The sequence below is a fragment of the Kitasatospora sp. NPDC101157 genome, from assembly GCF_044768255.1.
Taxonomy (GTDB): Bacteria; Actinomycetota; Actinomycetes; order Streptomycetales; family Streptomycetaceae; genus Kitasatospora.
The window spans coordinates 1-57,671 of the sequence record NZ_JBIWPL010000036.1 but is presented as its reverse complement, the minus strand read 5'-3'; the positions used below and the strand labels follow the sequence as shown (position 1 = coordinate 57,671).

General features: G+C 69.8%; 41 protein-coding genes and 2 pseudogenes. 23 read left to right on the top strand and 20 right to left on the bottom strand.

Annotated features, from left to right (window positions below):
- Positions 1-137: 137 nt before the first annotated feature.
- Entirely contained in the window at positions 138-1,076 is a 939-nt protein-coding gene (locus tag ACIRVF_RS39280; protein WP_402829205.1) for a helix-turn-helix domain-containing protein, read from the top strand.
- Here the strand turns inward: ACIRVF_RS39280 and ACIRVF_RS39275 are convergent.
- The 4 genes from ACIRVF_RS39275 to ACIRVF_RS39260 form a co-directional block, all read right to left on the bottom strand.
- Complete coding sequence (locus tag ACIRVF_RS39275) at positions 1,073-1,636, bottom strand: DUF6262 family protein (protein ID WP_402829203.1); 564 nt, start codon at positions 1,634-1,636, stop codon at positions 1,073-1,075. The two genes, ACIRVF_RS39280 and ACIRVF_RS39275, sit on opposite strands and share 4 nt — an antisense overlap.
- Positions 1,633-3,594 carry a tyrosine-type recombinase/integrase gene (locus tag ACIRVF_RS39270; protein WP_402829201.1) on the bottom strand — a complete coding sequence of 654 codons (1,962 nt, stop codon included), beginning with the start codon at positions 3,592-3,594 and terminating at the stop codon, positions 1,633-1,635. Before ACIRVF_RS39270 ends, ACIRVF_RS39275 begins: the two co-directional genes overlap by 4 nt.
- Positions 3,595-4,223: 629 nt before the next feature.
- Positions 4,224-5,405: an integrase gene (locus tag ACIRVF_RS39265; protein WP_402829199.1), complete on the bottom strand. Its 1,182-nt coding sequence runs from the start codon at positions 5,403-5,405 to the stop codon at positions 4,224-4,226.
- Between the two features lie 123 nt (positions 5,406-5,528).
- Complete coding sequence (locus ACIRVF_RS39260) at positions 5,529-5,942, bottom strand: hypothetical protein (protein WP_402829197.1); 414 nt, start codon at positions 5,940-5,942, stop codon at positions 5,529-5,531.
- A gap of 161 nt (positions 5,943-6,103) precedes the next feature.
- Between ACIRVF_RS39260 and ACIRVF_RS39255 the strand changes: the two genes are divergently transcribed.
- The 5 genes from ACIRVF_RS39255 (at position 6,104) to lexA (ending at position 12,471) form a co-directional block, all read left to right on the top strand.
- Complete coding sequence (locus ACIRVF_RS39255) at positions 6,104-6,769, top strand: hypothetical protein (protein ID WP_402829195.1); 666 nt, start codon at positions 6,104-6,106, stop codon at positions 6,767-6,769.
- Between the two features lies 1 nt (position 6,770).
- Complete coding sequence (locus ACIRVF_RS39250) at positions 6,771-8,312, top strand: DNA polymerase Y family protein (protein WP_402829193.1); 1,542 nt, start codon at positions 6,771-6,773, stop codon at positions 8,310-8,312.
- Positions 8,313-8,392: 80 nt separating this feature from the next.
- Positions 8,393-10,795: an error-prone DNA polymerase gene (locus ACIRVF_RS39245; protein WP_402829191.1), complete on the top strand. Its 2,403-nt coding sequence runs from the start codon at positions 8,393-8,395 to the stop codon at positions 10,793-10,795.
- 45 nt (positions 10,796-10,840) lie between these two features.
- Entirely contained in the window at positions 10,841-11,671 is an 831-nt protein-coding gene (locus ACIRVF_RS39240) for an OB-fold nucleic acid binding domain-containing protein (RefSeq protein ID WP_402829189.1), read from the top strand.
- Between the two features lie 113 nt (positions 11,672-11,784).
- The gene (lexA, locus tag ACIRVF_RS39235) at positions 11,785-12,471 is read left to right on the top strand and encodes a transcriptional repressor LexA (protein ID WP_402829234.1); all 687 of its coding nucleotides are present in this window, start codon (positions 11,785-11,787) and stop codon (positions 12,469-12,471) included.
- Between the two features lie 51 nt (positions 12,472-12,522).
- Here lexA and ACIRVF_RS39230 read toward each other — a convergent pair whose 3' ends face one another.
- Positions 12,523-12,855: a CPCC family cysteine-rich protein gene (locus ACIRVF_RS39230; protein WP_402829188.1), complete on the bottom strand. Its 333-nt coding sequence runs from the start codon at positions 12,853-12,855 to the stop codon at positions 12,523-12,525.
- A 148-nt stretch (positions 12,856-13,003) separates the two neighbouring features.
- Between ACIRVF_RS39230 and ACIRVF_RS39225 the strand changes: the two are divergent.
- The 6 genes and pseudogenes from ACIRVF_RS39225 to ACIRVF_RS39200 all read left to right on the top strand — a co-directional run bounded on the left by ACIRVF_RS39225 (position 13,004) and on the right by ACIRVF_RS39200 (position 24,896).
- Positions 13,004-14,123 (top strand): annotated as a pseudogene (locus tag ACIRVF_RS39225) (IS630 family transposase).
- A 596-nt stretch (positions 14,124-14,719) separates the two neighbouring features.
- Positions 14,720-16,141: a hypothetical protein gene (locus tag ACIRVF_RS39220; protein WP_402829186.1), complete on the top strand. Its 1,422-nt coding sequence runs from the start codon at positions 14,720-14,722 to the stop codon at positions 16,139-16,141.
- Positions 16,138-18,636 (top strand): galactose oxidase-like domain-containing protein, encoded by a 2,499-nt coding sequence (locus ACIRVF_RS39215; protein WP_402829184.1) that lies wholly within the window; start codon positions 16,138-16,140, stop codon positions 18,634-18,636. Before ACIRVF_RS39220 ends, ACIRVF_RS39215 begins: the two co-directional genes overlap by 4 nt.
- Positions 18,637-19,212: 576 nt before the next feature.
- A complete protein-coding gene (locus ACIRVF_RS39210) occupies positions 19,213-19,761 on the top strand; it encodes a hypothetical protein (protein ID WP_402829182.1) in 549 nt (182 codons plus the stop codon).
- A gap of 129 nt (positions 19,762-19,890) precedes the next feature.
- Entirely contained in the window at positions 19,891-20,757 is an 867-nt protein-coding gene (locus ACIRVF_RS39205) for a DUF1963 domain-containing protein (protein ID WP_402829180.1), read from the top strand.
- Between the two features lie 326 nt (positions 20,758-21,083).
- Positions 21,084-24,896, top strand: coding sequence for a DUF4365 domain-containing protein (locus tag ACIRVF_RS39200; protein ID WP_402829178.1), 3,813 nt, complete (start codon positions 21,084-21,086; stop codon positions 24,894-24,896).
- A gap of 270 nt (positions 24,897-25,166) precedes the next feature.
- Here the strand turns inward: ACIRVF_RS39200 and ACIRVF_RS39195 are convergent, their stop codons facing one another.
- From ACIRVF_RS39195 to ACIRVF_RS39185, 3 genes are all read right to left on the bottom strand, one after another.
- Positions 25,167-25,346, bottom strand: coding sequence for a hypothetical protein (locus ACIRVF_RS39195; protein WP_402829176.1), 180 nt, complete (start codon positions 25,344-25,346; stop codon positions 25,167-25,169).
- Between the two features lie 603 nt (positions 25,347-25,949).
- Positions 25,950-26,117: a hypothetical protein gene (locus ACIRVF_RS39190; RefSeq protein ID WP_402829174.1), complete on the bottom strand. Its 168-nt coding sequence runs from the start codon at positions 26,115-26,117 to the stop codon at positions 25,950-25,952.
- 413 nt (positions 26,118-26,530) lie between these two features.
- The gene (locus ACIRVF_RS39185) at positions 26,531-27,841 is read right to left on the bottom strand and encodes a M14 family zinc carboxypeptidase (RefSeq protein ID WP_402829172.1); all 1,311 of its coding nucleotides are present in this window, start codon (positions 27,839-27,841) and stop codon (positions 26,531-26,533) included.
- A gap of 316 nt (positions 27,842-28,157) precedes the next feature.
- Between ACIRVF_RS39185 and ACIRVF_RS39180 the strand changes: the two genes are divergently transcribed.
- Positions 28,158-29,309, top strand: a complete 1,152-nt coding sequence (locus tag ACIRVF_RS39180; RefSeq protein WP_402829170.1) for a HesA/MoeB/ThiF family protein — start codon at positions 28,158-28,160, stop codon at positions 29,307-29,309.
- The gene (locus ACIRVF_RS39175; RefSeq protein ID WP_402829168.1) at positions 29,306-30,538 is read left to right on the top strand and encodes a hypothetical protein; all 1,233 of its coding nucleotides are present in this window, start codon (positions 29,306-29,308) and stop codon (positions 30,536-30,538) included. The genes ACIRVF_RS39180 and ACIRVF_RS39175 overlap by 4 nt, the downstream gene beginning before the upstream one ends.
- A 47-nt stretch (positions 30,539-30,585) precedes the next feature.
- Here the strand turns inward: ACIRVF_RS39175 and ACIRVF_RS39170 are convergent, their stop codons facing one another.
- From ACIRVF_RS39170 to ACIRVF_RS39155, 4 genes are all read right to left on the bottom strand, one after another.
- A complete protein-coding gene (locus ACIRVF_RS39170) occupies positions 30,586-31,848 on the bottom strand; it encodes a TIGR02679 domain-containing protein (RefSeq protein ID WP_402829166.1) in 1,263 nt (420 codons plus the stop codon).
- Positions 31,841-37,207, bottom strand: coding sequence for an SbcC/MukB-like Walker B domain-containing protein (locus tag ACIRVF_RS39165; RefSeq protein ID WP_402829164.1), 5,367 nt, complete (start codon positions 37,205-37,207; stop codon positions 31,841-31,843). Before ACIRVF_RS39165 ends, ACIRVF_RS39170 begins: the two co-directional genes overlap by 8 nt.
- The gene (locus tag ACIRVF_RS39160; RefSeq protein ID WP_402829162.1) at positions 37,207-38,439 is read right to left on the bottom strand and encodes a DUF2398 family protein; all 1,233 of its coding nucleotides are present in this window, start codon (positions 38,437-38,439) and stop codon (positions 37,207-37,209) included. The genes ACIRVF_RS39165 and ACIRVF_RS39160 overlap by 1 nt, the downstream gene beginning before the upstream one ends.
- Positions 38,440-38,516: 77 nt before the next feature.
- Positions 38,517-40,028 carry a DUF2397 family protein gene (locus tag ACIRVF_RS39155; RefSeq protein ID WP_402829160.1) on the bottom strand — a complete coding sequence of 504 codons (1,512 nt, stop codon included), beginning with the start codon at positions 40,026-40,028 and terminating at the stop codon, positions 38,517-38,519.
- A 639-nt stretch (positions 40,029-40,667) separates the two neighbouring features.
- On the opposite strand from ACIRVF_RS39155, the gene ACIRVF_RS39150 reads away from it, so the two are divergent.
- A complete protein-coding gene (locus ACIRVF_RS39150; RefSeq protein ID WP_402829159.1) occupies positions 40,668-40,784 on the top strand; it encodes a hypothetical protein in 117 nt (38 codons plus the stop codon).
- Between the two features lie 267 nt (positions 40,785-41,051).
- Here ACIRVF_RS39150 and ACIRVF_RS39145 read toward each other — a convergent pair whose 3' ends face one another.
- Entirely contained in the window at positions 41,052-41,957 is a 906-nt protein-coding gene (locus ACIRVF_RS39145; protein ID WP_402829157.1) for a phosphotransferase family protein, read from the bottom strand.
- Positions 41,958-41,990: 33 nt separating this feature from the next.
- Positions 41,991-43,343: a hypothetical protein gene (locus ACIRVF_RS39140; protein ID WP_402829155.1), complete on the bottom strand. Its 1,353-nt coding sequence runs from the start codon at positions 43,341-43,343 to the stop codon at positions 41,991-41,993.
- Between the two features lie 608 nt (positions 43,344-43,951).
- Between ACIRVF_RS39140 and ACIRVF_RS39135 the strand changes: the two genes are divergently transcribed.
- Together ACIRVF_RS39135 and ACIRVF_RS39130 are read left to right on the top strand one after the other, a co-directional pair.
- Entirely contained in the window at positions 43,952-44,728 is a 777-nt protein-coding gene (locus ACIRVF_RS39135; protein WP_402829154.1) for an ATP-binding protein, read from the top strand.
- Between the two features lie 538 nt (positions 44,729-45,266).
- Positions 45,267-45,584 carry a hypothetical protein gene (locus ACIRVF_RS39130; protein ID WP_402829152.1) on the top strand — a complete coding sequence of 106 codons (318 nt, stop codon included), beginning with the start codon at positions 45,267-45,269 and terminating at the stop codon, positions 45,582-45,584.
- Positions 45,585-45,601: 17 nt separating this feature from the next.
- Here the strand turns inward: ACIRVF_RS39130 and ACIRVF_RS39125 are convergent.
- The 4 genes and pseudogenes from ACIRVF_RS39125 to ACIRVF_RS39110 form a co-directional block, all read right to left on the bottom strand.
- Positions 45,602-45,856, bottom strand: a pseudogene (locus tag ACIRVF_RS39125) (transposase); the annotation flags it as partial.
- Between the two features lie 162 nt (positions 45,857-46,018).
- Positions 46,019-49,126: a hypothetical protein gene (locus ACIRVF_RS39120; RefSeq protein WP_402829150.1), complete on the bottom strand. Its 3,108-nt coding sequence runs from the start codon at positions 49,124-49,126 to the stop codon at positions 46,019-46,021.
- 377 nt (positions 49,127-49,503) lie between these two features.
- A complete protein-coding gene (locus tag ACIRVF_RS39115) occupies positions 49,504-49,683 on the bottom strand; it encodes a hypothetical protein (protein WP_402829149.1) in 180 nt (59 codons plus the stop codon).
- A gap of 339 nt (positions 49,684-50,022) precedes the next feature.
- Positions 50,023-50,379, bottom strand: coding sequence for a helicase associated domain-containing protein (locus tag ACIRVF_RS39110; RefSeq protein WP_402829147.1), 357 nt, complete (start codon positions 50,377-50,379; stop codon positions 50,023-50,025).
- A gap of 6 nt (positions 50,380-50,385) precedes the next feature.
- On the opposite strand from ACIRVF_RS39110, the gene ACIRVF_RS39105 reads away from it, so the two are divergent.
- The 6 genes from ACIRVF_RS39105 to ACIRVF_RS39080 all read left to right on the top strand — a co-directional run bounded on the left by ACIRVF_RS39105 (position 50,386) and on the right by ACIRVF_RS39080 (position 56,429).
- Positions 50,386-50,976, top strand: a complete 591-nt coding sequence (locus ACIRVF_RS39105) for a sigma factor-like helix-turn-helix DNA-binding protein (protein ID WP_402829145.1) — start codon at positions 50,386-50,388, stop codon at positions 50,974-50,976.
- Positions 50,977-50,981: 5 nt separating this feature from the next.
- Complete coding sequence (locus ACIRVF_RS39100) at positions 50,982-51,191, top strand: hypothetical protein (RefSeq protein ID WP_402829143.1); 210 nt, start codon at positions 50,982-50,984, stop codon at positions 51,189-51,191.
- A 17-nt stretch (positions 51,192-51,208) separates the two neighbouring features.
- The gene (locus tag ACIRVF_RS39095; protein ID WP_402829141.1) at positions 51,209-51,685 is read left to right on the top strand and encodes a hypothetical protein; all 477 of its coding nucleotides are present in this window, start codon (positions 51,209-51,211) and stop codon (positions 51,683-51,685) included.
- A gap of 63 nt (positions 51,686-51,748) precedes the next feature.
- Positions 51,749-51,910, top strand: a complete 162-nt coding sequence (locus ACIRVF_RS39090; protein ID WP_402829139.1) for a hypothetical protein — start codon at positions 51,749-51,751, stop codon at positions 51,908-51,910.
- Positions 51,911-52,320: 410 nt separating this feature from the next.
- Positions 52,321-55,548, top strand: a complete 3,228-nt coding sequence (locus ACIRVF_RS39085; RefSeq protein ID WP_402829138.1) for a CHAT domain-containing protein — start codon at positions 52,321-52,323, stop codon at positions 55,546-55,548.
- Positions 55,545-56,429: a hypothetical protein gene (locus ACIRVF_RS39080; protein WP_402829137.1), complete on the top strand. Its 885-nt coding sequence runs from the start codon at positions 55,545-55,547 to the stop codon at positions 56,427-56,429. The genes ACIRVF_RS39085 and ACIRVF_RS39080 overlap by 4 nt, the downstream gene beginning before the upstream one ends.
- A gap of 107 nt (positions 56,430-56,536) precedes the next feature.
- On the opposite strand, the gene ACIRVF_RS39075 is transcribed toward ACIRVF_RS39080, so the two are convergent.
- Together ACIRVF_RS39075 and ACIRVF_RS39070 are read right to left on the bottom strand one after the other, a co-directional pair.
- A complete protein-coding gene (locus ACIRVF_RS39075; protein ID WP_402829135.1) occupies positions 56,537-56,911 on the bottom strand; it encodes a hypothetical protein in 375 nt (124 codons plus the stop codon).
- Between the two features lie 344 nt (positions 56,912-57,255).
- Positions 57,256-57,414 (bottom strand): hypothetical protein, encoded by a 159-nt coding sequence (locus ACIRVF_RS39070; protein ID WP_402829133.1) that lies wholly within the window; start codon positions 57,412-57,414, stop codon positions 57,256-57,258.
- Positions 57,415-57,671 lie beyond the last annotated feature (257 nt).

The following is a 57,671-nucleotide window of genomic DNA, read 5'->3' as shown; positions in this document are numbered from 1 at the left end:
AGCTCCCATGGCCGAGGCGGCAGGCTGCCTCATCCGAAACTGGGACTTTGAAGTCCGCATCGCCGAAGCGATCCCTGCACCTCAGGCGGCAGTTTCGCTGTAGCTTGGCGAAACTGCGAAACAGGGAGGGCGCAAGCGTGGGGTCGAACGAGGCGGACGGACTGCCCGATCCAGGGCGGGTCAGCACGGCGGAGGACCTGGCCGCCGGACTCAAGCAGTTGCTCAACCACCAGCGGCTTACTGGAAAGGCTGTCGCTGAGAAGACCGGGCTCGCCAATAGTACAATATCGACGGCGATTAACGGGAAAACGGTTCCCCGCAGGGACACCGTGGATGAAATTGTTCGGGCTGGCTGCGGCCAGGATCCAAAACCTTGGCTTGATGCTTGGGAGCGCGCCAAGAGGGACAAGCGCAAGAAGACTTCTGTCGAAGAACTTGCCGCGCTAGTCGACGGCATGGAATCGCGCATCGATTCCCTGGATGCGGCACTGCGTGATGCAGTTGCACGGATCGATGCACTGGAGTCCGAGAATGCGGATCTCCGGACCGGTAAATCCGTGGCCAAGCTAGGCGAGGAGCGGCAAGCCCGGGCCAGTGTGGCGACCGACCGGGTGATGGAACTCCTGCAGGCTTTGAGTCAGATCGACGTGGGCCCCAAGCAGAAGTGGTTGCAGGACACTCGTGCGGGTCTCGATCGCGGCCCCGAGCCCGAGTGGCATCACGCCGAGGTCGACAGCTGGAGGCGAATGAGGTCTAGCCTGATCGATGCGCTTCGCTTCGCGTCCGTGGACATCATTGACGATGATCTGAGACTCCGCCTGTCGGATGCAATTCAGATGATGGAATTCTATGGCGGGCCGGAGAAGCATGCCGGGCAGGCAGAATCCGTGACTCGTATTATCGCGGTTCAAGGTGCACTGGAAGCGACGGGGGCTTATCGCCGCGGCCAGGAACTGCCAAGCCTATCCCCCGATTTTCTCGACACGTTGGAATTTGCAAATATGTACGAGGAAGAGATTGACATCATCTCGGGCAGCCGGGGCAACAAGAGCAGCTGGGGCAATCAGGGCGGCTAGGGCATCTGAAGAATCTCGGCTTCGAGGCCGGCAATTCGCTTCTCGGCGAAACGGAGGTTGGATCGGGCGCCTTCGAGGCGTTCTTGCAGGGTGCGGTGCTCGCGGGTGAGCTGCTGGACGCGGTGCTTGAGGGTGGTGTTCTCGGTGGTCAGGGCCTGAAGTGACTCGCCGGGGACCATCTTGTCGAAGTCCCTGATCTGGCCCATGAGTTCGCCGATTCGCTGACGCTGGGCGAGGACTTCCTTCTGGGTGCGGATGAGCTCGGCCTCGGCGTTCAGCGCGCGCTCGCGCCAGGTCGCCTCGATCTGGTCGTGCTGCTGCTGGCCCCGGTGGTCGTGGCGGCTGTGGCTGTCGGTGATGGCGTTCTGGACGAGTGCGCGGGCGTCGGGGTTCTCGTAGAGGAACGTGACGGAGACGCCGGCGCGCTGGGCGATGCCGCGGATCGTTGGCCGGCCGCGCTCGCGGCGGAGCTGGCCGATCGCGTTGGCGACCTGCTCCAGCTTCTGCTGGGTCTGGGTGCGGCGGGCTGCGATGGCTGCTGCGGTGGATTCGGGTCTCACGCGGCGTCCTCGCTGGTCTCGGCTTCGTGGCAGGCGAGTTCCTGGGCGCGGAAGGCCGTGTTCCATACGCGGCCGAAGTAGTCCTGCGGTCGGCGGAGGTCGAGGGCGAGTGCCTCGTCCAGGAGCCCGATGGCGGCCAAGGCCTTCTCCAGGCCGTCGATGGCGCGTGCGGTGGGCGCGAACACGTCGTGGAGGAAGTCGGCGGTGGCCGGGTCGGGGGCGCGTTCGGCGAGTGTGCGCCACTGCTCGCGCTTGCGGTGCCAGTAGACGAGGTCTGCGCCGGAGAGGACGAACTTGTCGCAGTTGTGGCAGTTCAGGTTCCAGGGGCAGGCGTCGCCGTTGACGACAGGTTGGAAGGTGCAGAAGCCGCCCTCGGCCGGTGTCGACTTGCGGGAGAGGTCGATCGCGAGGGCCTCGGCCTGCTGGCGGGTCATGCCTTCGCCGGTCGACAGGACCAGGCCCGGCTCTGCCGAGCCCGGTCCTGAGACCCAGACCGCGTTGAGTGCCTCTTCCAGGCGCGGGTCGGTGTTCGCGATGTGCACGTAGTGCTCGGTCATGCGGGTGGAGACATGGCCGAGGTAGCGCTTGATGTGGGTCAGGTTCGCGCCGGCCTTCAGCAGCTTCGTGGCCAGGGTGTGGCGGGCCTGGTGGGCGACGCAGTGGGGAAGGTCGAGGGTGGCGATCCAGGTGCGGAAGCACTGGTTGAACCAGCTGTAGGTGATGCTCTTGCGCTGGTAGCGGTTCTCGACCTTGCTCGGGAAGAGGGCCATCTCGCGCCGCTCGCCGGCAGTGGGCGGTCGGCCGTGCCGCTGCTCGAACCTGCGCACGCTCTTGACCTGGCGCTCCGCGAGACGGTCGAAGAGCCAGTCCGGGATGCGGATGCCGTCGTCGAAGTTGCCGACCTTGGTCTGGTCGTGCCAGAACATCGGGACACCGTTGAGCCGGCCGGTGCAGTCCAGGCGGGCCTTGATGACTTCGCTGCAGCGCCGGCCGGTGAGCACGAGCGTCTCCCACACGTCCCGCACCCCGTGGTCGTCAGGGTCCAGTGCCTGCAGCCGGAGGAGGTTCTGGTGATCGGCCAGCGCTCTGGCGACGTCGTCGGGAAAGGGGTTGCGGCGCCTGGTGGGGACCTTCGCCGAGGGGACGGCGACGATGAACGCCCGGTCGAGGCCGATGCGTTCAGCGGCGCCCGATTCGAGGGCGTCGCGCAAGATCCGGCGTACGGCGTTGAAGTGGCTGGCGACGGACCCGGGAGAGGCCGGAATGAGACCGTCCTTGAACCGGCGCAGGGTGGTCCGTGTTGCCAGGGCAGGGAGCTGGTTGACGGCACGATGGCGCTGGTCGGCGACGAAGTCGACCATGTGGGCGCCGGTGAGTACGGCGGGGTTGTGACCGCCTTGCGGCGCTTTGGCTTCGAGGAACGCGGACAGCTCGATCAGGCCGCGGCGCGGGGCGTCTAGGACGTTGCGGGACTGTGGAGGGTCGGCCGTCAGCCGGAGGGCGATCCAGTCCCACAGCAGGTCTCGGAGCCATCGTTGGGAGATCTCGGAGAGGTCGAAGTGGCTGACGCAACGCTCGAAGCGGACCCCGAAGTGGTCGAGTTCGATGAAGCCCGCCGCCTTGGTGTCCTGGCGGGAGAAGTAGACCAGCCGCAGGTAGTTGAGCATCCTCGTGGCCAGTTTGCGCGCTGGCACGCCGCAGCGGTCCAGGTCGAGGTCGGCCAGCGAGCCCACGTCCTGGGCGTAGCAAGCGTTGGCGACGTACTGGACCCAGGCGAGCGGCCAGCGGCTGTTCTCGCCTCCCGCGGCCATGTGGTGAAAGAGTGCCCACCGGATCTCGGCTTTCACCAGTGGGCGCAGGCCCAGCAGGGACAACGTGCCGTAGGCCCGGTGCGCCAGCGGGGTCGTGCCGCACCACCGTTCGAACGCGGCCTGGTCCCCGTAGAGCACCTGGGCCACCCTGGGACCTGTCTGCTGCCTGGCCGGTGGGAAGACGGCCCGGGCCTGTCCGGGGCTCCCCTCCCGCCTGTAGCGCTCGTCGTGTCGGCCGCAGAGCCCGAGCGCTCGGCCCGCCTGCTTCGGGCACGGCACCACTCGACACGTGCCGAATGACGCATACGGCCGCTGGTTGCCCACCCATTGGCTGAGCTCCGGCTCAGCGCCTTTCCTGCGTCCGTGCTGGACCGCCCCCCACCAGGAGATGGTGTGCAGGAAGCACAGGCCGCTGGCCGACGACGGGACGTCCGGGCAGACGAGGCACGGCAGAGGATCCACCCTCGACCGAGGCTGCAGGGGGCGGGCCAGCGCGCGGAAGTCGACGATCGTCTTACCAGCAGCCCGCATCGCCCTCCACTCGGTCGCGTGGGTAGGGCAGTAGTTGACGCCCGGTTCGTTCGGGACCGCGCATTCCGGGATCGAGCAACCCCATCCGTGGACCGGGTGATCGCGTGGGATCGTGATGACGTCCGGCCGCATCAGGTCGTCGAAGGTCGGGGCGGCGATCAGCGCCTCCAGCACCTCCAGCCGGTCGCTCACCGTACGGGTCGGCTGATCACCTCTGGCGACGACCGGCAGTAGCTGCAGCGCGCTCACCGGGACTCACCCCAGACGTGTTCAAGGGCTGCGGTGAACTCGGGCGAGTGCAGGTCAGGGTGACCGTAGACCTCATCGACCATCCTGGCGGAAGCCCAGTTGCCGACGGCCTTGGCGACGAGCGGATCGCCGTCGCAGGCGTCGAGGACGTCGTTGGTGAACTGGTGCCTGAATGTCTGCGGTTTGATCCTTCCCGGCAGCTTTGCCCGCTGGCCGGCTCGGCGCATCATGCCCCGCGCGGCATCCGCGGTCCACGGTTCGCCGCAGCGTGGCCCCGCCAGCTGGATCAGCAGCATGCCGTGGCCTGCAGCGTACGTCGCGTACTCGCCCGTCATGTAGGTGAAGTAGCTGCTGATCATCGCCGGGCTCACCCGGTAGATCTCCCCGCCCGTGATCATCCCGTCGACGAGCCGCCAGTCCGGCTTGATCTTGGCGGCGGCCCGGTTCGGGTTTCCCACGCGGTGGCACACGTGCACGTGCGGGCTGCGGCACTCGCCACAATCCGCGTTCTCCCGCAGGTGCAAATCGACGAGGTGGAGCCCGGTCAGGCCGCCGATCCGCATGGTCGTGTCGGACAGCCAGCGCACCACCATCCGGTCCCGGTCGGTGTTCACGGCCGCCAGGAGCTCGGGCCGGGCCTGGTCCGGGAGCATCTTCGGATGGCGCCTGTGCCCGCGCCGCCCGCGGGTCAGCGGGTTTGCGGGCATCGCGGTCATCACGTGCCCGAGCATCGCCCGGTCGCGGTCGGCCTTGGCCGGAAGTCGCGTCGCATTCAGGGCCGAGCAGAGCTCCTCGTTCGTGGCGGTCACCGTGCATACGTGTACGTAGAAGCCTTTCAGGCACGCCGCCAGCACCTCCAGCGTGGACGACTCGAAGGGCCGCTTCGGCGGCACACGCCAGGCCTGCCCGAAAGGCATTGGCACCCGGGCGCCCATCGCACCCATGTAGCGATGCAGATCCAGCAGCCGCACCGAATCGGTGTCCAGGCCTTCGCGGATCCGCCAGCGCAGGTGGTCGACCAGGAAGTAGGCGTAGGTCCGCTGCGTCCCCGTGCCCTCGAACGTCCGCAGGAAGCTGTCCGCCTCCTCATCGACCGTCCCGTCCGGCCACAAGATCGTGTAGGAGTAGCCGCCTCCTCGCCGCGGGATCTCCTGCACGCGCAGGTCTCCCAGCACCATCCGACCCGGCACCGTGCCTCCTGACTCCTGGACTCACGTACGTGCCGGATCATCCCGAAGCGGTCGGTAAACCATGCCAAACCACACCAAAGAGCCACTCTGATGGATCATCAGGAACAGGATTCAGCAGTCGGTAAAGAGGACCGTGATCTTCTGTTCCAGTATCGCGAGGATCAGGGAGTCGAGGACGAGTCCGGTGGCCGGCAGGCGTAGCCCGGGGTTGCGGCGCTGGGCCTCGCGCAGCGGTCCGGGCGCGAGGACGAGTTGCTGGGGGGTGTCGTTCGCGCCGAGCAGGACCGGTAGCCGCTCCAAGAGCCAGTCGGCGCCCTCGCCCCACGCGGTGGCGACGACCTCGCTGTCGGCGGGGCGGGCGGTGACGTGCAGGGTGCCGCTCCCGCATGGGGTGCGGAAGGCACGCCACATTCCGTCCGGGCCCCATGCGGAGACGGGGTCCCCGGTGCCGCGGTTCAGCGGGGCCAGGGTCCCGGAGAGGTCGAGGGGGAAGGGGGGCCGCCAGATGCGGTGGAGCGGCGCCATCGGGTTGTTCGGCTCCTCTCCGGGGCATGCGGGCGGTGGGGGCTGGCGCGCCGAGCGTAGCCCATCCCACCGGCCGTGACCTGCTGTGATGCGACTAGTTCGAACGAGTGACCGATTTACTCGGACTTCCCATTTTCGAACGAATGCTCGATTCTTGAGGTGTGGAAGCAACTCTTGCCGCGCTCGCCCCCCAGCTCCAGCTGTCCCGCCCCGGGCCGCTGGTGCCGGTGCTGCCCGCGCTGGAGGAGCTGCTGCCGGAGCGGGGGCTGCGCCCGGGCGCGGTGGTGTCGGTGACCGGCGGCGGAACCGCGCTGCTGCTCGCTCTCGCGGCCGCGGCCACATCCGCCGGCACCTGGTGCGGCGCGGTGGGCTTCGAGGGGCTGGGGCTGCTGGCGGCGGCCGAGCTCGGCGTCGATCTGCGCCGCCTGGTCGTGGTCGAGGCCCCGCGTGAGAGGCAGGCGGAGGTGGCCGCGGCACTGGCTGACGGTGTCGGCGTCCTGCTGCTGCGCGGCGCGGCGCCGTCCGCTCCGCAGCGCGAGCGCCTGGCCACGGTGGCGCGGCGCAGCGGGTGTGCGGTGGTGGTGGGGAGTGAGTGGCCGGGGGCGCGGGTGCGGCTGTGGGTGGAGTCGCGGGTGTGGAGCGGGCTGGGGGCGGGGCGGGGTCGGCTGCGGGCGCGGCGGATGGTGGTGGTGGCCGGCGGGCGTGGTGCGGCGGCGCGTGAGCGCCGTGTCGGGCTGTGGCTGCCGGACGAGCAGGGCGCGGTCCGCAGCGCCGAGGCGCCGGTGCGGTCGGTGGCTGCTGGGCGCGGTTCGCTGGTGGTGGTCTGAGATGCCGGGACGTGAGGGTGCGCCGCGGGTGCTGGTCGGGTGGGTGCCCGACTGGCCGGTGGTCGCGGTGCTCGGTGGTGAGCCGGAGCCACAGCGGCTGGCGGCGGTCGTCGAGCGCGCCCGGATCGTGGCGGCGAGTGGTGGTGCGCGCTCGGCGGGAGTGCGGCGCGGGCAGAAGGTGCGCTCGGCGCAGGCCCTGGTGGAGGGACTGGAGGTGTTCGAGCGGGACCCCGACGCGGAGGCGGCCGCGTTCGAGCCGGTCGCCGATGCGGTCGGCGCGCTGGCCGCGCACCTGGAGGTCGTGCGCCCGGGTCTGCTGGCGGTCGCTGCCGCGGGTGCGGCGCGCTTCCACGGCGGTGAGGACGTCCTGGCCGAGCGGATCGTGGATGCGGTCGAGGCGGCCGGTCACCCGTGCCGGGTCGGCGTCGCGGACGGGCTGTTCGCCGCGCAGCTGGCCGCGCGGGCCGAGCGGATCGTCCCGCCGGGGGACAGCGCCCGGTTCCTGGCCGCGCACCCGGTGGCCGAGCTCGGCGACGCCCGGCTGGCCGGCCTGCTGCTGCGGCTGGGGATCATGACGCTCGGGCAGTTCGCGGCGCTGGCGCCCGGCAGCGTCGCGGACCGCTTCGGCGCCGACGGGGTGGTGGCGCACCGGCTGGCCCGCGGCCTTGAGGCGCGGCCGGTCGTGACGCGGCCGCCCGGTACGGACCTGACGGTGGAGGAGCGGTTCGAGCAGCCCTCCACGCTGGCGCAGCCGCTGGTGTTCGCCGCCCGAGGCCTGGCGGAGCGCCTGCACGCGCGCCTGGCCGGGGCGGGGCTGGCATGCGAGCGGGTGGAGATCGAGGTGGAGTGCGCCGACGGCACCACCGCCTCCCGGGCCTGGCGGCACGAGGGCGTGCTGTCGGTGGGGGCGGTGGCCGAGCGGGTCCGCTGGCAGTTGCAGGCCTGGCAGCAGCGCCCGGTGTTCGACGAGCGGGCGGGCGGGGTGGTGGCCCTGCGCCTGCTGCCCGACGGCCTGGTGCGCGACCCGGGCCGCCAGCTCTCCCTTCAGGACGGCGACCAGGAAGCCACCGCGCGGGCGGAGCGGGCGGTGGCCCGGGTGCAGGCGATCCTCGGCCACGCGGCACCGGCCACCGCCGAGCTGGCCGGCGGCCGAGCCCCCGGCGACCGCGTGGTGCGCACCCCCTGGGGTGACGCCCACCAGGAGCGCCGCGCGGACGGCCCCTGGCCAGGCCAGCTGCCCGCACCGTCCCCCACCCACGTGCCCGACAAGCCCCGGCCGGTGCGACTGCTGGACGCCGACGGCCGCGACGTCCAGGTCACCGCCCGAGCGGAGGTCAGCGCCGCCCCGGTGCGCCTGGTGCTGCCCGGCGACAACGCCGAGGTGGCCGCCTGGGCCGGGCCGTGGCCGGAGCACGAACGCTGGTGGGACCCCGAGCAGGCGCGGCGCACCGCACGGATGCAGGTCGTCACCCACGACGGCCGGGCTTTACTGCTGGCCGTCACCACCGGGCGCTGGCACGTCGAGGGCGACTACGACACCTGACCAGCACCCGGCAGAGCGCCCCGCCGGACACCAACCACGGCCCGCGGAACAACGGACCACGGAACAACGGAACCACCGTCATGGGCTTCACCAGCCACCCCCACACCCCCTGGAGCGAACTGCACCGCCGCCTCGCCGGCACCCCCACGGCAGACGGCGACCGCACGGTCGTGCCGTTCCCCGCCACGACACCCACCGACAGGGACGCGGCTGCTTCCCAGCTGTCCCACGGCGTCGCCGGGCGGGCCTGGGCCGAGCTGCACGTCCACTCCACCTACAGCTTCCTCGACGGCGCCAGCGACCCCGCCGACCTGGTCACCGAAGCCGCCCGCCTCGGTGTCGAGACCATCGCCGTCACCGACCACGACGGCCTCTACGCCGCCCCCGCACTCGCCACCGCCGCCCGCGCCGCAGGCCTTCGCACCGTCTTCGGCGCCGAGCTGACCCTGGACGCCGAACTCGCGCCCACCGGCATCCCGGACCAGGACGGCGAACACCTCCTCGTCCTCGCCCGCAGCCCCCAGGGCTACCGCCGCCTCGCCAAGACCATCGGCGACGCCCACCTCGCCGGCCAGGGCAAACGCCGCCCCCGCTACGACACCAGCCTTCTCGCCGACGCCCACAACAACCAGTGGGCCGTCCTGACCGGCTGCCGCAAAGGCGCCGTACGCCGCGCCCTGGCAACCGAAGGACCAGCCGGGGCCGAACGCGAACTACGCGCCCTGACCGAGCGCTTCGGAAGCGACAACGTCTACGTGGAGCTGACCGACCACCACCTGCCCGGCGACGACGACCGCAACGAAGCCCTCGCCGACCTCGCCCGCCGCACCGGCCTCACCCTGGTGGCCACCACCGCCGCCCACCACGCATCCCCCGCCCAGGCCCGCCTGGCCCAGACCCTCGCCGCGCTGCGCCAGAACGCCTCGCTGGCCGAAGCCGAGCCCTACCTCGCCGCAGCCGGCACCGCACACCTGCGCTCCCCGTCCGAAATGGCCGCACGCCTCGCCCCATGGCCAGGCGTCCAACAGGCAACCGTCGACCTCGGCCGCGCCTGCGCCATCGACTTCCGCGACATCACACCCCGCCTGCCCGGCTACCCCGTCCCCGACGGCCACACCGAGGCCACCTGGCTGCGCCACCTCACCCAGCGCGCCGCCACCACCCGCTTCGACCCCCGAAACGAGAAGGCCCACCGCCAGATCGCCTACGAACTCGACGTCATCGAGCGCCTCGACCTCGCCGGCTACTTCCTGATCGTCCACGACATCGTCGACTTCTGCCGCCGCCAGGACATCTGGTGCCAGGGCCGCGGCTCGGCCGCCAACTCCGCCGTCTGCTACACCCTCGGCATCACCAGCGTCGACCCGATCCACTACGGCCTGCTCTTCGAACGCTTCCTGTCACCCGAGCGGGACGGGCCACCGGACATCGACCTCGACATCGAAAACCGCCGCCGCGAAGAGGCCATCCAGTACGTCTACGAGCGCTACGGCCGCGACCACGCCGCCCAGGTCGCCAACATCATCACCTACCAGCCCCGCATGGCCATCCGCGACGCCGCCCGCGCCCTCGGCTACGCCCCCGGCGACCTCGACCGCTTCAGCAAGGAGACCGCCTGGCGCGACATGCCGCCCCCCGACGCCCCGGTCCCCGCCGACGTGCGCGACCTCGCCACCCAGCTGCGCGGCCTGCCCCGCCACCTCGGCATCCACTCCGGCGGCATGGTGCTGACCCGGGAACCCATCAGCGAGACCTGCCCCACCGAATGGGCCACCATGCCCGGCCGCTCCGTCCTGCAATGGGACAAGGAGGGCTGCGCCGAAGCCGGACTGGTCAAGATCGACCTGCTCGGGCTCGGCATGCTCTCCGCCCTCCACGACGCCTGCGACCTGATCGCCCAACACCACGGCCGGCGCCTCGACTTGGCCACGATCCCGCCGGACGACCCGGCCGTGTACGACATGCTCTGCCGCGCCGACAGCATCGGCCTGTTCCAGGTCGAGTCCCGTGCGCAGTCCTCGGCCCTGCCCCGGCTCAGACCCCGCCGCTTCTACGACCTGGTGGTCCAGGTCGCCCTCATCCGACCCGGTCCGATCCAGGGCGGATCCGTCCACCCCTACATCAACCGCCGCAACGGCCGCGAGCCAGCCACCATCCCCCACCCGCTGATGGAACGCGCGCTCGCCAAGACCCTCGGCGTCCCGCTGTTCCAGGAACAGATGATGCAACTGGCCATCGACTGTGCTGGCTTCACCCCCACCGAAGCCGACAAGCTGCGTCAGGCGATGGGCTCCAAACGCTCCCACGAACGGGTCGCCGAGCTGCGCGAGCGCCTGCTCACCGGCATGGCCGAACGCGGCATCCCCCAGGACGTCGCTGAGGACGTCTACGCCAAGATCGACGCCTTCTCCGGGTACGGCTTTCCCGAGTCGCACGCAGCCAGTTTCGCCCTGCTCGTGTACGCGAGCGCCTGGCTCAAGTAGCACTACCCAGCCGCCTTCACCTGCGCGCTGCTGGCCAACCAGCCGATGGGCTTCTACTCCCCGCTCACCCTGATCGCCGACGCCAAACGCCACGGCGTCACGGTGCTGGCCGCCGACATCAACCACAGCCAGGCCCGGCCCACCCTCGAACCCGCGCCGCCCGGCAGCGGGGGAGAGGACCAGCCCGCGATCCGCCTCGGCCTGGCGGCTGTCCGCGGCCTCGGTGACGAGCAGGCCGAGGCGATCGCCGCCGGCCAGCCCTACACCGATCTGGAGGACTTCGCCCGCCGCACCGACCTGCCCGAACCCGCCCTCGAAGCGCTCGCCACCGCCGGCGCCTTCGCCAGTCTCGGCGTGAACCGCCGCCAGGCCCTGTGGTCCGCCGGACTTCTCGCCCGCACCAGCGCGGGCATGCTCCCGGGCACGGCACCGGCTCTCACCGCCCCTGACCTCGCGCCGATGACCGCTGTCGAGGAGACCATCGCGGACCTGTGGGCCACCGGCACCTCCGCCACGGCCCACCCCGTCCAGCACTCCCGCGCCTACCTGGAACGCTGCGGCGCCATGACCGCCGACGAGTTCAAGACCGGCGCCGCGCCCGGCACGCTCGTCGCCGTCGGCGGACTCGTCACCCACCGCCAGCGCCCGCCGACGGCCGGCGGCGTGCTCTTCCTCAGCCTCGAAGACGAAACAGGCCTGGTTAACGTGATCTGTCCCCCGCAGATCTGGGAGCGCCAGCGCCGTGCCGCCCTGCAGTCAGCGGGCCTGCTCGTGTCCGGCACGGCCGAGCGTCGCGACGGCGCCGTCAACCTCGTCGCTACCCGCCTCGTCCCGCTCACCCTCGCCCCCGGCGCCCGAAGCAGGGACTTCCGATGACCCCAGCACACATCGCCGCGCAGGCATCCGGGGAGGTCAGCGAACCTCTAAGCCCCGTGACGGACCCGCAGGACGCCGGATACAGTCAACACCCGCACGATCGAGAGGGCACCATGGCCGACACCACGACGACCCGCACCCGCGGCGGCCGGCCTCCGGGCGTGCGTGCCGACGCCGACGGCCTCACCGAGCGCCAGCGCCGGGTGATCGAGGTCATCCGCGACTCCGTCCAGCGCCGCGGCTACCCGCCGTCCATGCGCGAGATCGGCCAGGCCGTCGGCCTGACCAGCACCTCCTCGGTCGCCCACCAGGTCAAGGCGCTGGAACGCAAGGGGTTCTTGTACCGCGACCCGCACCGGCCCCGCGCCTACCGCGTGTGGGCCGACCGCCAGACCGCACTCACCGACACCACCGAGAATACCGGCGCGACCATCCCCGTGCCGCTGGTGGGTAGGATCGCCGCCGGCGGTCCGATCCTGGCCGAGCAAACAGTCGAGGACATCCTCCCGCTGCCTCGCCAGCTGGTCGGCGAGGGCGAGCTGTTCGCGCTCACCGTGCGCGGCGACTCCATGGTCGAGGCGGCCATCACCGACGGGGACACCGTCGTCGTCCGCCGCCAGCCCGTCGCCGAGAACGGCGACATCGTGGCCGCGATGATCGACGGCGAGGCCACCGTCAAGCGCCTCATGCGCGAGCAGGGGCGGATCTGGCTGATGCCCCACAACCCGGCATTCGAGCCGATCAGCGGCGACAACGCCATCATCCTGGGCAAGGTCGTCGCGGTCCTGCGCCGCCTCTGAAGTGGCCGGAGCATCGAGCGGCGCCCCTGGCCCTGGGGGATCGCCAGCTTTCTAGAGCCAGCGGTACTCCGGGTCCTTGTACTTCCGTTCCTCGGGGAAGGGCGCGCGAACGTACTTGGCCCACTGAGGTGCGCAGGCGCCGATCGTCTCGTAGTTGTGTTGTGCCTCGGCAAGGCTCAGTGTCCCGTTCGGAGCGCCGCGGACCTCGTCGCGGTCGTGTTCGTCCTGCCCGTCGTCCTCCCAGTAGCACACGAGGCATGTCTCGTTCGCCCCGCGGGTTTCCAGGGTCAGGTAGCCGCAGCACGGGCACGCGTACGGGCCGCTCTCCGGCCCGAGTGCGACGTTGAACCTCTGCGGCATGGAGCCCTTGTCATCGCTGGTCACGCTGCCACAGATAGCAGCACTCAACGACAGTCGGCACTGTACGAGCGCGGTCGCAGACTAGTGCTCTGACCGCATAGGTTCGCCGGGTTGGCGCTGGCGGGCCCTCGGCCGGTTGGATGTCGCGAGACATTCAACTCGGAGGGGCGCGATGGCAGAGCCGGTCATGGTCCGCAGGCTCACGGACCACGAAGGCCAGCAGTTACAGAAGATCGTGCGGCGGGGCGGCACCAGCTCGGTGCGGTACCGGCGGGCGATGATGCTACTGGCCTCGGCCGGCGGCAACCGGGTGCCGGTGATCGCCCGGCTCGTACAGGCAGACGAGGACACCGTCCGCGATGTGATCCACCGGTTCAACGAGATCGGCCTGGCCTGCCTGGACCCTCGCTGGGCGGGAGGCCGTCCCCGCCTTCTCAGTCCTGACGACGAGGACTTCGTCATCAAGACGGCCACCACCCGACCCGCCAAGCTTGGCCAGCCCTTCACCCGCTGGTCGATCCGCAAACTCGCCGCCTACCTGCGCCGCGTCCACGGCCGGGTGATCCGCATCGGCCGCGAAGCTCTGCGCTGCCTGCTCGCCCGACGAGGCGTCACCTTCCAGCGCACCAAGACGTGGAAGGAGTCCACCGACCCCCGACTACGACGCCAAGCTCGACCGGATCGAGCACGTCCTGGAACGCTTCCCGGACCGGACGTTCGCGTTCGACGAGTTCGGACCGCTCGGCATCCGCCCCACCGCGGGCAACTGCTGGGCCGAACAGGGCAGGCCCGACCGGCTGCCGGCGACCTACCACCGGACCCACGGCGTCACGTACTTCCACGGCTGCTATTCGGTCGGCGACGACACCATGTGGGGCGTCAACCGGCGCCGCAAGGGCACCGCGAACACCCTGGCCGCGCTCAGGTCGATCCGGGCCGCCCGCCCGGACGGCGCCCCGGTCTACGTCATCCTGGACAACCTCTCCGCCCACAACGGCAAGAAGATCCTGCGCTGGGCGAAGAACAACAACATCCATCTGTGCTTCACCCCGACCAACGCATCCTGGGCCAACCCCATCGAGGCGCACTTCGGACCGCTGCGGCAGTTCACCCTCGCCAACTCGAACCATCCGAACCACACGGTCCAGACCCGCGAACTGCACCGCTACCTGCGCTGGCGCAACGCCAACGCCCGCCACCCCGACGTCCTGGCCGCCCAACGCAAGGAGCGCACCCGCATCCGCAGCGAGAAGGGACTCCGCTGGGGAGGACGGCCGCCGGAGGCGGCCTGACCAGCGATGCTCAGGAGCCCGCCGGAGCGCAGCCGAATACCGAGCTGGAGGCTGAGCAGTGCCGCTATCTCCTCGTCGGGGCCGAGCCCCAGCCACCATCGCCGGTTCCGGGTGGCGTTGCTCAGCCATTCGCCCTTCTGCTCTACCAGCGGATCGGCGTGGGGGATCCGGAGGACGAGCTGTCCGGTGGGCTGGTGCCCGTCACCGGCCGCGACTGCGGTGAGAAAGAAGGTGTACGGACCGATCGTGGTCGACGGGGAACCCAACAGGTGGGTATCGCTGTACGGCAGGCACTCCCACCCGTCCGATTTCTCGTTGGGGTGATGGAACAGCTGCCAGCCCCGGGGGGCCTGGTACCGAGTGGCCTGACGGGGCCCGCTCTGCTTGCTCATTCACCCTCCTCGGGTGGCCGCTGCCGCTGTCCAGGATGCGGCATCGGGGGATCGAAAGCTGGGCGTCCCGCGAGGGTGGCTCGACCTGCGCCGGCCGCCATTCGTGGAATGATTCTGATACGGCTTTCAACTCTTCAGAATCCGTTGAAAGTTACGGCTCGGTAAGGCTTGACCGCCAATCCTGGCCAAGTTTTCCATGGAAGCATGGTGATGGTCGGGAAACCGGCTGCCATGAGCCTCATGGAGCATCCGGAGAACACGATCGCTGTCCCACCGTTCGTGGATCAGCGAGTGCTGATCCAGTTCTGCCAGGCGGTTCAGACCTGCGCGGACGGACAGGGCCTCCATGACGTCGCGGCACGGAGTCTCAACGAACTCAGAGCCGACCTGGCAGCCCTGACCAACCTGGCGGCGCTGTGCCGGCTGGCAATCCTCGGACAGCCTCATGCCTTTGCCCGAGTCGTTGACGAGATGCACTGCATCGCGGTGGATCACCCGGCCGGCCCGCTTGATACGGAAGGCGAGGAGGATGAGTTCTGCGAAGATGAGACCGACGATCGCGTGCAGCTCGCTGCTGCGATCGACCTGCTTGCAGGGGCGGCATTCGTTTCGAAGGACCGTCCTCGTCAGCGCGACCGTTTCATCATCGGCATCGTGCGAGCCATCGAGAACGCGATCGCTTTTCCTGTCGTCCTCTCGCGCGAATCGGCGGCGTACCTTGGCCAGGGCCCCGGCACGCTTCTCCCGCTGGAAGCATCGAGTGTCATCGCGAACGCGACACAACGGCTGATCGAGGGCGATCAGAAGTGCGTACCGAGGCCACCGGCTGAGATTCGTAGACGCCTGGAGACATTGGCCCGCAGGTGGATGCGCGGAAATCCGGTGACGACGTTCCTGGAGGCACTCAGCGGACTCACCGTCCACCAGATCGTGCAGTGGGTGCACCCCGGTCGCACGCCATCCGACGACTCGTCGGTCGGTGACCCGCTTACCTTGCTCCTGCGTCCGGACCGTGACGAGGCGGAGGACGACGAGCAAGAGGACCGACCGTGCGGCTATGGCGCGATGTTCTGCCCGCATCAGCCAGCGGAGGTCGTCCGCCCCGTCAAAAACGGCCTACAGGTTCGAATTCCCGAAGGCGCGACCAGCGGGCCGGTCGCCGTACTGAAGCACGCGCCCGACTTCCGTAAGACGTGGGATCTGATCGTGGAGTTTGGCCGCGGCTACCCGGTGGAAATGTCCGCGAGCATCTTCGGCCTCGTCCGCATGGACGGGTGGGCCTACCCCTTCGCCTTCGGCGGCCCAAAACTGGAGATCGCCAGGAGGCCGAGGGTTACCGCGGCAGACGCCTTCACCCCAGCCGGGCCGCTCACGAACGACCACCCGGTCGCGGTGGGAGAGGAAGTCGCCATCCATTATCGGGTCAGCCCGGCCGGCAGCGGTACGAGTGCTCCTCCCAGCGTCGACGCTCCGGGCGGGGTGGTGACCCAGGGTCCCCGGCCCGGTGTGATCCTCTACCGTCCCGTGGTGCCCGGCAGGTACTTTGTCGAGCTGGCCTGGGGCGACTCCGTGGCCAGCATACCCATCCACGCCCAGGCGGATCTTCCAGCCGGAGAGCAGCCATGACGAAACCGATGGGAGAATGGGAAGATTCTTTCGATAACGCGCTGAGTATCGTGGGCGTCCACGCTGTCGTGTTGCACACGGGAAAGGTACTCTATTGGTGCTTCGACTCGCGGGCGGTCGGCCTGCTGGGCAAGGACAACGACCAGTTCGTGTCTTTGTTCAACAACCCGACACTGGGGTCCTACCAAATCTGGGATCCCGCTTTGCCGGCGCAGGCTGAACCGGTCGAAGCCATCGGTCGCAACTCGTTCTGCGCCGGGCAGTGCGCGCTCGCGGACGGCACCATTCTGGTAGCGGGTGGCCAGGACGGCGCTGGTGCCATCGAAAACTACGACTTCCTGGGCTCCAACTACTTCGACCCCAACTTCTGGTCCTCCTGGCTCAGTTCGGTAAGCGGAACCGACAACGGCGCGCTGCGGGACTTGCAAACGTTCGACCCCATCGCCCACGCCTGGACGCGTTGGCCAGACCTGCAGGACGGCCGCTACTACCCGACCTGCCTCACCCTTGGCGATGGTACCGCGTTCATCGCGGGCGGGCTGTCGAACCTTCAGCAGTGGGTTGCTTCCGGTTCGAACTGGGCGGAGAATGATCAGTTCGAGACCGTTCCTCCAGGGGAGTTCTGGCACGGCACGACACCACAGCAAAAATTCCGTTCCGCCGACCAGTATCCGATCATCTGCCTGCTGCCGGGTAGTTACACTCTCTTCGTCCATATCGAGACCCAGACCTCGCTCTTCGACCTGGACAGCTCCTCGTTCATCGACGGGGCCGTTTTCATGCCCCCGGGGGTCGGCCGGCAGACGTATCCGATGCAGACGGGTCATGTGCTCCTACCGCAGAAGCAGGGCGACGCACCCCGAATCATGATCGTGGGCGGCAGTACGTCAAACAATTTCGACTTCAACACGCAGTCGGACAAGCCAGCCGTCCGGGGCGCGTTCGTCTTCGAGTTCAACCCGGCCGCGCCGCTGAATTCCCGGTGGCGGGCCACGAAGGGCACACCGAATGTTGCCCGCCTCATGGCCGATACCGTCCTTCTGCCGGATGGCACGGTGTTCGTTGTCAACGGCTATTCAGGGGGAGCTGCCGCAGGTCACACGGACCGTTTCGGGCCCGTCATGGAGGCCGAGATATTCGACCCGGCCACCGAGATCTTCACGCTCGTCGAGCCCAATCCCCGCGCCGACCATCCACGGGGATACCATTCCACGGCGGTCCTTCTGCCCGATGCCCGCGTCGCCATGGCCGGCAACACCGATGCCTACAACCCCGATGAGCCGAACCAGCACGACGACGTCTCCATCCAGATCTACGACCCGCCGTACCTGTTCGCCGGTCCACGACCGGTGGTGACGGGCGTGCAGGAGGAGATCCCTTACGGATCGTCTGTCGTGGTCGACACCTCCGGGGGCCCGCCGGTCGCGAAAGTCACGATGATGCGGCCGTGCGCGGTCACACACTCGGTCGACATGGATCAGCGAGCGATCCTGCTCAAGACCACAGGCGGCGCGGGGACCATCACCATCGAGTTCCCCACCGACAAGACGCTCGCCCCGCCCGGCTACTACATGCTGTTCTTCCTGAGTGCCGCGGGTGTCCCGTCCACCGCGTCGTTCGTGCGGATCTTCGACGCGGCTCCCACCTACCCGCCGATCAACCTCGGCACGTACTCGGGCTCCGGCTTCATGGCCATCGAAGAGTCGTTCGACGGTGACATAACCTTGGAAAAGATCGACAACGGTGCCAGGGTCACGCTCGAAAGCCGGCACGGCAGCATCACCATCAACGACAGGATCAGTGACCAGGGCACGTACGCCAACCTCAAGGCGGCCACGACCGTCAGCATAGGCAAGAAGATCGATCAAGGCGCCCAGGTCGAAATCCTGGCCGGCGGCGACGTCGCGATCGGTCAGACGATAGACCAGCACTCGTCTGCGATGATCACCTCGACCTCGGGCAAGATCGACATCGGCCTGAAGGTGGACGCCCACAGCTCTGCCACCCTGATCGCCGGCACGACGGTCCACATCGGCCAGACAGTGGATGCTTACTCCAAGGTCAAGATCGTGGCGCAGGGCGAGGTGTCAATCGACGAAATGCTCGACCAGCACACGACCTCGGATATCACCTCGGTGCACGGCGCCATCAGGATTGGGCAAAGTGTGAACGCATGGGCCAATGCCACACTCACCGCCCAAAGCGGCGTCCAGATCAACCAGAAGGTCGACCAGCATTCCATCGCCACCATCACCGCCCAGGGCGACGTCCAGATCAACCAGAAGATCGACCAGCATTCCATCGCCACCATCAACTCTGCCCAGGGCTCCATCAACATCGGGCAGGGCCTGAGCGGCGAGGCGACGGCTACAGTCACAGCGCCGCACGGCGACATCAACATCGGCGACTCGGTGGACGGCGGCTCCACGCTCAACTGGACTGCCCAGCAGCTCAACTGCCCCCACCAGGACGGCACCATCAACCACATACCCTGACCTGTAACGGTGAGGCCTCAGCCCCCGGTGAGCGCACCGAGGCGGCCGTCGAACACTGTGATCGCCACCGTCGTCCTCGGCCCACCAGACTCCGCTGCAAGCACTGATAGGTCACGGCGGTTGTTCATGCACCGAGCCGTGTGACGGGTCCCGCAGTGCTGCAGCCCAACGCAAGTGACACAAGAGCGGATCACGGACGCCGACCCGGTGAACCTTCTCGGTCGCAGCACTAGACGGCAAGGCGACTGGTGCGGCGGCTACTTGGGGACCGTCATGGTGGCCGCCGCGGATGCTTCTCCCGCTCTACCGCCGGAGCTACCTCTGGGCCGACCACTATGCCCCGTTGTTGAGACGTTCCCACGGAGGTGACGGGGGATTCCCAGGTCGTAGACCGCCCACCTGAACAGCCAATGCCCTGACACCCTGCGTGATGTTCGTATGGCTGCCCGGAGCGCCCATGAGGCGGTCCGGAAGAGGACGGGAACCCGATGTCAGGCCAGCATGCCAACATCACACCACCACGAGGAGAGAAGGGGAGCCACCGTGAGCTTCTTGGGGATGTGGTGCCTGATACCCATGCACGCCGACACCATCACGCAATACGGGACAGAGCTGGCCCCGGCCATCGAGGCCGAAGCCGCACTCCCCAAATCGAGGGACCTTCTCCAGCAATGGCAGCAGGAGGGCAGCACGGAGGCGTTCATGCACCAGTTCCTCGACGCCGCCGCCCCGTCCGCACTGGACGAGAGGATCTGTCTCGTCTACGAGGCATGGGAACGCGGCTACGACAAGACCCTTCCCCACCTCGCGGTTTCCACCCGCAAGGGCTACCCGGCAGCCGCCATGGCCTTCGCCCTCGGACCTGAGCGCAACGCTGAACTACCCGGCTGGTTCGGAGACCTCATCCTCACCCCCGAACAGGTCCGCCAGACCCTTCCCGCCGTCGAACGAGCCTTCACCTGGACCCCTCAAACACGACGCCAAGCCGAGCTGCTCCTCACCGCCGCCCTCTACCCCGAAGGCGACCGGGAAGACATCGACGCCCTTCTCGACGGCGTACCCCCGGTCTGGCGCGCCGCAGCACGCGTCGGCCAAGGCCTGCTCGGAGCGCACTTCATTCCCTGACCGCGCGAGCGAGTCGACCCGTACCTCCCCTGAACCAACTCCACCCCCCATCGGCCCGCCCAAGAGCACCGACGCACCGCAAGCTGGAGACGACGAACGACCCGCACGACCCCGCAACGCCCCGTGGGCGTGGAGCAGCTCTTCCCCGAACTGGTGCCGCTGCGCCGCGACGCGATACGCCTTCATCCGCGCGCCGGCAGCCCGTCCTCGGCCGAGAGCTCGGTCGGCGGACCGCTGTTGTGGCCCGCAGATGAGCCGTGGCCGCTCTGCCCGAGCACCAGCCATCCGGCGGGGTGGGACCGGCCCGAGACGGAGGGGCCGGTGCCGATGGTGTCCGTCGTCCAGATCCACCGACAGGACGTGCCCCAACTGGACTTCCCCGCCGGGACCGACCTGCTCCAGGTGCTCTGGTGCCCGTTCATCGTCGACCGTTGCCCGGAGCCGACGCCCAGGGTGGTCTGGCGTAGCTCCGACTCGGTCGGCCCGGTCCTCGTCACAGCGCTGTCGACCATCAGTACGGCGCCCGAGGACAGCATCCCGGCCCCGTGCGTCCTGTACCCCGAGCCAGTAGTCGACTACCCGAGCTGGGACATGCCGGAGGAGCTGGGCGAGGAGCTGCGCGTCCGGATGGAGGAACTGAAGGCCCGCACCGGCCTGTGGTACAGCTACCACCTGGCCGCGGCCCCGGGGATCAAGCTCGGCGGATATCCGAGCTGGACCCAGGATCCCTGCTGGCCGGACTGCCCGACCTGCGGGCAGACGATGGACCACCTCCTGACGGTGAGCAGTTGGGAGTACGACGGCCTGTCGTACCGCACCTGGCTTCCGCTGGAGGACCGCGACAGCGAGACCGGCGAGGAACGCCGGGATGCCACCGGGGGCCGCGGGGCGCACAGTCCTGCCCAGGTGATGTTCGGGGACGCGGGCGGCGTCTACATCTTCGAGTGCCGCTTGTGCCCGGACCGTCCGGTGGACCACCACTGGGACTGTTCGTGAGGCAGCATGATCGCGTCCGGCACGGACCGGCGATGCCAGCGAGGAGTCCCAAGGTCTTCAGGCTGAACGTTGATGATCTTGTGTGGCAGTTGAGCCACCTTTGCGGTGTCCCGCTCGGCCTCCTCGGTCTCCCTCGTCAATGGGCGGCCGCAACGTGGGTTTGGCTGTTGGCGGCAACGCCTTACCGCTGACGTCAGGTTGGACGGGACTGGCGGTGACTGGTAGAACGCTGACCTGACGTTCAGCTCCTTGTGGCACCACCGCGGTATCCGGTCGGCACGGGACGAAGCCGAACGTGAAACCGGTGGGAGGAGTGCACGGTGCGGGTGGCCACCACGGAGTTCACCGGGCGCCGGGGCGCCACGATCGTGCAGGACCTGTTCCTCGAAACCTTCGCTTGGATTCCCCGGGAGATCCACGACACTGATCTCGGGGTGGACTTCGATGTCGAGGTCGTAACCGAGGGACAGACCAGGGGCCGCCACCTCGGCATCCAGGTCAAGTCCGGCCCGAGCTGGTTCGATGAGCGATCGTCGGCCGGCTGGTGGTTCCGCTTCGGTGACGACCACTACCAGTACTGGCTGAACCACGACTTCCCAATCATCGTGGTCCTCGTCGACCTCGAGCGCCGGTGCGCGTACTGGCAGCAGGTCACCGCCGACACCGCCGTGCCCGCGGGCGAGAACTGGAAACTTGAGGTCCCGGCCGCCCAGGTGCTCGACGCCAGTGCCCGGGAGACGCTCGCCGGGCTCGCGGACGCACCGCGGGTCTACGGCGACGCCGCGCTCACTGCCTTCCACGACCACCTTGGCCACCTGCCGCCTGAGGCCGTCACCGCGCTGGTGCGCCTGCACGCCCAGGTCCCCCGCACCAACCTGGAAGCCCGCAGGCCCGTCGAGCGCCTCACCGCCACCCTCGCGGGTGGCCGCCATGACCCGGACGCCTGCTGCGCGGTTCTGCTGGAGCGCACGCCCAACTGGCTGACCGGGCGAACCAAGACCAACCCGAAGTGGCAGGGGCCCGACGAGCGCGAGGTCTGGTGCGCGATCGGCGGCTACGCCAACGAGCACGAGCTGCCTGCGCGCGCCGCCGACGCGTTCGCCCGCGCGGCCGCAGCAGGCGCACAGCCGCCGGGGCACTGGCAGGCCAGCGCGGGAATCTTCGAAATGAACGCCGGTGTGCCGCAGGCCGAGCAGACCCTGCGCGCGGCCCGCGATCTGGAGGGCGGGCAGATCCTCGCCGACATCGGCCTGGCCATCCTTGCCCACCGGGGCAGGCCAGGCCCGGCCGAGGTGCCGCAGAGCCTGTCCGCACACAACATCGACGCCTGGCGGACGTCGCCGACAGCCCGCATGTTCCTGGGCGACCAGTGCGCGGCACGCAACGACTATGACGGGGCGCTGACCCACTACGAGGCCGCCCTGTCGCGTTCTCCCGGAAGTTCGGCCGCGCAGATCCTGATCGCCCGAGCCCTCCTGGCCCGCCTGAGTACCCACCTGTCGCCGGGGCGTGATCAGGACCTGCGCCGGGTCCTGCAGTTGGCTTCCGATGCCCGAGCAGCGCGCCGGTGCTGGGACGGGCCGAGCGAGACCGCCGCCGAAGTGCTGATGCAGGCGAGGCTGCTGCAGGCCGACGTCGACGCGGCCCTGGCCGTCGCTCTCCCGGCACCCGACGGCGAAGCAACCCCACGGGAAGCTGCGGCAGCCAGCCTGACCGCGCTCGCCGCCCGCGGCGCCTACTTGGCCGGCCAGCTCGACACGGGCGATGCGCTCGCCGCCGCTTCGGCGGCGGCCTCACCGTTGTACACCGCCCAGCTGGCCGCCTTCCGCGCCCAGGCCAGCGGCGCCCAGGCCCAGGAACTGCGCCGCCTGTGGACCACGGCACTCGACGACGCGCCCAGCGAGGACCAGCGCTTCATCGCCATCCAGTACCTCGCCCAGGCCGGCCAGTGGCCCATCCCCGCGCTGGAGGAGCGCCGCGCAGCCGCCACCATCCCACCCGACGTCTACGCCGTGCTCGCCGCCAAGGCCCACACACAGCTCGGCGACCTGCCGCAGGCCGCCCGCACACTCCGCCCGCTCCAGCACACCAGCGTCCTGGCCGTCATGGAGCTCGCCGACATCCTGGAACAGGCCGGCACGCCACACGAAGCCGCAACCGTGCTGCGGCAAGCGGCCGACCGCTTCGCCGACCTGAACCTGGAGCTGAAAGCCCTGGACGTCCTGCGCCGCTGCGGTGACGATCAGGCCCTCGTCCAGCGAGCCCTGCTCCTGCTGGCCCGCCCCGGCCTGCCGAGCACGATTCGGCAGCGGCTGCGCCAGCACCTTCTGGACCATGCCTACCGGATGCGAGACTGGGCCATGGCCGGCGAGCACGCCGAAATGGGCCTGAACGACCTCCTCACCGCCAACCCCGACACCGACGCCGCAGACCTCGTCCGCAGCAACGAGGCGGCCCAGGACTTCGCCTGGGCCAAGACCGGCGCCCTGTACAACCTGCGCCGGTGGAACGAGGCCTGGGCCGTCTGGGAGCGCTACCAGCCCCAGCCGGCCAGCACCCAGCAGGCACTCATCTGGCTCCACTTGATACGCCGCCGCCCGTGGACCGAACGCGGCGTCCGCGCGCTGCTCGACGTGCGCACCCGATTCGCCGCCGACGACGAGGTCTCCAGCCAGGTGCTGGACGCCGTCAACCGCGCCCTGACCGTCGCCGACGACCCCGCACAACCCCAGTGGGGAGCACCCTGGACCCAGACACCGACGCCCGACCTCCTCCACGAGCTGCGAACCCTGGCCGGCCAGGCCATGGACGACCACCAGGCACGCCACCCGAACGGAAGCCTGACCACCGTAGTCGGCGCCCCCGACGCCGACACCCTGAAAGCCCTACACACCACCGCGGCCGCCCGCTCCTCGACACACCGCCAGGTCCTGCAGGCCATCCGCGACGGGGACGCCGTCCTGGGCCTGGCCGCCAGCACCCTCAACGGCCTCTACACCCAGTCCCTCATCCAGCGAGCCGCCGGCCTGCTCCCAGCCGCCACCACCAACCCGGCCGCCCAGGAAGCCGAACACCTCGCCGCCACCCAAGCCCTCGACACCACGATCGTCCTGGACCCCAGCGCCCTGGCCCTCACCGCACTGCTGCCCGGCCGATGGGACGCGCTGCGCGCCCACCTCGCCGCCGTACACCTGCCCGACGTCTGCATGGACGACATCCTGCGCACCGAGGACGCCATCGACCGCCTCCTCGCCGCCACTTACACCGCAAGCCTGGCCGACGACGCCACCACAGTGCAGACCACCACACTCACCACAGCCGCCAAGACACACCTGGCAACCCAGATCAGCGCGATCACCACAGCCGCCGACGCCACCACGCTGATACCCGTCACCGGCCTCGACGCCGCCGAAGCAGCACTCAACCCCCGCGGCACCGCCGACACCCCGACGCTGCGTCTGGAGATCGACGGGCCGTGGGCCGCCCCGCTCCAAGCAGCGCTCACCCACCACCTGCCCCTGTGGTCGGACGACGCGCTGCTGCGCGAGATCGCCCGCGACGCTGGCATCCCCGCGTTCGGAACCCTCGCCCTCACCCGCGCCCTCATCGACCAAGACCGCCTCCCCGACACCCGCGACGACGACCACGCCCTCCTTCTGCGCCAGTACGTCGTCGATCTCCCGCTGGACGAGGCGACCATCCTGGACCAGGCCGAGGCCGACGAGTGGCGGCCCGGAGCCGTCACTGCCGCACTCAGCCGCCCCGCCCCCTGGGGCCGGCCCGACGCGCTCACCACTTGGGCCACCCTCGTGCAGACGGTCGCCGGCCGCGATCCGGACCAGCTCGGCCCATGGACGCACCTCGCCTCACTCGGGGCAGGCGCGGCAGAGCCCGACCCCTACCGCACGACGGCCCAAGTCCTCGTGACCGCCCTCGCCGCAACCGGGCCGACACCAGAGCGTGCCACCACACTGGTGGCGGCAAGCGTGGAAGCAGCCATCCTGCGCGGCCTGTCCCCGTACGCCTGGACGACAGCGGTTCACACGGCACTCGCCGAGCCAGCCGCACCCGGCCAACCGCAAGGCCCAAACGCAACGGAGATCGAGCAGATCATCGCTCAGTTCATCCGTAGGGCATAACTGAGGAAGCGACAAGGCGCCATCGGCCTGCTGGATGGAGATGGCCGACCACGACCTTGAGGCCGCCGAGAACCTGGCCGCCGTCGTCGGCATGGTCGCCGACGAGAATGGCTGCGGCCGCCACGGACGCCCCGCTCCAGCCCGGTGCGCTGCTGCGGTGCGGCATCGCCGAAGGAGCAACTACGGGAGTGAGCGGGCACGAGTACCACCCACTCCCGCAAGCACTTGAGCGCGGCCGCCTGAACTGCCCTGCGGCCCAGGCATAGCGCGCTACGCCTTGGTGCAGGTGCCGCAGTCGGCGTCCCAGCCTGAATTGGCGTACCACAATGAGTCGGTGGCGAACCCGCCCCAGTTCGTGTCGTCGGCAAGGTCCCACGTCGAGTCCGCCCGGCAGCCCCAGATCGTGTCCGGAGCCGCACCCCACACCGAGTCCCTGCGCACGCGAGCCATGGCAACCTCCCAGGTAGTTTCATGATCGGGGCGCCCACTCTAGGCAGCGCGGGTCAGATACGTCACTACCTATGCGGCGGTGGCTCGGGGAGCATCCGGGAACGGCGACCGAGGGCGAAACCCCATAGGCGCCCCGCGCGGGCGCGGGCGAGCAGCCGGTCGGGAGCAGCTCGTTGTCCAAGACGTCGGCCGCCCGTTCCGCAAGCGTGCGCCACGCCCCCGCTGGGTGGCGGTCGATGGTCAGGAGCGGCGGTCGGCCGAGGCCTCCGGGTACATCCTGCACTTCTCAACGCCCCAGGTGTCGGCGGGCGCCGGAGAGCCGGGTCCTGTTCCCTGGCTGGCCCTATCCGTAGGTGCGGGCGTTCTCGTCCAGGCGCCGCAGCGCATGGCCTCGTACGGGACGTCCAGGTGCCGTCCTTGGGGATCGAAGCGCACCGTCCGTTCGCGTGCCGGGTCTTCGGCGGGGGTGACCGCGGTCACCACGGCCCGGCCCGCTCGTCTGCTGAGGGCTGGAGTCCTGGAGGCAGGGCTGTCAACCAGGTCTGGTCGGCCGTGCGGTGTGTGGGCAGGTGCCCGGGTGGGGGCGCGGCCGCCCCACCCTTTTCAGCGCTCGCGTGCCGCTGGCAGGACGAGGGCGCACGGTGCGGCCCACAGCGGGATCACCTTGCTGGCGGCAGCAGACCCGTACGGGTAGTTCTTGGTGGTGCGACCGGCGGCAGTGGCCGGGCTGCCCGTTCGAACTCGAACGGCCACGGTGTTCACGGAAGTCATGGAGGCAACGTATCGGCCGCCACCGACACTGATAGTCGTAGAGTCCTCAACGACGATAGCCTCCTTGCCCGCCTGCGGAGCGTGCGGTCTCATCCATCGCGGCCCGGGGTACTGACTACGGCCGATTTGGGCCGGCGGAGCGCGCCGGTCTTCCGCTTGGCGGGAAAGCTCTTCGATGCAGTCGGCCAGTTGGGCGCGCAGCCGGTGGAGCGGGACGGTGGCGCCGAGGCAGGTCAGGAACTCCTCGACGCCCCAGCCGATCCAGGCACCCTGGCGGGACAGATAGAGGCCGACCTGACGGGTCGCGAACGTGTCCGAGTAGTCGAGCAGATCACCGTCGTAGACGACGTCGGTGTCCGCGCCGCCGCCGTCGGGCTGTTGGAACAGCTCCCCGGATGCTGCCCAGGGCGGATCTACGCGACGTGCAGACTCGCTTCCACGGCGGCCAGAACGGTGTTGGCCTGATGGACGGACTGGTGCGCAACCGGGATCCAGGTGGGCTCGAACCGCTTCTCGTAATGGGCACACCAGTCGTGCAGCAGGATGTCGAGCTGCTGGGCCGAGCCGGCGTCGTCGGGCGTGAGGGCGCGGCGTAGCAGGGCGGCGGTGCGGATGGGGAGGCGGTGTGCCCACAGTTCGATGCCTTCGAGGCGTGCCGGGGTCATGAGGCCGGACTGAAGGAGGCGTTTGCCGCCGCCGTTGGGGTCCCATTGGTCGGCCAGCTGGCTCATGGCGGTCAGGGGGGTGTGGGCGGCGCGGAGCAGGGGTGTGTCCGCGAGGTGAGGGCGGATGGTGTCGAACAGGGTGGTGATCTGGCGTGCGCGGTCGCGGAGGTGCTCTGAGCAGGTGGCGAGGTGGATACGGGGGTCTGCGGCGCCCTGGCTGTTGGGTCGGGAGGCCCAGACCGGGACTTCGATGATGAGGGTGTCGCCGCCGTGGCGCTGAGGGGCGAACCAGGTGGTGGCCTGGACACCTGCGGCTGGTTCCTCGTCGCCGGTGGGTGCGGTCAGCATTCCGGTCGTGCTCTCCTGCCGGTCGATGTCGCCGGCGTTCATCGTGAAGACCCCTGGGCCTGGTTCCTGGAGCCAGAAGGTGTCGAAGGAACCGGAGTCGACGGGGATGCCGAGAGCGGCGGCGGATTTGGCGAACGGTTCGGCAAGGCCGGGCAGGTGGCAGGTGGCCTGAACGAAGGTGCCGCCGAGGTCCGTGCTGTGGAGGGAGAACTGCAGGCGGGGGCGGAGCTCATCGATCAGGTCGAGGAGGATGCGGCTCTCGGGCAGATCAGCGCCGATGGCCGGGGCCCATTCCGGCTGCTCCTCGGCGGCGGGGCGGTAGAACGTGGCGAAGTACTGCGGCAGGGTGCGGGCGTGGCGGCTGTCCTCAGCGATGTGGGCGCCGTCCGGGTCGAGGCAGAGCAGGAAGTTCCATGTGACTGTGTGCTGGGCCGGCTGGGCGAGGATCCGGTGGGCGAGTTCCAGCACGGTCGCGCGGCCGGAGAACTCGTCTGCGTGCGCTCCGGAGACGACCAGGGCGTGATCCTTGGCGTGGCCGATGGTCAGCAGCAGCAGGGGACGGCCACCGCGCGACGTGCCGAGGGTGCGCACTCGGCACATGTTCGGGTGGCGGGCGGCGAGCTGGTGAGCCGCGTCGGCGAGGTCGTGCAACGCGGGGTAGCGGTCGTCGAGCACTGCCTTGCCCGCGGCGGTCGAGGCGTCGGTGAACATGGTCCTCCCCATAGCTATGCGCCTGCCCTCTGGTGGGCGTCCATGCGAAGGGGGCGGACGTCGGCCTGTGCCGACGACCGCCCCCGACCGGGACGGACGCGCTAGCTACGCCCGTCCCGGCTTGCTGGTCAGCCCCCGCTGGGGCCGCTCACCGCGGTGGTCTTCTTCTTGTCGAGCGGCCGGATCACGATCTTCATGCCGTCCCCCCAATCTTGGGTTCGAAGAGAATCAGCCGTGAGTGCACGGTTGACTGAATGTCAGTACGTCATATGTGATTCGTGGACGTCAAGCGGTTTGAGGGGAACGGGGGGTTTCCATGCTGGGGCGTCCACGAGTCAAGCCGGAGCATTCCGGATATCAGGCGCAGGACGGGACAGTTCGACTGGGGAGTGTCGTCTACGGGATCGGGGTGGAAATCGAGGACCCTGAGGGCTGGGTGTGGACGCTGGTAGATGCCATGGACGGCACCCGCTCAGTGCCCGAGCTGGCCGACCTCGTGAGTACGTCTCACCCGCAGATCACACGAGCCGACGTCACCCAAGCCGTAACAGATCTGTACGAGGCCGGCCATCTCGATGACGGTGCCGCTCCGGACCCGAATCTCTCTGCTCGGCAGATGGAGCGCTACAGCCGGGGTGTGCCGCTGCTGCGCTGGCTCGACCGCAGTCCCCGGCCCAGCGCCTGGCAAATGCAGGAGCAACTGTGCCAGGCGCGGGTGCTGCTGGTGGGACTGGGCGGCACGGGTGGCTACGCGGCGCAGGCTCTGGTCGCCTCCGGGATCGGGCACCTGCACTGCGTCGACCCGGACACCGTCAGCCTGTCAAACCTCAACCGGCAGCCGCTGTACCGGGAGAGGGATATCGGCAGGTACAAGGCGGAGGTTGCGGCGACGGACCTCGCATCCCTGAACTCCGACGTCGAAGTCACCTGCGAGCGGCGCCTGGTGGAAGGCCCCGAGGACATCGCGGACCTGCTCCGTGCCGGAGCCGGCCCGTACGACCTGCTGCTGATGTGCGCCGACAACCCGCCGGAGATCCGCCGGTGGGCCAACGAAGTGTGCCTGCGCACCGGAACGGCCTGGGTTGACGGCGGCTACCGCGGGCCGGTCGCGACGGCCGGTGTCCACGTGCCCGGAACGGGGGGCTGCTGGGAGTGCATACGCACCGCAGAGATCCGGCGCCGCGAACTCGGGCTGTCCCCCGGGGAGGACCCGGCGGTCGCCTCGCCGCGCCGGCCTTGGAATCCGGTGACCGCGGTCACCGCCGGGCTGTCCGGCCTCCTGGTGGCCCACGCCGCCCTCTCGCTACTGACCGGTGCCCCACCGATGGAGCCAGGCACCATGTTCGGCATCAACCTGGCAGCCCTGCACGACCCGGTGCTGCTGCACTCCGGCCGACTGCCCGACTGCCCGGCCTGCGGCACCAGTGCGAAGTCCCTGCCACAGCCGTCCGACGGTGACGACAGGTGAGTGACCTGCCTTCACTACCGCCGATCACCGGCTCCAGCCGGGTGCGCCTGCATGAGCTTCAGAGCCGTCCCCACGGCGATGCCGTGATCGTCGGCCGTCTCGTCACTGGCGAGGTGGTGGAGCTGCCCCCGGTGGGAGCGCACATCATCGGGCACCTCCGCCAGCACCTCACGGTAGCCGAGACCGCTCGACGCGTCGCTCACGAGACAGGCGAGGACGTCGACACCAAAGACGTCGCCGACTTCGTCACCGACCTGACCGATCTCGGCTTCGTCGCAAGCGTCGACGACGTCGACGTGCCAGGCCCTGCACCCCGACGCCCAGCATTTGCCTGGATCACTCCGAAGCGCGCCGCGTGGTCGCTCAGTCCGCTCCTGCCGTGGGCCGTGGGCATCCTCGCCATCACGACGGTCGTCGCGGTTGCCCACGACCCCAGCCTGATGCCCGGGTACCACAGCTTGCTGTGGAGCCCGCACGGCAGCCTGGTACTCCTCGTCGGGTTCGGCGTCGGCTGGCCGCTGGTGTTCCTGCACGAGCTCGCTCACCTCGTCACGGCCCGCGCCAGCGGTGTGCCGGCCAGAGTCGAACTCGGCACCCGCCTGCAGTTCCTCGTGGCCCAGACCGACATGAGCGGCATCGAACTCGCACCCCGCCGCCACCGGCTCACCGCCTACCTGTCCGGCATGGCCGTCAACCTCGCGGTGGCCTGTCTCTGCATCCTTGCCGCCGCCGGGCCCTGGTCCTCCCAGCGCCCGGCTCTGCAGCTCCTGGCCCTCCTGTCGCTGCTACCGCTCGCGTGGCAGTTCTTGATCTTCATGCGCACTGACGTCTACTTCGTCCTCCAAGACCTCACCGAGACTGCGGACCTGTACGGCGACGGCCTCGCCTACGCCCGCTACCTCGCCCACCGGGTCATCCCCCTACATCGCAGCGTGCCGCCGGACCCGACCTCGGACCTGCCCGCGGCCCAGCGCCGTGTCGTACAGCTCTATACCGCCGTTCTTGTGACAGGCACGGTACTGTGCCTCGCCGCCCTGGCGTCGGTCACGGCGCCCGCAGACCTGGCTCTCCTCGTCCGCGCCGCACACCGGGTCGGCCCAGACCACTCCCTGGTCGAACGCCTGGATGGTGCGACCGTACTGATCATCCTCGGTGGCTCCCAAGCCCTCTGGGCGAGGACCAAATGGCGGTACGCGCGGCACCGACGCAGGAACCGTCGAGGTGACTGACCGGTCAGCCACTGGACGTAGGAACGAATCGACCGACCCACTTGCGATCACGGCGCAGGGGTGGGCCGGGACGGCAGGATGGGGCCGTGCCGAAGAACCCGCCCGAGTCCATGCAGCACCACCTGCGCCAGCGGGTCAGTTCGACTGGGGCCGAGTAGCAAGTCGAGGAGCGCCGGGTGCTCCTGGAAGATCACGGTCGTGTCCGGGCTCGGCTCTTTCGGTGTGGCGATGCCATCGGTCAATTCGGGTGCTGTGGCTTTGTCCATGTACTTGATGGTGGCCTGGTACCGCGTCTGTACGGCGGCGGCTATGGCGTGGCCGGCGGGATCGAGGTCGCCCGAGTACTCCAGCGGTACGCCGCAGCTGCGGGCGAGGCCGAGCAGGGTGTGGTCGACGGCGGTCAGGGTGCCGGAGGTGCAGACGATCGGCCGGTCGAACTGGCGCATGAGGGCCTCGTCGACGACGGACGGGTTCTCCACGACCAGCCAGGCCCGCTTGGGATCCAGGGCTGGCGGCTGGGCGGTCAGGTCGTGGAGTGTGAGGTGGAGCGGGCGGTTGTCCGCCCGGGCGAGGTTGAGTGCGCGGTCGGTCGGCCCGTCGCCGGTGGCGCCGACGCCCAGGACGAGGACGGTCTGGGAGAGACGGTCGGCGGCTATGCCGAGCCGCGCCAGCAACGCGCGGTCGGCGGCCGGCGTGTCTGGCTGTTCGGCCTGCAGGAGGTCCCGGGCAAGGAGCAGCAGCTTGTCTCCATGCCCGTCGTCGTTGAGGTCGAAGTAGTGCGGGTCGCCGGTGCAGTGGTGGGCGAGCCGGGCGAGCGTCACGGGCCTGGGCAGCGGCAGTAGCGCGCGGACCAGGGCCAGTGCGTCGATGAGGCGGTGCCGTTCGGCGATGGTGCCGTCGCTGATGCCGTAGCACAGGCGGGCCGTCAGCGACGGCGTATCGGGGAGAGCGAGTTCGGCGTAGCGGTTGATGTCGGTGCGCATCTGCTCGGTGGCGCGGCGGGCGCCCGCGGTATCCGGGACCTCTACCCCGGCGGCCTCGACCAGGGCGCGTAGGTCGCTGGGTGTGTGGCCGAGGGCCTCCAGCAGGCGGGGGACGGGGACGGCGAAGCCGCCTCGGACTGCCCGCAGCGGGGTTGCCCGGCTGCCGGCACGCCGGCTGTGGGCGAGCCAGCCGGAGACCATCGCCTGGCCGGTTCGAGAGAGTGCGGCGGTGACATTTTTGATTGAGGCTGGCCCGTCCCCGCGCGCCAGGCGGGCGGCGATCGCCTCCCAGAGCGGGCGGATGTCGGGATCGGTGAGATCAGACATCGGATGCCTCAGGGGAAGTCATGGAGATGACAGTGCCGCACTCGGGTGCGTCGGTATCGGTCGCGGGCCGGCCGACCCGGATACGGGCGGTTTGCGGTGTGCCTCGTCCGGTCCAGACGCTGGGGATGGTGTAGCGCATGGTGTCGCTCTTCTGGTGGATGCGGTGGATGCCCACGGCCCCGGTCTCGGCGACCAGGAGCGGCTGCATCGCGGGCAGGGTGACGATGGCGTCGAAGTCCCAGATGCGCAGGAGCTTGAGCAGCATGCGCAGGTTCGGGGCATCGAACGCGGCGTTGAGTTCATCGATGAAGACCGCTCGCGGGCCCTCGTAGCCGGCCGTGGAGTAGAAGGCGTGCGCTGCGGCGAGCAGGGGAAGCATGGTGGCCAGCCGCTGCTCACCCGCCGACAGTTTCGCGAGGGGGTTGCGGCGCGGGGTGACGGCCTTGAACACCTCGTCGTCGCCGTTCGGGTCCTCGGAGAACGAGCGGTGGGTGACGGAGATCTCCCACGTGTACCAGTTGCGGTAGTCGAAGACGTGCTCGACGCGCTTGGCCCAGGTGGGGTGGTTGCTCTCCTCGTTCTTTAGCTGCTCGACGAAGAAGTCGTACATCTGATCGAAGCTGCCCTCGTGGTTGGCGTCACGGATCAGCGACAGGGCCTTGAGAGCGACGGGGTCGTCGGTCTTGGGTATCCAGTCCAGCTTCACGCCGACCCGGGCCACGCCGGTGCGTACGTCTTTGAGCGTGGTGCGGATGTCGTTGACGATCTGCTCCGCGGTGTGGATCCGGACGTTGATGTCCTTGCGCAGCTCGGAGAAGACCACGTCCTTGACCTCGCTCTGGACCTGGTCGTTGAAGTCCGCCTCCAGCGATGCGATGGTGCTTTCGACTTCGTCCAGGGCCTGGCGGAGTGTCTTGGCTCCGAGGGCGGAGGTTCCGGTTTCGATGTCGTGGCCGTGCTCGGAGACCACGATGCGCCGCCAGCCGGTGCCGGGAGCCTCCTCGGTGGTCACATGCCGGCGGATCCGCAGCAGCTGCTCAAGGGCCTTACGGATACGCCCCTCCAGGGCACCGCGGGCCGACCGCTCGTCCAGGCGCGCCTGTTCGGCCCTCAGCTCGGCCGACAGGCCACGCTGCTCGAGGATCAGCCGGGCTACATGGATGCCCTCGGGCGCGTCCTCGGGACGGCTGAGGAGTTCTCCTTCGGCGAGTTCGTCGACGAGACCCTGGTCGAACAGGTCCTGGAGGATCGCCACCGCCGTGCCGACCGACCGTGAAGCACTGTGAAGCGCCTGCGCGTTGGCGGTCAGCTCCTGGGTGGCGAGGGCGAGGCCCACCTCCGCCGCCTTCTCCTGCTGCCGGTGGCCCGTCAGAAGCCCGCGCAGCCGCACCTCGTCGTTGCGACGCTGGTCCAGTTCGGCCTGAAGGTCCCGATAGGACTGGTCGTGCTGGCGCAGTTCCTCGTTGTAGTGGTGGCGGGCCGTGGCGGCGGCGGCGGTGTCCGCCTCGGCGCGGCCGCGCAGAGCGTCGGCGTGGCGCTGTGCCTCAACGATCGCGGCGCGGCGCGTGGCCGCAGTGGCAAGAGTGAAATAGGCGCGCGTGGCCGCAGCCGCCCACTCGCCCAGCAGGCCCTGGAGATTGCGCACCGCCGACCGGTAGCCGCGCAGGGCCTCTTCCTCGAGTGGCAGGCTGCCGTGCGGCATGCGCGCCTTGCGGTGCAGGGCGCTGGTGGCCTCGCGAACGAGCGTGCTGTGCCGCCCGAGGTCCTGCTCCGCTTCGATCAGGGCACCGGCGGCTACGGCGGCCGAACGCTGCGCCTCATCGGCGCCGGCCCGCGTTGGCAGCACGTCGGCGAGTTCGGCCGGGAGGCTGGAGCGGTCCTTCTCGATTTCCTCCGCGGCTCGGCGGGCGGCCTGCCATGCGGCTTCGGCCTCGGCATGCGCGGCCTTCACGCTCCTGGCCTGGGCTGCGGCGTGGTGCATGGCCATCGCACAGGCGATGGCCGTTCGAGCGGCCTCCAGGCACGCGGCGACCAAACCGGGAAGGTCGGCGCACCGCTCCTGAGCAGCCCGCACGGCCTCGCTGGTCGCATCGACGAAGGCGTTGTCGCACGCCACGGTGGCAGAACGCTGCGCCTGCGCGGCCTTGCCGGCCGTGATCTCGGCGGCGTGGACGGCCTGCTGCGCCGCCCTCTCGTGCCGCTCGGCGTCGCCAGCGGTGGTCGTAGCCGCCGTCACCAGCTGCAGCCAGGCGCCCGGGTCGGGGTAGGAGGTCTGCTCTGATTCGGCGGCGGCCAGCTGGGTGGCGAGCGCCTCGACGCGGTCCTCGGCAGCATCGAGGGCGTCGGCCGCTTCCGCGCGCTGCTCGCGCAGCTCGGTGAGCCGGAGCTGACGCATGCGCTCACGGGCGGAGGCACCGATGTAGCGCGGGATCCAGCCCTTGGGACTCTGGGCGATCAACGGGCCAAGGTGGACGGTGCCGTCCTTGGCGAAGGCGGCCTGCCCGGCCGCGGGCTGCTCGCCATGCTCCACCACCCGGATACCGGTCAGCACCTGCTGGACGAGCTCCGCAGGCAGCGGCCCGTGCGCATCGGGCACCAGCAGGTCGGCAAGCGAGGAGCCATCGGACACGGTGGTTGCGACCAGGCAGACATCGCCTGCTGACAGCTCACCACCCGGTGACACCCAGGCGTCCAGGAGCCCCGCCGTGAGCAGCGCACCCTCGAGACGACCGGCTTCCTCCTCCGGCAGATGCCCGGCGAAGTCGACCAGTGCCCACAGCGGTGCGCCGGCCCGGTTTGCCCGCGAGGGTCGCCAGGCAGGCTGGCCCGGGCGGGCCTCGCTGCGCTTGGCTTCGGCGATCGCATCGTCCAGGTCGGCCAGACGGTTCTCGCACGCGGAAAGCTCCATGCGGGCACCGGTCAGATCGGCGGTGATCCGCGTGGATGCGAGCTGGTATGCGGTGGCCGCATCGTCGCGCAGGTTCTGCGCGTCCGGCGGCACCGGTCGGCCGTTCACAGCAGGCAGCCGCAGGCGATCGCGCTCGAGGACAGTCAGGGAGTCGGCCCACTCCCGGACCCCGACCGCCCACGTCTGCCCAGCTTCGAGCGACTTGGCGCTCGTCTCGTCGGCCTGGCGCCGCGCCTGCTCCGCGACACTCTGTGCGTCGGAGGCATCGGTCTCCAGGCGCGCGCAGTCGTGGGCGGCGACGGCCGAAGCGTCGAGTGCCTTGGAGGCCGCGTGCAGCAGCTCCCGCCGCTGGCCGAGTTCGCTGCGGGCAGCCTCGGCCAGCTCACACAGGGCTTCTTCCCGGACAACGGGCGCCGACTCCGTCCCAGCAGTAACAGGGGCGGCGGCGAAGTGGGCGACCACGCGCGACTTCTCGACCAGGCCCGTAACAGCCTCGGGTGCCTGTGCCAAGCCGTCAGCGTGCTGGGCAAGTTCATCCGTCTGACGGGCAAGCCGCCCTCCGGCTTCGTCACTGGTGATCTGCGCGACCTCGGCCCGCGCAGCGGCCGATGCAGCCCCGTCGGCCAGCGCACGGGCGTGCGCCTGCACGCCGGTCAGGTCCAAGTCGGCCAGCGCCTGGGCCGACGCGTCCTTGAGCCAGGTACTGATGGCCTGCGGGTCCAGCACGGCGCCACCCACGAGCTCGTGCGTCGGAGCCGACAGACGTACCAGACGAGCGGCGAACCCTTGCAGCGCCTGACGTGCGGCATCCTCTGCCTGCTCTGCCTCATCCGTCCGGCTCTGCGCCCACTCAACGGCCGCCTCTGACTTACGCCGAGCGGCATCGTGGCGCTCCTGGGCCGCCTCCTGGGCATCGAGCTTAGCGGCGAGATGGCTGATGGCCGCACTCACCTCTTCGCCGGCCGTCGCCTGGGCGTCCAGCCAGATACCGGCCTGCTCACGAGCAGCCCGAGCCTCCCGCTCCAGTTCAGCGGCCGGCGCTTCGTCGCGCGTCTGCGCGAGCCGCCCGGCCACCTCGTCAAGCGAAGCGTGGAAGGCACCGCCGCCCACCTCGCCCGCCGACTGGCCGAGCTGGCGCGTCAGCGTCCCGAGCTGCCCGACGGCGCTCTCGGCCTCACCTGAGGCGGCGACGCTCACCGCCTCAGCCTGCTGTTGCGCCTCGGCCCCGGCCTGGGCCTCTTCAACGCTCCGGCTTGCCCGTTCCTCCTGCTGCTGTGCCGCAACGGCGAGCTCGTCCAGGTTCGCGCCCGGGTGTCCATGAACCCGGCTCTCCAGCGACTTGATGGTCCGAGCGAGCAGAACAAGTTGCTGCTCGCCATCGCGTATCGCTTCACCAGCCGCCTGCAGGCCCTCCTCCTGCTGCGCCCTCCGCTCCTTCAGGGCCGCTTCGGCGGCGACCAGGTCGCCGTGCCGCGCGTGATCGTCGCGCAACCCGACGGCGGCGCTGGCGGCTGCCGCGGCGACGTAGCGCCGGTAGAACTTGCGGATGCTGTTGAGAACCTCCTGCTCCTGGCGGGCGTCCCGAAGGCGGTTCTGCAACTGCTCCGTCTTGGCCAGCGCGTCCGCAAGGCTCTGCACCCGCGCCGCGTCAAGCGAAGGCAGCGCGGAGGTGAGCGTGGCCCGCATCGAGCCGGGGCTGACCTTGTCGTTGGCCTGGACGCTGCGCAGCGCTCGCAGGACCGACCCGAGCGCTTCGATCTGCGAGGCGTCCAGCGGCTGGTACATGGCCGTGCGGACCGCTTCTGGATACTCGTCCTCCCCGCGCACGACGGCGGCGTGGTCCTTGCAGGCGTTCTCCAGGCGGTTGTTCGAGGTGAACAGCAGGCCGCCGTACTCGGCGAGCTGTGCCGCAAGGTCCTCGATATCCACCGGCATCCCCTCGCGCGCCAGCGTCAGACCGGCGTCCACGCGCGCGGGGGCCAGGAACCAGGCCCGCTCCAGACTGACGCGCTCGCCGCCGCCGGTCTTCAGCCACAGCCCGGCGGTCAGCCACTGGGTGCAGTTGCGGCCGTCGGGACCGGGATCGGTGCGGCCGTACTCCTGCCACCAGGCGCCGGTCTTCGCCGGGCCGGAGCGGCCCTGGGTGTGGATGGAGGTGAGGGTGCCGGCCGCCTCGCCCGAGGCCGACAGGCTCTTGGAGCTGATCTCGCCGTCGATGAACGTCGGGCACAGGACCCCGCTGGTCAAGGACTTACCGGAGCCGTTCATCCCCACCAGGGCGAGCCATCCGGAGCTGTAGAGGAACTGCTCCTCGCTCCACTGCCAGGAGTTCACCGCCCCGGCCCGGGTCGGCTGCCACCGGCCCACCGCAGCGGGGTGCGGATCGACCACGACGGTCTTCCTGCCCGTGCGGCTGGCCAGGCTCTCAAGCGTACGGTGCTGCTCAGTCATCACTGATTCTCCTGTTCAGCGGCGCCGTCGGCACCAGCCGTGTCCTGGACCGCGTTCGCGGCGTGGGAAATGTGGACCTGCCACAGATGGAGGGCAGGCGTGGGCCGCCAGCCCGAGCCCGGCGGCGGATCGGCGGCCACAATGCCGGCGGACAGCAGCTGTCCGATCGCCGCCTCGGCCAACGAGCGATCCCCGTTGATGCCCTGGTACCTGCGGGCCCACCACGGGCGCTCGGCCAGGACCCTGCGCAGCTCGGCGCACGCCCACTCGATGCCGAACCACCCCATCGGATCGTCCCGCCCGGCCAGGACATCCAACAGCAGCAGCGCACCCTGCTGCTCGAGAGTGCGGCCGTGAGGGAACGTCAGGTCAGTGGTGTGCCCCTGCGGGTCGGCCACAGTCCACCAGTCCCGGCGCACGGTGCACGCCAGCCCGGCCACCGCAGCCGCGTCCAGAGCACGCTCGCGCCCCGTGTAGGAGGACAGGTACCGCCCCACCTCCGTGTCGGGGTCCGGCGTCAGGCCGGGGTCATCCAGCACCGCCCGCATCGCCAGATGCCGACGGCGCCTCTCGTGCGCCTTCGCCGGTGCGTCCTCGGGCAGCTCCCGCTGGTCCGCACACAGCGCGTCGACATGCGTGTGTGGCGCATCGAGGTCGATGTCCAGCAGCGAGGGCGCGACGGACGCGATCAACAGGGCCAGGCGTTCGCGGCGCGCCGTGATGACCAGGTCCAGCCCCTGATCATGCTCCAGAAGGTCCAGCGCCACATCCGAGGCGATGACATGCCACGACTCCAGGAGCCGAAGAGCATTGATGAACGCCAGCCGGTGGGAGGCCGCGGTCGCCAGCTTTTCCCCAGCGGCGGCAGCCGGCCGAAAGCGCGGCAGCCGACCCGCATCGGCTTCCGTCCCGCACGCCTGGACCACGGCGCGCTGCAGGTCGTTGAACGTGGCCTGTGTACCGCGCCACAGCTGCTCGCACACCAGGCTCGCCAGGACCAGCACCAGTGGGGAGGCCGCGGTGGAGGACTTGCTGCGCTGGACCACAGGGGCGCGGTCGCCCGGCGGATCGTGGCGCCGCTTGTACAGCCGGCACACCCCCTCCGACCGGTAGACCTCGAAACGCCAGCCAGCCGTGCGGTCGAACCAGGCGGCAACCTCCCGCTGGTAGTTCACGGCCAAGCGGAACGTCTCCGGGTCCGCCTCCACGCAGTGGATCTGCTGTCGCAGCATCCGCGCCACCACCAGCCCGGCCTCGGGCTCTAGCCCGACGCCTGCCCCGCGTGACATCGACACAGAGCCTGCGGCCATCACGTGGCCATCCCTTCCACGCCGCCCTCCAGCAGGCGGATCTCGACGAGGACATCGGGTGCCGTCAACGTGCCGTCCTCGAACTCCACCGTCACCATCCGCCCCACCTCGCCAGGCCACAGTGTCAGGCTCGCCCCCACCGTGGAGGTCGATCCGCAGCCCACCGAGTCGTCGAACCCGTTCAACGCCTCCTCCAGCAGCCCGATCAACACGGCGGTGTGGTCGGCGTCCAGGCCCTCGAAGAAGGACAACTGCACGGGGCCGGGGGTGACCAGGCCGCGAGCGATGATCTCCAGAAGCTCCAGCTCGGCGTCGTTCTCCTCCTCGCCCCGCTGCCGCTCCTGGTCCAGATCGGGAATCCTGCGCGGCGCCCCCGTCGCGTGCGCTCCCCGCTCCGTACGGCGCAGGACCACCTTCACCTCGTGACACCCGCCGTCCTGCGCGCGGTCGTACACCGCGACGTCCTCCTCACCCGGTGCGAGCGGATGCCGGGCAGGCCACATCCCGAACGCGGCGGCGAACACCTGGTAGGCATCGGCCACGGTGGGCTGGGCGTGCAGCATCCGGGCGATCTGCCGGAAGTCCGCGCCCACATCACTGCCGCGCGTCGTCGCGTAGTAGCGGCGGTCGATGGCACCAAGCAGGGCGTGAATGGCATCCGCAGCGGCAGCCACCAGCCGCTCGACCGACCCCCTTGGAGCGAACCACGCCTTCAGATCACGCAGTTCACGCACCTTCTCCTCGACCCAGCGGTCCTGCGCCGCAGGCTCCAGCACACCCGCGTCGGGCAGCGCCTGCCGTGCCAAGACGTCGAGGCCCACTGCTTCGAGCTCGTCGAAGGCCGAACGTACCCGGCCCAGCGAGTGCTCGGTACGGCGCGCGAAGTGCTGCAGAGCCAGCAGGATGTGCCGGCGGCTGGTCGCGAACACCACATCGTCACTGACGTCGTTCTGGGCCAGCGCCCCCACCGCGCTGTAGAAGTCACCGCCGGCTTCCTGCAACTGCTCCAGGTGCGCATGAATGTGCTTCTCGAGGGCAGGCGCCAGCATCCCCGCGTCCTCGCGATAGTGGTGCAGCAGCCCGCGCAGCGTCTGCTCCACCGCATCGAGCAGCCGGGGCGGCAGCTGCAGCGTCCGATCCAGGCGGCTCACCGCATCCCGCACAGCCGCGACCATCACCCGACCCTCCCGGGTGAGCGACCACGCCTCACGCCGACGAGCACCTTCCGCGTAGCTTCCCACCGGAGCGCTGTAGTCCCGGAAGCGAGTCACATACCCGGTGTCCGTCAGCCGCTCGACCACGTCCGACAGCACCTCATTGCCGACCGGAACGCCGTATCCAACCTCCACCAGCAGACCGCGAATGTCGGACAGTGTCCACATCGGCCCCCGGCTGCTTGCCAACAACAAAGCTCCGAGCACTGCAGCCGACAGCTCGCGCCGCTCGTAGTCCTTGTCGGCGAAGACGCCGAAAAGGTCCGTATCGAGCATGCGCCACCACACGCCATCCATCCAGGCCCTCCTTCCACGCTCATATCTCACGGGCATGCCGATGGTCGAGCCGGACAGCCACCCGGAAATGGGCACGGGTAGAACCCCATTCCGTGGCTGCCCACACAACGACATGGAGCACCGTAAAGACGGGCGCTGACAATCTCCATCGAATGGAACGGGGCCGCTCATGCCCAGGGAGGCGGCTGCGCCGCCGATAAGGATCTTTCCTTTCATCGAACGCCAAGATCAAAATTGCCGGTTAGTGCAAATTCCGCAGTTGTCTGGGATCTGATAAGTGAATCCTTTTTGGCCTATCTGATGTCCAGTCGTGCCATCAATTACTGAGGCGACATCGGTCAAATTGTTCGTCAGATATTGATGTAGATCGACGGGCTGACGGCAAAGCGGTCCACAGAACTTGCTGTGGAGGTTACGGAGAGCAGGGCAGCCGTGATATATGAGGCGTTGATCACTCATGGGTATCAACAGGCCGCTGGACTGCCTCGCCACCGCTCGGGCGATTGAGCGCCACACCATGCGCGACTCGTCCCGGACGGCGACTGCAATGTGACGTACGCCTCACCAGTCTGAGACCGGTCAGCCGGGCCGCAAGGAGGCCGCCGCCCAGGCGGCGGCCTCCTGGACGTCGACAGCAAGGTGCTCGACCCGGCCGTCGCCGAGACCGCCGGCGCGCTGACCCCGGTGCCCGGCGGCATGGGACCGGTCACCACCGCACTACTGCTCCGCCACACGGTGGCGGCAGCCGAGCGGTGATCGCGCGCGAGTAGAAGCGGTTCGTCCGGGCGAAGCCCAGCGGTCAGCCGGGGTTTGTCACGATGCCCCGGCCAGCCGCCGTCTCGCGGACGCCCGGTCCAGAAGCCGGTCAGGCCAAGCCTGGGCTGGCGGCGGGCTGGTGAACGGGGCAGCCCGGCGCGGGCCGGGCATCGACGGGCCCTCGGGCCACTCCGTTCGGGCGGGGACAGCAGATATGACGCGCCCCGAGTGCAACCGAATGGTCGATGCGGCGGATGGCGGGATGAGTCAGAGAATGGTCCAGAGCTGGTGGGGGTCGTTGCTGAGGATGCCCGCGATGCGGTGCCGAACTTCGGTGATGGTGGTAGACCCAGGCGCAGCACGTTTGGCGTTGGTGGTGATCATCCGCAGTTCTCGCAGCCTGGCCAGGACTGGGTAGCCGTCCCAGGTGGTGATGTCCAGGCCGTACTGGTGGGCGAACGCCGAGTAGTGCGACGGGCTGTAGCCGAATCGCCGGCAGTGGATCTCGATGGTGGCCAGGTCCCATTCCGGCTGCCCGAAGGCTGCGGTGTCCCAGTCACACAGGACGGCCTGGCCGTCGCTGGTGTGCAGTGCGTTGCGGTGCTGGGGATCGCCCTGGATGACCGAGGGCTGCAGCAGGTAGGTGACGCCAGCGAGATCCGTCTCGAGCTGGTCCAGACGGCGCTGGAGGTAGCTGAGTTCATTCGCGGTCAGAACGCTGGCGACAGCCAATGAGCGGCGGATGGCGGTCACCATGTCCACCGGAGGCAGTGCCATGGGCGGGTCGGTGAGTTGGTGCAAGGCTTTCAGCGGGCCAGCCAGCTGCTCGGCGGCAACGGGGTGGCTGGGCTGAGGCAGGTGGGTCCAGATCGTCGCGAGGTGGCTATCAACCTCGACCGGCTGGCAAACGGGGTGCAGGCCGACCGTCGGGAAACCCTCCGCGGTGAGCCACTCAACCAGGGCGACGGTTCGCCGGACGGATTCGGCGGGTGTGCCGCGCCGGGCGATCTTCACCACGACGCTTTCGCCGGGGAGGTGGTATACGGCGTTCGTGTGGCCTCGCAGCAGTATCGCGCCTTCAGGGCTGAGCCCAGCTGTGCGGCATGCCCGGTCGAGGAGGTCTGCCAAGTGCACGCCGCTGTAGCCGCCAGCGGTGACGTCGGTGATGGTCATGTGGGTCAGGTTTTCCTACGTCGTAGGCCGCTGTCATCCCTGCCCGGCAGGCAGGGCGAGCATCTCGGCGAGCTGCCGGGCCGGACGGCCCGACTGGAGCTGGGCGGGCAGTATGTCGATGACGTCCTGGGCCCGAGCACCGAGGATGGCGGTGCGATGCGAGGCCGGTACCTCACTGTAGGCGTGGACGGCCATCTGCAGCGCCTCCGTTGGGCTGTGGTCCGTCACCAGGCACATCGCCTCCTCGAGGCGAAGGAGAGCCGGGTCGATGCCGGTGTGCCCCTCGGGATAGAGGGACAGCGCCTGCTGCTGGGCGTGACGGGCTTTGGCGGTCTCCCCGAGAGCGGTGTGGGCTCCGGAGAGGTAGAGCCACAGGCGCCGCTCGGGAAAGGCCCAGGCGTCGTCCTGGGGCGTGTCCTGGCAGTGCTCGAAGAGGTCCTGCGCAAGGCGAATGGCCGCCTTGGCGTTGTCGGGGTCGCCGAGCCGGGCGAGCGACCGGGCCTCGGCTGCGACGGCGAACACTGCGGTCGGTCCGGGACGGCCGCGACTCAGCAGGCGAGCCTCGCGGGCGAGCTGGGCGGCGGCCAGGAGCGGCCCGTAGTAGTAGGGGAGCATTGCGGCCTGGACGCGGACGCGGGCTCGCAGCTCGGGGTTGCCGGCGTCGTCGGCGGCCAAGCGGGCGGTGCCGTACCAGCGTTGCGCTTCGGGCAGCCGGCCGAGCTTCATCATTGCGTCGGCCACGAGGGTGGAGGCGATCGCGATGAGCTCGGACAGGCGGGACTGAGCTGCGGCCGGCTGGCGCTCGGCGGCCAAGGCCTGGATGTCGTCCAGGTCGGCGAGCAGCAGTTCGATCATCTGTTCCGGGGGAGCGGTGACGTACAGGCACCGGGCCCTTTGGAGGCGTTCGTCGAGCAGGTCCAGTTCCCCGGGGCTGACCGTGGTGGTGGCCAGGGTGCGGTTGATCGCGCGCCGGGTCCGCTCGGCGCGGTCGTTCGCCGCCTCGGGTTGCTGTGGCTGTGGCGCGGGGGCAGCCGCCAGTGCGGCGGGGAAGGCCGTGATGTCCAGGCCCAGGTCGCTGGGCGATGCCTCGTAGAGGGCGCACAGCAGTCCCACAGCCCGCTCGCGGGGCCGGGTGCCGAGGTCCTCCCAGGTGCGCAGCTGCTCCCGGGTCCCCCGGAAGGGCGGTTGACCCCGCTCCTCGGCAAGTGCAGCCAGCCGGGTGACGACCTCGGGGCGGCTCCAGCCCCGGGCCTGCCGATGAGCGCGCAGGGCACTGATCGCGCAGCATTCCTGGAGCGCTGCCACCAACGCGGGCAGACCACGGTCGATCACTGCGGGAGATGTGCGCAGTCGCCTCACGCAGCCGCGCCCGTGACTATTCGTCATACCGGCCATTGTGCGTCCCCGGCAGCCCCTGAAACGCGGATCGCCGCAGAGCCGGGCCGAAACGGCCCGATTTCACCGCGCGGACCGGGTCAGGCGCCGGAGACGGCCCAACATTGCGCCTGGATCGAGTCCTTCGGCTCAACTTCGGATAGTTGCCGAGCGCGCGTGGCGCAGCGAGTCTTGCCACCCCGAGCAGCAACCCGGGAGTTATCCACCGTCCACGCCGCTGCGCCCGGCCGGTCGGCGGCACCCAGAACGCGACGGCAGCGGAACACCGCCTGGCGTCTCCCGGAGTCGAGAGAGGAAGAAGAGCCATGGTCCGGCGGTTACCCGCCCGGCGAGCGTGCGTTGATGTCGTACCGGGAGCCCCTGCCGTTCTCGATAACGGCCCCGTGAACGCAGTGTTCTGCACAGCCGTGCCCCCTGCGGAGGGAGCGGCATCGGGCAGCGACCTGACCGCCCAGGCCCGGGCCGACGGCGCACCTGACCCGGTGAAGACCCAGAGCAGGCCCGCCCCCACGGTTGAGGAGTTCGTTCGTACGGTCCTCCCGGGGATCACCCGCGCGGTGTGCACGGGATTGCCTCTGCCCCCGGACGCTTCACCGGAGGTGCGACAAGCCGCCTGGCAGATCGCCAGTCTGCTCCGCCGCGCTCAGGACGACGCCCGGCAGGACTTGCTGGCCGGCGTCAGGCCGTTGCGCGCCGTCCTGACCGAGCAACGTCGACGTCTCGACCAGCGGCACGCCGTCGTCACCGATCCCGAACAGCTCAAGGACGTGGTGGCGGTCGACCACGCCAACGCCATGGCGCTGCGGGCTGCCCGGCGCGCCAGCGTTCTCGCTGGCGGCCCCTGGCCCCAAGGGCGCACCGCTGCGGTGCCGCTCCTCGAGGTCGCACGGGGCGCCCAGTGCACGATCGCCCACTACCAGCGCGTCCTAGTCGGCCCGAGCGACGCTGCCCTCGCCGTGCCGGGCGCGGTGGTCGAGCCGCTGCTCGCCGCGATCGCCGAGTTGCTGGACAACGCCGCGCGAGCCGCGACCGTGGTCGACGGCGCCGCGACGATGACGGTCGAACCCGCCGCGCAGGGCGGCGCCGTGGTGACCATCACCGATCCCGGTCCCGGGATGGACGACCTCACCCTCGCACACGCCCTCGCTCTACTGGGGTACCGCCCGCCGCTTCCCGCACCGACCAGCAGCCGACCGCTCGGCCTGCGGACCGTCGCACTGGCCTGCGTCGCGTTCGGCTTCCGCGCAGACCTCGCCTCCGTTGCGGGGACCGGCACGCGTGCCCGCCTTCACCTGCCCGCCGCTGCCGTCACACAGCCCCCGCCCGCACCGGCAGCCGAACCCGGCACGCCGCCCGCCCACGCCTCCCATCCCTGAAGGACGAGCAACCCGTGTCCCTCTTCTCGCAGCGCATCACCGGCGCTTCGCGCGCCCTCGAGCCCCAGCAGCTGGCCGACCTCGTCACCGGTATCCCGAACACCACCACCGCCCTGCAGGTCAGCCCGGACGGACTCGTCCTCGCCCACTGGCGGAAGAGGGCGTGGTGTGTGACGCTCTGTCCATGGCCGAGGGCCGGAGCGTGGCGACAGGCAGCATCATGTCGTTCGAACACCGGGATCGTTCACGCCTCGAAGGTAAAGAGTTTCGGAGCGTCACATTCCGAGGTTTGGGAACCGACTTCGCGTAAAAGCGGTCCGATCGGGCCGGGCCATGGCGGCGGTGCGCGCCACCGGCGCCCCGGAAGCTTCAACTCATGACGATCGCCCGAGCCGGCTCTCGAACACCGGAACCCGAGCACGGCGGGACAGGCAGATCCAGTGGCCGCGGCCGGGCGCCCGGCCGCGCGGCCGGGCGAAGGAGCCGGTGGCGAGGCGCAGCCCGGCGCGGGATTGGGTCACACGTACGATTGCCTGCCGTGGGCGACAAGAAGAAGACCTATGAGTACCCGGACCGGCTGATCAAGGCGCAGCGGGCTCTGGTGGCTGTGCAGGCCGAGCGCCGCGCCTACCTGGCCGCGCTGCCGTCGTGGAGCGGCGATCTGGAAGCCGCTCGGCAGGGGCTGAGTGAGGAGCAGCTGGCCGAGTCTGCCCGGTTGGAGGAGGCCGAGCGGCAGGCCTCTCATGCGGTGTGGGCCGACGAGCACTGGGCCAAGCTGTCCGGCGAGGACCGCGTTGCGGCCCGCAGCCAGCTCAAGCACATCGACGACGAGCCGGCCGAGGAAGCGGCAGCGTAGCGGGCGGGGTCGTCGGCGTGCAGGCGCCGCCAGACTCCGGCCTCTGTCCAGTCCCGTAGCCGGCGCCAGGCCGTGACCCCGGAGCACCCGACGGTCTCGGCGGGGACATCGCGCCAGGCAACGCCGGTCCGCAGCACGTACAGGGTGCCAGCGAGAGCCGCCCTGTCCGGAACACGTAGTCGCCCGGGATGGCGGTGGCGCCGTTCGGGAGCGGGTGGCAGCAGCGGCGCCACCCGCTCCCACAGGTCGCCCGAAACAGGATCAACACGCATCCGGAGACCCTGCCTACCAGGATCGCCGAACGCAAGAGCCGCTGCTCAAGTCTTCTGAAGCGGAAGACCTGGAAGAAGCTCCGGCATACCCACGTGATGGGTGTTGCTGTTCGGATTGTGGGGCGGGCCCGGGTGGTGGACCGGGCCGGCTCGCCGTGATGATCAGGCTGTCGTTGCGGATCCGCCGCTGGTCTGCGCGTTGGAGCCGCTGCTGGCGGGAGTGCCGGAACTGCTGGCGGCCGATGCGTCGGGCTTGGGGGCCGACTCGGTCTTGGCGCCCTGGTTCAGCATGCCGCCGAGGGCGCTGAGGTTGCCGCCTCCGCCGGTCACCAGCGGTGCCGCCTTGCCGGCGGCGTCGACCGCGATCTGAGCCATCTTCTCCACGTGTTCAGTAGCGGTCTTCAAGGCCGCCTGAGCGCGTGCTCCCGCGTCCTTGTCGTTGCTCGCGGCGGCCTCGATGCCCTTGGTGAGCACCTGGCTCATGCTGTTGAGGCCGCTCATGTCGCGGAACAGGTTCGCGGTGGCGATGGCCTGCGCCGTCTGGAGGCCGACCGGGTCGGGCATCGTCACTAGTGGCGTGAACTTCGCCTGGGAGACGCCCATGCCGGCCGCCGTGGTGTCGAGGTTCTGCGCGCGCGATGCGGTGGAGATCGGGGCGATGTCGGCCGGGGTGATCTGGATGGGCGAGTCCTTCCAGTTCCAGAAGCGGGTGAGGTCGATCTTCTCGGCCGCGTTGGACCGGCCGAGGACGGCCTCGGCGAAGACGCCGTTGGTGGCGATGGCTATCGTGTTGGTCACCGGCGTCCCGAACGTGTTGTCTCCGGCCTGGCGGGACTTGGTCCACTCCTCGCGTTCCTGCTCGCTGGCGAAGTTCCAGCGGAAGCCGAGGTAGTTGCCGGTGGCGGCGATCGGCTTCGGGTCCAGCAGCATGCCGAGCGGAACGGGCGCCGCGGTCGAACCCGCTGGCGTGTAGGAGTAGTTGGCGAGGATACGGCTGAGCGTCAGCTCGTCGGCGTTGGCCCAGACGGCCTGGCTGTAGTAGCGGCGGTTGTCGTTCAGGTGGTCCAGGACCGCCTGGGACACGGTCCCGCCCCGCACGTAGAAACCGAGCGACGAGACGAAGGTACGGCTGCCGGACTTCACCGTCGAACCGAACAACCCGCAGATGGCCGCGCCGCCGGCGTCCACGGACAGGTCGGGCGGGACGGTAGCGCTCGCGGCGATCCCGAAGTTGGCCACGCCCGAGGTCATCTTCAGGCGCAGCCCGGTGAGGCTGCCGCGGGCGGTCGTGCCGGACCAGGCGTCGACCGAGAGCAGCTTGTCGGCGCCGCCGAAGGTGTAGGAGTTGTGCTGCTGCACGCCGGAGTCACCGGTGTCGCCGCAGCTGAAGGTGTGGCTCGGGAAGACCACCTGGATGCCGCGGATGCCGGCACCGTCGTACCAGACGTCGATCCTGGACGCGGAGGAGGGGTCGTCCTTCGGCCGGTCGTCGAAGGCTGTCGGTGCCTCTCCCACCTGGATCCGGTTCAGCGTCCCGTCGTTCATGAGCACCCAGTAGTCCCCCTTGACCGCCGAGGCGATCTGCGCCACCCCGACGATGTTCTGGAGGCCACCGGTCGTGGGCCGAACCAAGGACGTCCCACCGGGTTCCGCCACGAAGGGCCAGGTCTCGGTGGTGGACTGGGACTGGACGACGGCCCAGACCGCACCGTCGGGAGCGGCGGACAGACGCTGCACGCCCGGCCCGCCCCGTTGCAGCCAGCCGTCGCCGCTGCGCTCGTACAGGGCCCCCTGCCGGCAGTACCACACCTTCCAGTGAGTGGTGACGGCGAGATCATCGGCCACGATGCCCATGCTCGCCCAGACGCCCTTCGCGTTACGCCACCAGAGGTTGTTGTCCGTGCCGACGATGTAGATGACGTCGTCCCCGCCGGCGGCGATGCGCAGCCCGTGGCCAGCCCCTGATTCGACCTGCCAGGTCGTCCCGTCGAACTGCATGACCGCCTTGTCGCTCGCCCTGAGCGCCCAGACGTAGTTCTTGCCCGGTGCGATCCGGGTCAGGCCGCCGCTCAGTCCTGTGGTGGGCAGCGGACTCCACTTCTGGGCCACGGGATCGAACCGCATCGGGTTGCCGTCAGCCTTGCGCACCCCGTACACGCCCATGGGCGAGGCAGCGATGTCGACCAGATCCACCCCGTCGAACCGCTGCCTGTCCGGCACCTCCGGCGCCTTGCACGGGGCGAGCTTGCGCACGGTGGTGTCGAACGGGTTCGCCGCACGGATCTTCGCCGCCCAGTCGGTCGGCGCCACCGACGCGAGCACCTCCCGGTAGCGTTGCAGGCTGTTCTGGGTGAAGGTGAGCTCCTGCAGCGGGATGAACAGACAGCGTTCCAGCTTGGTCGGCTTGGTCGTCACGTTGTAGACCTGAACGACCTCGTAGTACTGCACCGACATCGCGTGCATGTGGTTGTAGTTGGTGACGACCCGGGTGAGGACCTGGTCCTTCTCCGTCTGCGTCGTCTCCCGTACGACCGTCATGTTCCGGCTGCGGGCAGCGGTCGCCAACTGCTGGGTCCGCGCGCTGATCCGCTGCGACGCCTCGTTCGCGACCGACCGCACGCCCGTGGAGCGCGACACCGAAGTCGCGAATCCGGCGTTCGACGAGTTGCTCCAGCTGCCGCCGACGCCGCCGAAGGCCGTGGCGATGCCGCCGCTGCCGCCGGAGCTGGACGACTCGCTGGCCTGGATCGCCAGGGAGTCGCCGTACTGCTCCTCGCGGGCGATCGCGTTCGCGACCTCGCTGATCGACCGGTTCTGGTCACTGGTCGCGGAGAACGCCTCGTTCTCGGCCGCCGCCTCGGTACCGGTGGCCTTGGTGGTGCGCTGCCAGTCGACGACCGCGACCTTGGTGCTCTCGCCGGGCGCGAGCGCGAGGCTGTGCAGCAGCCGGCCGAGCGTGACGCCCTGGGCCGACCAGCTCTGCTCCGTGGTGACGATCATGCCCTCGGCCGGCCGGTCGTAGAACGGCAGGTTCTCCTCGCCGAGGTCGATGGCGCCGGTCAGCGTGCGCGCTGGCTTCGCCCCGGGGATGTCGGTGAGCACCACCGAGCGGTACCGGACGATCTCCGTCGGGTAGTTGCCGGTGGAGGGGAGCAGGTCCGTCGGGGTCGCGCCGTCGAGCATCGCCTTGTCCACTTGGAACGCGGGCGACGTACCCGCCGGGGTGGTCGCTGGTGTGGTGGCGGGTGTTCCGGTGCTCGGGGTGGTCATCACGTGTCCCGTCTGCGGAGATAGGGGGAGAGGCCGCCATAGCTGCCAGGCCCTACGGCGCCTGGCGCAAAGGCGAACGACGCCTTCCGGTCTGCTCGAAGCTACACATTTCGATCACGTCAGCGGCACGCTTTGCGGGAAATGGCCGGAACCGGCGCCCGGCTCAACAGCGCTGCTGCAGAGCGAGTTTGAGGATATGGCCGCCCGCGCCCGGGTGCCGGTTCCTCGCCGCGAGGACCGCATGCCCGCTGACCTCGAAGCTCCACGACGGCGTAGCGGGCGGGGTCGTTGAACGCGATAGCGTCGACTGTCTGGTGGTGGTCGACGCCATCGGTGCCTGCCGGAGAGTTCCTGTCATCGGGGCGTCGGGCCGGTGGTCACTGGGGTCGTGGGAAGTGCCGGTCGAGGATCTTTGTCCAGGTCGGCAGGGCGACGAAGCGGCTGGTGTCGTCGGCCTGGGCCTGGACGAGTTCCAGGAGGCCCGTGGCGAACGGGGCCGCGGCGGCGTCGTCCGGGAGCGTTTGCGCGGCATCGCGCAGTCGGCGGTGCGCGGCCAAAAGCGCCTCCTCGGCCCGGGCCTGCTGTTCCTTGACCTCCTGGGCGCTGGCCTCCCCAGGATTTGTTGGATCGTGTAGGCGGGGCACTCGCGGGTGTGCCAGGTCTCGATGGTGCCGCCGGTACCGGTCGCGAGAGTGCGGATGTCGCCGCTGTCCGGGCTCGCCTGGCAGTCCTCGCACTTGATAAGGCGGTGGGTGTTCGGCTGCTCGGCGTGGGGGCCGGTCACAGGGCACCGGTTCCTTCCCGTGCTGCGGGCCGGGTGTGGGGCCCCGGCCCGGGAGCGCCTGTCCAACGCCCGCCGAACAGCACGGTCAACACCTTGGGGCGGGCCCGATCCGTCAGAACGTGCTGCGGCGTACGACGGGCCGCCCGGGCCGCTCCTGCCCCGGGCCGCGCAGCGCAGTAGCGGCGGTGCGGGTGCGCTCCAGCCAGCCCATGACCTGGCGCAGCGTGGCGGGGTCGAGGGTGCGGGTGAGGTCGCGGACGGCCAGGAGCGCGGTCTGCTGTTCGGTCAGCTTGCCCTCGGAGCGGGCCTTGCCTTGCTTGCGCAGCCAGGCGCCGGGCCGGAACGCCGGGTCGTCGCCCAGGCCGGTGCGGTTGACCGGGCCGTCGAGGGTGCCGCCGGCGGCGAGGTAGGCCAGCAGGCGCCGGTACGACCTGTTCCAGTCCGGCTCCAAGCGCCACAGCTCGTCCACGCGACCGTGGTCGCCGCCACCGGATCCGGCAAGACCCTGATCGCGGCCGGCTGCGCCCGGCGCCTGGCCGCGCGGGGCGTCGTCCTGGTCCTGGTGCCGACGATCGAACTCCTGGAGCAGACGGCCGAGGCCTGGTCGCTGAAGGGTGGGCGCCGGGGCCTGGCGGTGGCAGCCTGTTCGCGGGAGGAGGCGCTGGAGAGCGCGGAGGCGGGCGGGCGGATCCGGGCGCAGGTGTCGACGCAGGCCGCGCGGATCGCCGACCTGGTCGCCTCGGCTAGGCCCGGTGAGCCGGTGACGGTGTACGCGACCTACGCGTCCCTGGAGCGGATCGTCCAGGCCGACATCGACGCCGACACCACCGACCTGGAGACCGGCGTCTCGGTCGCGGCCGCGGTCCTGGAGCTGTCCGGCGCCAAATTCGACGTCATCATCCTGCGCTACCTCAACCGCTTCACCGTCGAGCGCACCGCCCGCGCGATGGGCATCGACGAGAACACCGTCCGCTCCCTCACCTCCCAGGCCAAGGCGAAGATCCGAGCCCGCCTGGCCCCCCGCCGCCTGCTGCGCCCCGGTACCGCCAAGGACGATCAGGAGTGATCCCGGTGACCCGCACCATCGACCTCGACCGGCTGCTGGAGGCCGCCGGTCCCGCTCCCGACGCCCGTCCCCGCTACGACCTCGAAGCAGGCCGCCGGCACATCGCCGACCGGCAGGCCACCCGCCGGGCGGCAGCCGCCAGCCGCGCCCCGCCCCGCCCGCGCGGCGGGAACCGCCGGCGCGGTACCTGCTCGACGACGCCGGCCGGGACCTGAAGGCCCTGACCAAGCTGGTGATCAACGAACCGGACGCCTGCACCTGGCTCGACAACCTCGTGACCCGGTGGGAGCCGCGCGGCGGCCTGGTCTTCGGCTGCCTGCTCGACCTCACCGGCCAGCCCTTCGACGCCCAGTGGTGGTGGCAGTTCGCCGCCGGCGCCGGGAACCTCACCGCCGCGTACTGCCTCTACCTGCACCACATCCGCATGGGTGAACTGCGTGACGCGGAGCACTGGTTCCACCAGGCCGCCCGCCTCGACGAAGACGCACCGGCCCCGGTGCCGCCCGCGATGCCGGACGTGCCCGGCTACCCGTACCTGGCGGCGCTCATGGCCCCGCCACTGCCCGACACCACCGGCCTGCCGAGCCCGGACCACGCCCTGCGCGAGGCCATCGACGATCTGCCCGGAGCCCACAGCGAGATGTGCGGGCCCTTCAGCCTGCCCACCGGCGACATCGCCCACCAGCTCCAGGAACTCGCCGCCCACTGACCCGCCGGGCCCGCCCCACCGACCGCGCGGGCTCGGCCCCGCACCGGCCCCAGGAGACTCCCTGTGCTCACTCACGACCCCGCAATCCTCGCCCTGGCCACCTCGGCCGCCGGCTACCTGGCCACCGTGACTGTCCTCGCGCTCACCGCGATCGCCGCCCCCACGCCGACCCGCCGACGAGAGGCCCGCACCATCGTGGCCCTCCTGCTCAACCGCAAGTCCTGACCTGCCTAGCCGAAGCGGGTGACCGCCGTCTGCGCTGGTGCCGACGGCGGTCAGGCCGCTCTCGTGGACCAGGACCGGCCCGCTGAGGACGAAGGTGACGTCCTCGTCCACGCCGCCGTCCTCGCCGTCCTCGCCGTCCTCCGGCCTCGGGACAAGGGACAGCCATGAGCGCTCAGCGCGTGATTCTCGCGCCGTTGTCTGGCAGGGCGGGCGAAAGCGCGCTGGGGCGGCTGACGGTTGCCGAGCGGTTGCACGCTCCCGATCTGCTCCCCGCCACCCCGCAGCGGACGCCGATCTCGTGCGGTGCCCGCCAGCAGCCTTGATACGACCGGCGCACGGGAGACGGAGAGTCCCGGGATAGATCAAGGACTCGGGTTGGTCGGGGGCGGAGTGCCTGGAAGGATGGGAACGTGCAGACGCTGCGCATCCACCACCGCGATCGGGACGGTGCCCGGGTGGTCGAGCTCGGCTGGGACGGCGACCGCGTTACCGTCCCCTTCCGGCCCGCGGTCGACCGGTTCCTTCTAGAGGATCTGCGCTGGTACCACGAGAACTATCTGGAGAACTGGGCCGCCGCGTCCAAGGGCGGCGTCGCCCGGGTTCGCCGCGACCAGCGCGCGATCGGTGAGGCGCTGTACCAAGCACTGTTCACCGGCGACGCCGCCGCCCTCGCGGGCGGGGTGCATGCCGCCGGCGACCGGCTGAGGGTAGAGATCCGAGACGACGTGCACGACGCGGCCGTGCCATGGGAGCTGCTAGCGGACCCCGAGACCGAGGAGCCGCTGGTCATGCAAGCGGCTGCCTTCGTGCGGACAGTCGGTGACGTCGCGGAGGTGGCGCCGGCGGAGCGGGCCGTGCGGCGGATCCTGCTGGTGATCAGCCGGCCGGGCGGCGCACAGGACATCGGGTACTGGGCCGTCGCGTACGAGCTTTGGCGTACGCTCGGTGCACTGCCACACGTCAAGATCGACGTGCTGCGCCCGCCAACCTACGACGCGCTGATAGAGCGATTGTGCGCCGCTGCGGCCGCGGGGGTGCCATACACGGCAGTCCACATTGACGGCCATGGCACGATCCTGAACCCGTTTGGCGGCCCGCAACATACCGGCTATCTGGTCTTCGAAAGCCCCAGCCATGACGAGCCCGACCTCATCGATGGCACGACCCTGGGCCACGAACTCGCCGCTAATGACGTCCTGCTGCTGACCATGAACGCCTGCCGATCAGCCGACACAGCGGGCGGCGACCGGTACCTGAGGGCCGCGCCCGCCGAGTCCACCGGCCAGCCGTCGATTGCCGAGGAGGTCGTCGCCGCAGGCGTCCCAGCCTGTGTCGGCATGAGCCGCGAGGTCTACCCAGGCACGCCGTCCTGCTTCTTCGCCGCGTTCTACACGGCGCTGCTCAACGGTGACAGCCCGGGTGCGGCGGCCCGGGAGGCGCGGCGGCGGCTGCAGGCCGAGCCGTTCTCCGCCGGTGTCTACCGCTCGGGGAGCCCGCCCGTCGACGACTGGTGCATCCCGGTCGTGATCGAACGGGCTTCCGTTCGGCTCGCCGCCTTACCCGGCGCGCCGGCGCGACCGGCCGGCCTGCTGGACGGCGTTCCCACGGAGCTCGGCACGCCGGCGGTCATGGGTTTCGACCAGGCCGTCCTGAGATTGGAGGATCAGCTCGACCGGGCCAGGATCGTTCTCATCCACGGCCCGCTGCTCGCGGGCAAGAGCCGGCTGGCCGTCGAGTACGCTCGCTGGTGGTCCTCCACATCGCCCGAGCCCCGCCCGGTGACCTACCTGCGCCTCGACGGTGACGACGCCGCGCTCGAGGGGCGCGCGCCCGACGATCTGGAGGGTGGCCTGCTGGTGCTTGACCAGGCCGACCGGGCCGGGCCAGCCGCGTCCGCGCTCGTGCGCCGGGCGGCTCGCACCGGCTGGGTGATCGTGACCGCGCGCTCGCCAGACCAGCCATGGCTGCCGGAGCACCAGCATCTCAAGCCGGACAACCTGCCGATGGGCCGGCGGGCCCTGCTCGGTGCGCAATGGGCCCGCACCACCGGCCGCCGGTACGACGTGCAAACGTTCCGCCCGCTGGTGCATTTCTGCGGAGGCATGCCCGGAGTTCTTCTGCTACTGCTGAACGCCGCATACGACCGCGTCGCCGACGGCGTTGACGCCAATGAGGTGTCCAAGTGGCTAAAAGAGGCAAGGTGGGATCGCCTCGCCGATCTCGGGACGGACGCGATCGCGCGGGTGGCCGAGAACGCCGCAGCGGATCTGCGGGCCCGTCTCGACGCTAGGGAGCTCGCCCTGATCCCGTACGTCGCCCGGTTCAACGGTTTCTGTGACGCCTCGTCTGTAAGCCAGTTGGTGACCGTGGTGACGGGCGCTCCAGTGCCCGAACGCGTCGCGGCCCGGCTGATGAAGCGCCTGCTAGCGGCTGGCCTTATGGAGGAATCCAGTACCCACCGGCCGGGCTGGTGGCTGCATCCGCTGCTCAAACTCGTGGCGTCGAGGCTCCCGCAGGATATAGACGCCGACCTGGACGGCGCACTCATCACCACGATAGCCAGCGTGACCAAGCGCCTCACCACCGAGCTCTTCGCCGTGCCCCTGGCCGTCAGCGAGCTGCTCTTGAATCACAAGCAGAACCTGGCCGACACGCTGTGGATGGCCATGGAGCGCCAGACCGTCGAGTCGATCGTGGACCTGACCGAGGCCCTCTGCGTCTCGTGCCGGTACGAGGGTGACGTCGATCTGGCCGGCCGGGTCCTCGACCGGGCGCTGCTGCACGTCCTGGAGCGCAATACGTTGACGCCCCAGCTGCAAGCGGGCGAGCTCGCCGCCCGGGTCTGGTACCAGGCGATCTGGGTCAGCGCGTACTGGCCGTATCAGCCTCGCCCGGGGCAGTCCCCGTTGCCCCTGCTTCCGCCCGAGGACGATCACTTCGCGGCGGGCCTGTACCTGCGGTCCATCGGCGACTTCGCCCGGGCGCTCAACGCCTTCACCGCCGAGATGGCGGAGCCGGCCGCGCGACCGCGCTACCGGCCGGGCGATCCGGACTGGCACATAGCCGAGATCATCCTGACCGCCGCCGATGACGCCCTCCTGCCGACCGGCCTGGACCATGTGCGACGCAGCCTGGAGGCCCGACCGCCCGAGGATGTGCTAGGCCAGGCCACGTCACGTGTGCTGGAGGCCCGGCTCCGTTTCCGCTCCCTGACAACCGGCGACCTCTTCGCAGACGAACTCCTTCCGTTGGAGGACGCCGCGGCCCTGGATGAGATTGCCGCGCTGGTGAAGGAGGCGATGGCGGAGCAGGGTGGGCGGTCCGCGGAGAACCGCTCCCACGCCGAGATGATCTTCAGCTTCGTGCTCCTCGGGCGCGGCGAACTCACGAGAGCCGTGGGTGCCTTCGAGCACAGCGTGCCCGAGCTGATCCGGCTACGGGACCCCAACCTCTGGCAGTACCTGTGGCGCTTCGCACGCAATCTCCTCCACTACGGGTGGATCTCCCGCGGCCACGAGACGGCGGTCGCGGCGTTCCATTCCGCCAGGCAGACGGGCGGCGCGCTCTGGGAAGTGCCCACCCGGATCCGCGAGTTCAACCAGCGACTTGAAGCAACCCACCCGGAGCTGAGGACATGAGCGACCCCTTCGGCGGCATTCCACTCGCCGCCGCCCTGACAGACGAGCAGTTGTCCGACCGGCTTGGCGAGCCGGTCCTCAGCGGCCGCAACACCGCCAAGAGCGGCGTTGGCCGCTTCGCGTTCGAATGGCTCGGCGGGGCCCCGCCGTGGCGGCACACGTCGCACACCATCGGATTCATCCCGGCAGGCGCGCCCGGTGACGGCGCAATCCGGCCCGTCAGCCGGGTCGAGGCCGATCCGTCGCTCAAGAACGCCCGGCTGCGCATCACTCTGGACGGGCTGCGGGTGGCAGACTACCCGGGCGGAGGGATCCACCGCGTCCTGTTCAACTTCTTCGTGCAGAACCGCACCGACACCGGCGTCGAGGACGTGAACTTCAACGCCACCTACCGCATCCGCGAGGGCGACAGTGCCGCCGTCATCAACTTCCCCATCTTCACCGGAGTGGCACCGTTCGAGACCGGCCTCGCCATCCGCTGCTACACAGTGAACGTCAAAAACGACAACGACGAGCTGTTCCTCGACCTTCTCGAGTCCGACGTCCTACGGCAGGGACTCACCCTCGCCGCCGTCGCCCAACCGGCGATCAAGCCGCTGTCCGACCTCGCCGTCGGCATGGCCAAGGCGATCGCCACCCGCCGACGCAACGTACCCGTCCAGGACGTCCACCTCGGCCTCGACTTCGGCGGCCCAACAACCGGCGCGCGCTTGGCCACCGGGTCGTACGTCGCGGTGCAGGTGCCGGCGGCGTTCCAGCGCTCCTGGCGCTGGCCGGACTGGACCTACGACGCGGATACGGGCCAGATCGCCAACACGGCCGGCGACCCGATACCACTCAACTACTTCATCCTCGGTGTCAGCCGCACCCTGGACGCCTGACGGGCCAGGTTCTGAGGGTGTCCCGGGCAGACCGTCGTCCGGGTCCGTCAGGTGGCCGCGCGGCAGCGCATCGGCATAGAAGCGGCGGGCCGCACCTTCGGTGTCGCCTATGAGCCCGACTTGACGTGGATGTACGGCGGGAATGCCTCTTCCCCGAACTCCAGCTTGCCTTTCACCTGGTACCCGAAGGTGACCAGGATGCCCGCGATGGCAGCGGTCAGCACGTGGGCCGCGTGCGAGGCCTCGGTGAACACGTCATCGAATGCCGGGCTCGTAGTGTCTCCGGTGGGCCGGTTCCAGACCAGGGTGAGGGAGTCGTCGTTGACTGCCAGGCTCATTCCGTCCGGCCCCTGCCCACGCTCGTCCGTCATCAGGTGGACAGGAATGCCGATACGGGTGAGGTCGCGCCATACCCGCGCAGCCAGAGCGGCGTTGGGATGGCCATCGAACTGGCGAAGCGCGGGCGGAAGTGCGGTGGTCATCCAGGCAGACTAGCCACCGGCGGGAGCGGTGTGAATCGCCTGTAGCAAGATCAACAGCCGTACCTTCAGGACGTTGAGGCCCGGTGTGTGCAGCGGGCCAACCCAGCCCGTCCCGACTGACCCGGGCGCCCTGCGAATACGACTCGAACAGGGCATCGGCGATCCGCTCGAACGCCGCACGCGTCGCCTGCTGCGCGCGGCCGTCCGTCTCGGGGCCGACGTACGGGGCGGCCGACGCCAGCACCGGGAATACGGGCCACGACCAGTGGCCGTTCCGACGACCGCTGAAACAGTACGTGCGCGCCGTAGGAGCTGACAGCCTGGCCCCGCCGGGCGCCAGGCTGTCAGCCTGCGGTCTCAAGCTGATGGACTGTCGGCCGATCCTGCCGGAGCTCGGTGACGAGGGCGGTGGCAGTCACCATGGCGACAACGCCCAGACAGGTGGGCCCGTGCCGGACGAGGATCCGGTTGACCACGGCGAGCAACAGGTCTTGCAGTTCCATCTCGGTTTCAGCACCGCCACACAGTAGGCCCGCAACCGGACCGCCCAGATCTCGAGGCCGCCCAGCGGGTGCCGCAGCCCCGGGCCCCTTGCTGGTGGGTGTGGTGGGTGGGTTGGGGCGTTGGTCGGTGTGGCCGGGCCCTGCGCTGTGCTTCTTATAGCCCTTAGAAGTCATCTCATTTGGAAGGTCTGCAGTGGCCGATGAAAGGGGACGGCGCTGGCGAACCTGATCTCGTGTGTGAGGATCAGGCCAGGTGC

Bases quoted from the DNA above. Each gene is read 5' to 3' on its own strand.
- ACIRVF_RS39195 (WP_402829176.1), bottom strand. From the start codon at position 25,346: ATGGCTCGCGTGCGCAGGGACTCGGTGTGGGGTGCGGCTCCGGACACG.
- ACIRVF_RS39145 (WP_402829157.1), bottom strand. From the start codon at position 41,957: ATGACCATCACCGACGTCACCGCTGGCGGCTACAGCGGCGTGCACTTG.
- ACIRVF_RS39070 (WP_402829133.1), bottom strand. From the start codon at position 57,414: ATGGAACTGCAAGACCTGTTGCTCGCCGTGGTCAACCGGATCCTCGTC.
- ACIRVF_RS39120 (WP_402829150.1), bottom strand. From the start codon at position 49,126: ATGACCACCCCGAGCACCGGAACACCCGCCACCACACCAGCGACCACC.
- ACIRVF_RS39215 (WP_402829184.1), top strand. From the start codon at position 16,138: ATGACGAAACCGATGGGAGAATGGGAAGATTCTTTCGATAACGCGCTG.
- ACIRVF_RS39220 (WP_402829186.1), top strand. From the start codon at position 14,720: ATGGTGATGGTCGGGAAACCGGCTGCCATGAGCCTCATGGAGCATCCG.
- ACIRVF_RS39250 (WP_402829193.1), top strand. From the start codon at position 6,771: ATGCCGGGACGTGAGGGTGCGCCGCGGGTGCTGGTCGGGTGGGTGCCC.
- ACIRVF_RS39170 (WP_402829166.1), bottom strand. From the start codon at position 31,848: ATGTCTGATCTCACCGATCCCGACATCCGCCCGCTCTGGGAGGCGATC.
- ACIRVF_RS39080 (WP_402829137.1), top strand. From the start codon at position 55,545: ATGAGCGACCCCTTCGGCGGCATTCCACTCGCCGCCGCCCTGACAGAC.
- ACIRVF_RS39260 (WP_402829197.1), bottom strand. From the start codon at position 5,942: ATGGCGCCGCTCCACCGCATCTGGCGGCCCCCCTTCCCCCTCGACCTC.
- ACIRVF_RS39210 (WP_402829182.1), top strand. From the start codon at position 19,213: ATGCACGCCGACACCATCACGCAATACGGGACAGAGCTGGCCCCGGCC.
- ACIRVF_RS39140 (WP_402829155.1), bottom strand. From the start codon at position 43,343: ATGACGAATAGTCACGGGCGCGGCTGCGTGAGGCGACTGCGCACATCT.
- ACIRVF_RS39240 (WP_402829189.1), top strand. From the start codon at position 10,841: ATGGGCTTCTACTCCCCGCTCACCCTGATCGCCGACGCCAAACGCCAC.
- ACIRVF_RS39265 (WP_402829199.1), bottom strand. From the start codon at position 5,405: ATGGTGCTGGGAGACCTGCGCGTGCAGGAGATCCCGCGGCGAGGAGGC.
- ACIRVF_RS39075 (WP_402829135.1), bottom strand. From the start codon at position 56,911: ATGACCACCGCACTTCCGCCCGCGCTTCGCCAGTTCGATGGCCATCCC.
- ACIRVF_RS39180 (WP_402829170.1), top strand. From the start codon at position 28,158: ATGCTGGGGCGTCCACGAGTCAAGCCGGAGCATTCCGGATATCAGGCG.
- lexA (WP_402829234.1), top strand. From the start codon at position 11,785: ATGGCCGACACCACGACGACCCGCACCCGCGGCGGCCGGCCTCCGGGC.
- ACIRVF_RS39185 (WP_402829172.1), bottom strand. From the start codon at position 27,841: ATGTTCACCGACGCCTCGACCGCCGCGGGCAAGGCAGTGCTCGACGAC.
- ACIRVF_RS39160 (WP_402829162.1), bottom strand. From the start codon at position 38,439: ATGCTGCGACAGCAGATCCACTGCGTGGAGGCGGACCCGGAGACGTTC.
- ACIRVF_RS39245 (WP_402829191.1), top strand. From the start codon at position 8,393: ATGGGCTTCACCAGCCACCCCCACACCCCCTGGAGCGAACTGCACCGC.
- ACIRVF_RS39155 (WP_402829160.1), bottom strand. From the start codon at position 40,028: ATGGATGGCGTGTGGTGGCGCATGCTCGATACGGACCTTTTCGGCGTC.
- ACIRVF_RS39190 (WP_402829174.1), bottom strand. From the start codon at position 26,117: ATGACTTCCGTGAACACCGTGGCCGTTCGAGTTCGAACGGGCAGCCCG.
- ACIRVF_RS39165 (WP_402829164.1), bottom strand. From the start codon at position 37,207: ATGACTGAGCAGCACCGTACGCTTGAGAGCCTGGCCAGCCGCACGGGC.